General features: G+C 70.1%; 55 protein-coding genes and 3 tRNA genes. 47 read left to right on the top strand and 11 right to left on the bottom strand.

Annotation, left to right across the window (positions count from 1 at the left end; genetic code table 11):
• Positions 1-812, bottom strand: an 812-nt coding sequence (locus GZ998_RS04470) for a PspC domain-containing protein (protein ID WP_219109159.1), incomplete at its 3' end; no start/stop codon positions are given.
• 136 nt (positions 813-948) lie between these two features.
• Here GZ998_RS04470 and GZ998_RS04475 point away from each other — a divergent pair.
• The 19 genes from GZ998_RS04475 (at position 949) to GZ998_RS04565 (ending at position 18,362) form a co-directional block, all read left to right on the top strand.
• Positions 949-2,361, top strand: coding sequence for an ATP-binding protein (locus tag GZ998_RS04475; protein ID WP_219109160.1), 1,413 nt, complete (start codon positions 949-951; stop codon positions 2,359-2,361).
• A 61-nt stretch (positions 2,362-2,422) separates the two neighbouring features.
• A complete protein-coding gene (locus GZ998_RS04480; protein WP_161924646.1) occupies positions 2,423-3,121 on the top strand; it encodes a response regulator transcription factor in 699 nt (232 codons plus the stop codon).
• A 70-nt stretch (positions 3,122-3,191) separates the two neighbouring features.
• On the top strand, positions 3,192-3,560 hold the full coding sequence (locus tag GZ998_RS04485) for an SdpI family protein (protein WP_219109161.1): 369 nt from the start codon (positions 3,192-3,194) through the stop codon (positions 3,558-3,560).
• A gap of 93 nt (positions 3,561-3,653) precedes the next feature.
• Complete coding sequence (locus GZ998_RS04490; RefSeq protein WP_219109162.1) at positions 3,654-4,346, top strand: L-threonylcarbamoyladenylate synthase; 693 nt, start codon at positions 3,654-3,656, stop codon at positions 4,344-4,346.
• Positions 4,343-5,491, top strand: a complete 1,149-nt coding sequence (locus tag GZ998_RS04495) for an MraY family glycosyltransferase (RefSeq protein WP_162679878.1) — start codon at positions 4,343-4,345, stop codon at positions 5,489-5,491. Before GZ998_RS04490 ends, GZ998_RS04495 begins: the two co-directional genes overlap by 4 nt.
• A gap of 50 nt (positions 5,492-5,541) precedes the next feature.
• The gene (locus GZ998_RS04500) at positions 5,542-5,961 is read left to right on the top strand and encodes a hypothetical protein (protein ID WP_219109163.1); all 420 of its coding nucleotides are present in this window, start codon (positions 5,542-5,544) and stop codon (positions 5,959-5,961) included.
• A gap of 151 nt (positions 5,962-6,112) precedes the next feature.
• Entirely contained in the window at positions 6,113-6,937 is an 825-nt protein-coding gene (gene atpB, locus GZ998_RS04505) for a F0F1 ATP synthase subunit A (protein WP_219109164.1), read from the top strand.
• 95 nt (positions 6,938-7,032) lie between these two features.
• Positions 7,033-7,239: an ATP synthase F0 subunit C gene (gene atpE / locus GZ998_RS04510; protein ID WP_136193469.1), complete on the top strand. Its 207-nt coding sequence runs from the start codon at positions 7,033-7,035 to the stop codon at positions 7,237-7,239.
• Entirely contained in the window at positions 7,239-7,838 is a 600-nt protein-coding gene (locus GZ998_RS04515) for a F0F1 ATP synthase subunit B (protein ID WP_162679876.1), read from the top strand. The genes atpE and GZ998_RS04515 overlap by 1 nt, the downstream gene beginning before the upstream one ends.
• A complete protein-coding gene (locus GZ998_RS04520; protein WP_162679875.1) occupies positions 7,835-8,659 on the top strand; it encodes a F0F1 ATP synthase subunit delta in 825 nt (274 codons plus the stop codon). The genes GZ998_RS04515 and GZ998_RS04520 overlap by 4 nt, the downstream gene beginning before the upstream one ends.
• An 87-nt stretch (positions 8,660-8,746) precedes the next feature.
• A complete protein-coding gene (atpA, locus tag GZ998_RS04525; RefSeq protein ID WP_219109165.1) occupies positions 8,747-10,378 on the top strand; it encodes a F0F1 ATP synthase subunit alpha in 1,632 nt (543 codons plus the stop codon).
• A gap of 5 nt (positions 10,379-10,383) precedes the next feature.
• Positions 10,384-11,328, top strand: a complete 945-nt coding sequence (locus GZ998_RS04530) for a F0F1 ATP synthase subunit gamma (RefSeq protein ID WP_162679873.1) — start codon at positions 10,384-10,386, stop codon at positions 11,326-11,328.
• 94 nt (positions 11,329-11,422) lie between these two features.
• Positions 11,423-12,874, top strand: coding sequence for a F0F1 ATP synthase subunit beta (gene atpD / locus GZ998_RS04535; RefSeq protein WP_219109166.1), 1,452 nt, complete (start codon positions 11,423-11,425; stop codon positions 12,872-12,874).
• Positions 12,867-13,226, top strand: coding sequence for a F0F1 ATP synthase subunit epsilon (locus GZ998_RS04540; RefSeq protein ID WP_374939158.1), 360 nt, complete (start codon positions 12,867-12,869; stop codon positions 13,224-13,226). Before atpD ends, GZ998_RS04540 begins: the two co-directional genes overlap by 8 nt.
• Positions 13,227-13,235: 9 nt before the next feature.
• Positions 13,236-13,637: a DUF2550 family protein gene (locus tag GZ998_RS04545; protein ID WP_161924637.1), complete on the top strand. Its 402-nt coding sequence runs from the start codon at positions 13,236-13,238 to the stop codon at positions 13,635-13,637.
• A gap of 296 nt (positions 13,638-13,933) precedes the next feature.
• A complete protein-coding gene (locus GZ998_RS04550; RefSeq protein WP_219109167.1) occupies positions 13,934-14,779 on the top strand; it encodes an SDR family oxidoreductase in 846 nt (281 codons plus the stop codon).
• Between the two features lie 143 nt (positions 14,780-14,922).
• Positions 14,923-15,618 (top strand): endonuclease NucS, encoded by a 696-nt coding sequence (gene nucS / locus GZ998_RS04555; protein WP_219109168.1) that lies wholly within the window; start codon positions 14,923-14,925, stop codon positions 15,616-15,618.
• A gap of 107 nt (positions 15,619-15,725) precedes the next feature.
• On the top strand, positions 15,726-16,967 hold the full coding sequence (locus GZ998_RS04560) for a DNA glycosylase AlkZ-like family protein (RefSeq protein WP_219109169.1): 1,242 nt from the start codon (positions 15,726-15,728) through the stop codon (positions 16,965-16,967).
• Positions 16,968-17,174: 207 nt separating this feature from the next.
• Positions 17,175-18,362 (top strand): N-acetylglucosamine-6-phosphate deacetylase, encoded by a 1,188-nt coding sequence (locus GZ998_RS04565; RefSeq protein WP_257505199.1) that lies wholly within the window; start codon positions 17,175-17,177, stop codon positions 18,360-18,362.
• A gap of 16 nt (positions 18,363-18,378) precedes the next feature.
• Here GZ998_RS04565 and GZ998_RS04570 read toward each other — a convergent pair whose 3' ends face one another.
• From GZ998_RS04570 to GZ998_RS04590, 5 genes are all read right to left on the bottom strand, one after another.
• Positions 18,379-18,936 carry a DUF664 domain-containing protein gene (locus GZ998_RS04570; RefSeq protein ID WP_219109171.1) on the bottom strand — a complete coding sequence of 186 codons (558 nt, stop codon included), beginning with the start codon at positions 18,934-18,936 and terminating at the stop codon, positions 18,379-18,381.
• Positions 18,937-18,980: 44 nt separating this feature from the next.
• Positions 18,981-19,562: a zinc ribbon domain-containing protein gene (locus GZ998_RS04575; RefSeq protein WP_219109172.1), complete on the bottom strand. Its 582-nt coding sequence runs from the start codon at positions 19,560-19,562 to the stop codon at positions 18,981-18,983.
• Between the two features lie 54 nt (positions 19,563-19,616).
• A complete protein-coding gene (locus GZ998_RS13475) occupies positions 19,617-19,949 on the bottom strand; it encodes a MerR family transcriptional regulator (RefSeq protein ID WP_219109237.1) in 333 nt (110 codons plus the stop codon).
• 258 nt (positions 19,950-20,207) lie between these two features.
• Positions 20,208-21,602, bottom strand: a complete 1,395-nt coding sequence (locus GZ998_RS04585; RefSeq protein WP_308807161.1) for an isochorismate synthase — start codon at positions 21,600-21,602, stop codon at positions 20,208-20,210.
• Position 21,603: 1 nt separating this feature from the next.
• Entirely contained in the window at positions 21,604-22,350 is a 747-nt protein-coding gene (locus tag GZ998_RS04590; protein WP_219109173.1) for a demethylmenaquinone methyltransferase, read from the bottom strand.
• 361 nt (positions 22,351-22,711) lie between these two features.
• On the opposite strand from GZ998_RS04590, the gene GZ998_RS04595 reads away from it, so the two are divergent.
• The 16 genes from GZ998_RS04595 to GZ998_RS04670 all read left to right on the top strand — a co-directional run bounded on the left by GZ998_RS04595 (position 22,712) and on the right by GZ998_RS04670 (position 41,664).
• The gene (locus tag GZ998_RS04595) at positions 22,712-24,010 is read left to right on the top strand and encodes a geranylgeranyl reductase family protein (RefSeq protein ID WP_219109174.1); all 1,299 of its coding nucleotides are present in this window, start codon (positions 22,712-22,714) and stop codon (positions 24,008-24,010) included.
• On the top strand, positions 24,007-24,366 hold the full coding sequence (gene ndhC / locus GZ998_RS04600) for an NADH-quinone oxidoreductase subunit A (RefSeq protein ID WP_219109175.1): 360 nt from the start codon (positions 24,007-24,009) through the stop codon (positions 24,364-24,366). Before GZ998_RS04595 ends, ndhC begins: the two co-directional genes overlap by 4 nt.
• A 13-nt stretch (positions 24,367-24,379) precedes the next feature.
• Complete coding sequence (locus GZ998_RS04605; protein ID WP_161924628.1) at positions 24,380-25,000, top strand: NADH-quinone oxidoreductase subunit B; 621 nt, start codon at positions 24,380-24,382, stop codon at positions 24,998-25,000.
• Positions 24,997-25,767, top strand: a complete 771-nt coding sequence (locus GZ998_RS04610) for an NADH-quinone oxidoreductase subunit C (protein ID WP_219109176.1) — start codon at positions 24,997-24,999, stop codon at positions 25,765-25,767. Before GZ998_RS04605 ends, GZ998_RS04610 begins: the two co-directional genes overlap by 4 nt.
• Positions 25,767-27,146 (top strand): NADH-quinone oxidoreductase subunit D, encoded by a 1,380-nt coding sequence (locus GZ998_RS04615; RefSeq protein WP_162679862.1) that lies wholly within the window; start codon positions 25,767-25,769, stop codon positions 27,144-27,146. Before GZ998_RS04610 ends, GZ998_RS04615 begins: the two co-directional genes overlap by 1 nt.
• A complete protein-coding gene (nuoE, locus tag GZ998_RS04620) occupies positions 27,146-27,871 on the top strand; it encodes an NADH-quinone oxidoreductase subunit NuoE (protein ID WP_161924626.1) in 726 nt (241 codons plus the stop codon). Before GZ998_RS04615 ends, nuoE begins: the two co-directional genes overlap by 1 nt.
• A 71-nt stretch (positions 27,872-27,942) precedes the next feature.
• On the top strand, positions 27,943-29,229 hold the full coding sequence (gene nuoF, locus GZ998_RS04625) for an NADH-quinone oxidoreductase subunit NuoF (protein ID WP_162679903.1): 1,287 nt from the start codon (positions 27,943-27,945) through the stop codon (positions 29,227-29,229).
• A 4-nt stretch (positions 29,230-29,233) separates the two neighbouring features.
• Positions 29,234-31,948 carry an NADH-quinone oxidoreductase subunit G gene (locus GZ998_RS04630; RefSeq protein ID WP_219109177.1) on the top strand — a complete coding sequence of 905 codons (2,715 nt, stop codon included), beginning with the start codon at positions 29,234-29,236 and terminating at the stop codon, positions 31,946-31,948.
• Complete coding sequence (gene nuoH, locus GZ998_RS04635; protein ID WP_219109178.1) at positions 31,945-33,393, top strand: NADH-quinone oxidoreductase subunit NuoH; 1,449 nt, start codon at positions 31,945-31,947, stop codon at positions 33,391-33,393. Before GZ998_RS04630 ends, nuoH begins: the two co-directional genes overlap by 4 nt.
• Entirely contained in the window at positions 33,386-34,096 is a 711-nt protein-coding gene (nuoI, locus tag GZ998_RS04640; RefSeq protein WP_162679859.1) for an NADH-quinone oxidoreductase subunit NuoI, read from the top strand. The genes nuoH and nuoI overlap by 8 nt, the downstream gene beginning before the upstream one ends.
• A complete protein-coding gene (locus tag GZ998_RS04645; protein WP_219109179.1) occupies positions 34,093-35,064 on the top strand; it encodes an NADH-quinone oxidoreductase subunit J in 972 nt (323 codons plus the stop codon). The genes nuoI and GZ998_RS04645 overlap by 4 nt, the downstream gene beginning before the upstream one ends.
• The gene (gene nuoK / locus GZ998_RS04650) at positions 35,061-35,366 is read left to right on the top strand and encodes an NADH-quinone oxidoreductase subunit NuoK (protein WP_161924621.1); all 306 of its coding nucleotides are present in this window, start codon (positions 35,061-35,063) and stop codon (positions 35,364-35,366) included. The genes GZ998_RS04645 and nuoK overlap by 4 nt, the downstream gene beginning before the upstream one ends.
• Positions 35,367-35,379: 13 nt before the next feature.
• Positions 35,380-37,401: an NADH-quinone oxidoreductase subunit L gene (nuoL, locus tag GZ998_RS04655; RefSeq protein ID WP_219109180.1), complete on the top strand. Its 2,022-nt coding sequence runs from the start codon at positions 35,380-35,382 to the stop codon at positions 37,399-37,401.
• Between the two features lie 14 nt (positions 37,402-37,415).
• On the top strand, positions 37,416-39,002 hold the full coding sequence (locus GZ998_RS04660; RefSeq protein WP_219109181.1) for an NADH-quinone oxidoreductase subunit M: 1,587 nt from the start codon (positions 37,416-37,418) through the stop codon (positions 39,000-39,002).
• Positions 38,999-40,561 carry an NADH-quinone oxidoreductase subunit NuoN gene (nuoN, locus tag GZ998_RS04665; protein ID WP_219109182.1) on the top strand — a complete coding sequence of 521 codons (1,563 nt, stop codon included), beginning with the start codon at positions 38,999-39,001 and terminating at the stop codon, positions 40,559-40,561. Before GZ998_RS04660 ends, nuoN begins: the two co-directional genes overlap by 4 nt.
• Positions 40,558-41,664 (top strand): polyprenyl synthetase family protein, encoded by a 1,107-nt coding sequence (locus GZ998_RS04670; RefSeq protein ID WP_162679854.1) that lies wholly within the window; start codon positions 40,558-40,560, stop codon positions 41,662-41,664. The genes nuoN and GZ998_RS04670 overlap by 4 nt, the downstream gene beginning before the upstream one ends.
• A gap of 28 nt (positions 41,665-41,692) precedes the next feature.
• Here the strand turns inward: GZ998_RS04670 and GZ998_RS04675 are convergent, their stop codons facing one another.
• Together GZ998_RS04675 and GZ998_RS04680 are read right to left on the bottom strand one after the other, a co-directional pair.
• Positions 41,693-42,061, bottom strand: coding sequence for a hypothetical protein (locus tag GZ998_RS04675; RefSeq protein WP_162679853.1), 369 nt, complete (start codon positions 42,059-42,061; stop codon positions 41,693-41,695).
• Positions 42,062-42,104: 43 nt separating this feature from the next.
• Positions 42,105-43,445, bottom strand: coding sequence for a hypothetical protein (locus GZ998_RS04680; protein WP_219109183.1), 1,341 nt, complete (start codon positions 43,443-43,445; stop codon positions 42,105-42,107).
• Between the two features lie 913 nt (positions 43,446-44,358).
• Between GZ998_RS04680 and GZ998_RS04685 the strand changes: the two genes are divergently transcribed.
• The 3 genes from GZ998_RS04685 (at position 44,359) to htpX (ending at position 47,950) form a co-directional block, all read left to right on the top strand.
• Complete coding sequence (locus tag GZ998_RS04685) at positions 44,359-45,846, top strand: FAD-dependent oxidoreductase (RefSeq protein ID WP_219109184.1); 1,488 nt, start codon at positions 44,359-44,361, stop codon at positions 45,844-45,846.
• 73 nt (positions 45,847-45,919) lie between these two features.
• A complete protein-coding gene (ald, locus tag GZ998_RS04690) occupies positions 45,920-47,035 on the top strand; it encodes an alanine dehydrogenase (RefSeq protein ID WP_161924614.1) in 1,116 nt (371 codons plus the stop codon).
• Positions 47,036-47,086: 51 nt separating this feature from the next.
• The gene (gene htpX / locus GZ998_RS04695; RefSeq protein ID WP_161924613.1) at positions 47,087-47,950 is read left to right on the top strand and encodes a zinc metalloprotease HtpX; all 864 of its coding nucleotides are present in this window, start codon (positions 47,087-47,089) and stop codon (positions 47,948-47,950) included.
• Between the two features lie 33 nt (positions 47,951-47,983).
• On the opposite strand, the gene GZ998_RS04700 is transcribed toward htpX, so the two are convergent.
• A complete protein-coding gene (locus GZ998_RS04700) occupies positions 47,984-48,661 on the bottom strand; it encodes a hypothetical protein (RefSeq protein ID WP_219109185.1) in 678 nt (225 codons plus the stop codon).
• Between the two features lie 234 nt (positions 48,662-48,895).
• Between GZ998_RS04700 and GZ998_RS04705 the strand changes: the two genes are divergently transcribed.
• From GZ998_RS04705 to GZ998_RS04725, 5 genes are all read left to right on the top strand, one after another.
• Positions 48,896-48,980 (top strand) — tRNA-Tyr (locus GZ998_RS04705).
• A 118-nt stretch (positions 48,981-49,098) separates the two neighbouring features.
• A tRNA-Thr gene (locus GZ998_RS04710) sits at positions 49,099-49,171 on the top strand.
• A gap of 40 nt (positions 49,172-49,211) precedes the next feature.
• A tRNA-Met gene (locus GZ998_RS04715) sits at positions 49,212-49,285 on the top strand.
• A gap of 58 nt (positions 49,286-49,343) precedes the next feature.
• On the top strand, positions 49,344-49,511 hold the full coding sequence (rpmG, locus tag GZ998_RS04720; protein ID WP_161925424.1) for a 50S ribosomal protein L33: 168 nt from the start codon (positions 49,344-49,346) through the stop codon (positions 49,509-49,511).
• A gap of 104 nt (positions 49,512-49,615) precedes the next feature.
• Positions 49,616-50,398, top strand: a complete 783-nt coding sequence (locus GZ998_RS04725; protein WP_219109186.1) for a MaoC/PaaZ C-terminal domain-containing protein — start codon at positions 49,616-49,618, stop codon at positions 50,396-50,398.
• On the opposite strand, the gene GZ998_RS04730 is transcribed toward GZ998_RS04725, so the two are convergent.
• Positions 50,384-51,061 carry a nucleoside triphosphate pyrophosphatase gene (locus GZ998_RS04730; protein ID WP_162679848.1) on the bottom strand — a complete coding sequence of 226 codons (678 nt, stop codon included), beginning with the start codon at positions 51,059-51,061 and terminating at the stop codon, positions 50,384-50,386. The two genes, GZ998_RS04725 and GZ998_RS04730, sit on opposite strands and share 15 nt — an antisense overlap.
• 93 nt (positions 51,062-51,154) lie before the next feature.
• Between GZ998_RS04730 and GZ998_RS04735 the strand changes: the two genes are divergently transcribed.
• The 4 genes from GZ998_RS04735 (at position 51,155) to GZ998_RS04750 (ending at position 55,207) form a co-directional block, all read left to right on the top strand.
• The gene (locus tag GZ998_RS04735) at positions 51,155-52,066 is read left to right on the top strand and encodes a biotin--[acetyl-CoA-carboxylase] ligase (RefSeq protein ID WP_219109187.1); all 912 of its coding nucleotides are present in this window, start codon (positions 51,155-51,157) and stop codon (positions 52,064-52,066) included.
• A gap of 168 nt (positions 52,067-52,234) precedes the next feature.
• Entirely contained in the window at positions 52,235-53,356 is a 1,122-nt protein-coding gene (locus GZ998_RS04740) for an adenylate/guanylate cyclase domain-containing protein (protein WP_374939160.1), read from the top strand.
• Positions 53,357-53,419: 63 nt separating this feature from the next.
• On the top strand, positions 53,420-54,088 hold the full coding sequence (locus GZ998_RS04745) for a response regulator transcription factor (protein WP_219109189.1): 669 nt from the start codon (positions 53,420-53,422) through the stop codon (positions 54,086-54,088).
• 39 nt (positions 54,089-54,127) lie between these two features.
• A complete protein-coding gene (locus GZ998_RS04750) occupies positions 54,128-55,207 on the top strand; it encodes a sensor histidine kinase KdpD (RefSeq protein WP_161924606.1) in 1,080 nt (359 codons plus the stop codon).
• A 403-nt stretch (positions 55,208-55,610) separates the two neighbouring features.
• On the opposite strand, the gene GZ998_RS04755 is transcribed toward GZ998_RS04750, so the two are convergent.
• Positions 55,611-56,294 (bottom strand): VTT domain-containing protein, encoded by a 684-nt coding sequence (locus GZ998_RS04755; protein ID WP_257505206.1) that lies wholly within the window; start codon positions 56,292-56,294, stop codon positions 55,611-55,613.
• Positions 56,295-56,304 lie beyond the last annotated feature (10 nt).

Genomic DNA, 56,304 nt, shown 5'->3' on the forward strand with positions numbered 1-56,304 from the left:
GTGCCCCGCGCTGGGCCGGCCGGTGCCTGCGTGGCCTGCTGCGGTCCGGCGGCACCAGGGGGAGCCGCCTGCGCCGACGCGGGCCGCGCCTGGGCGGAAGCCGGCGCCGGGCCGGAACCCGCAGTGGGGGCGGGAACGCGGCGCGGACCCGTCGTACTCGGGTCGGCGCGGCCTGCGGCAGACGCTGGCGTCACGGGCTGCTGCGCCCCCGGGTACGGCGCTCCGGGCGCCGTCGTCCCCCAGGGCCCGGCCTCCCCCAAGGACGCGGGCGGCTGGCGCCGCTCACGCCGAACCGCGCGGTAGATAAGGTAGACGACTCCCAGCACCAGGCAGCTTCCGACCACGGACCAGAACAGGTCGTAATAGCCCGCACCAACCCAGCCGGTGATGTACCAGGACGGGATGAACCCGTGGTCGAGCAGCACCCAGCCCGAGACGAAGGTCGCCACGGCCCCGGCGAACCCGGCGTCGAAGTCGCCGACCAGGGCCTGCTCGAGGTGGATGCGGCCATCGGACTCCTCTGGCATGAGCGCCCACCCCAGTCCGTACAGCACCAGCCCCAGGCCGCTGAAGATGGAAAGTACCACCCACACGCAGCGCACCAGGGTCGGGTCCAGGCCGAGTCGGCGGGCCAGTCCGCCGGCGACGCCGCCGATCCAACGCTCATTGGTGCGCACCAGTCCGGTGCGGCGCAGCGAGTCGAAGAATCCGGCTGCCGCCGGGCGCGGCGGCACCGGGCCGCCGTGGGGGCGTGGCGGGGGAACGGGGCCTGTGGGGCGGGCCTGCGGGTCGGGAGGGGGCACTTCACTCATGCCTCCATGGTCCGTGGCGCGGCCCGCAACGCGCGATGGGGACCTCCCCTGAACCGTCCCCGATTCGGTCACGAGTATCCCCTGATTTCCGGCACCGCCCCCACTTCGGGCCGCCCCGCCGTGCCACCATGGGGCCATGACCTCAGCGGCCGCCGACGTGCCTCCCGTGTCCGGGCACGGGAATCTGCTCGCGTCGGCCTCATTCCCGACGTCGGCACCGGCACAGGCGTCGGGAGCGGGCGCGACCGCCTCGCCCCGCCCGCCGCTGCGCCGCCCGCCCCGCCGGGCCCAGCCTCCCTGCCCCTCGCGTGCGCTCGCGGGCGTATGCGCCGGACTGTCCGCCCACCTGGGCCTGCCGGTGGGCGCGGTGCGCCTGGCGCTGATGGTGCTGACGGTCTCCAGCGGTGCCGGCGCCCTGCTGTACCTGCTGCTGTGGGCGCTGGTGCCCACCGGTGATCCCCTTCGCCCCGCGCCCCTGCCGCCCGCGCGCGCCCGCCTGGCGTCTCGGCTGGCCGGACATGCCGCAGACCAGCCACTGCTGACCCCCAGGATGCGCGGGATGGCGGGTGGGGCGGCCCTGCTGCTTGCAGCTGCGCTCCTAGCCGCCTGGCGGCAGGGCGCCTTCTCCGGCGGCGCCGGCTGGCTGCTGCCGCTCGTGCTGGTGGCCGCCGGCGCCGCGCTGGCCTGGTCCCAGGCGGACGCGCTGACCGGACCGACCCGGGAATCGGGCACCATCCTGCGCCTGGCCGGGGGCGTCGTGCTCGCCGCCGTCGGCATCCTGCTGTGGATCGGGGATGACACCCCGCCGCGGGTGCTGCTCACCGGCGCGCTGACCGGCGGTGCCCTCGTACTCGGCATCGGCCTGGTGCTGGCGCCCCTGTGGCTGCGCACCAACCGCGCCCTGTCGGACACCCGCGCCGCCGAGGCCCGTGAGGCCGAGCGCGCCGACATCGCCGCGCACCTGCACGACTCCGTGCTGCAGACCCTGACCCTGATCCGCAAGCGTGCCGACGACCCCGAGACGGTGGCCCGCCTGGCCCGCTCCCAGGAGCGCGAGCTGCGTGCCTGGCTGTACACCGACCGTCCCGAGGCTGCCACCTCCGCGGCGGACGCCCTGCGCGACCTGGCCGCCGAGATCGAGGACCGCCATGGCGTTGAGGTCGAGCTCGTCGTCGTGGGGGACCGGCCCCCGGACCCGGACACCGAGATCGTCATCGCCGCCACCCGCGAGGCCCTGTCCAACGCCGTACGCCACGGCGCCCCGCCGGTGAGCGCTTATGCGGAGATCACCGCCAACCAGCTGGACGTGTTCGTCCGCGATCACGGCGCCGGCTTCGACCTCGCCGAGGTGGCCCCCGACCGTCACGGCGTCAAGGAGTCGATCATTGGCCGCATGGAGCGCCATGGCGGACACGCCAGCGTCCGCCGTCGTGAATCCGGCACCGAGGTGCACCTGTCCCTGAAGACGGCGCCCTCACCGTCCACGCCGGCCTACCCGCCCGTGTCCTCACCACCCGCCGCCCCGGCCGGGCCTCCCCCTGTCCACTGACCCCGTACCACCGACCGCGTCAATCGCAGTCGTTCATCCGCACCCAGAACCAGGAGCTCCCGTGACCCACTCTTCCGACGCAAACCAGTCCGCCGGCCCGCAGCCCTCGCTGCGTGTGCTCGTGGTGGACGACCACGCCCTGGTCCGCGCCGGGGTACGTGCCGAGCTCGCCGCCGATGCCCCCGACCTGGAGGTGGTCGCCGAGGCCGACGACGTCGAGGGCGCCATCGCCGCCGTCCACGCCCTGACCCCCGACGTCGTCCTGCTGGACGTGCACCTGCCCGGCGGCAACGGCGGGGGAGGGGCCGAGGTTGTCACCGCCTGCCGGGACGTGCCCACCACCCGCTTCCTGGCCCTGTCCGTCTCCGACGCCTCCGAGGACGTCGTCGGCGTCATCCGGGCCGGCGCCCGCGGCTACGTCACTAAGGCCATCTCCTCCACTGACCTGGCGCAGGCGGTGCGGCGCGTGGCCGCCGGGGACGCCGCCTTCTCCCCGCGGCTCGCCGGCTTCGTGCTGGACGCCTTCGGCGCCGGGGCGGGGGAGGTGGCCGTGGCCGACTCCGAGCTGGACCGGCTCTCCGCCCGCGAGCGGGAGGTCATGCGACTGATCGCCCGCGGCTACACCTACAAGGAGTGCGCCGCCGAGCTGTTCATCTCGGTCAAGACGGTGGAGACGCATGTGTCCGCCGTGCTGCGCAAGCTGCAGCTGTCCAACCGCAACGAGCTCACCCGCTGGGCGGCCGCACGCCGCATCGTGTAGGCGACCCGGCTGATGGTAAACTGTGATCTGTTCCACAGGAGTCGTGCCCTGGGTAGAACGAGGTGAGGACATGGCGGACTTCCTGGCGAGCCTGCTGTTGGCGGTTGTGTGCGCCACAGGCGGACTCGCGGTCACCATCATCGGCATCAAGATGAAGCGAGGCACCCTCAAGCCGAACTCCTTCGCGGGCGTGCGCATCCCCCGCGCCTACCGCTCCGAGGAGGACTGGTATCAGATCCAGTCTGCCTGTGCGAACGCCACCTTGCTGATGGGCTTCATATTCTTCGACTGCGCGGTGCTGTTCCTGATTCAGGCGTTATTGCCTGAAATCATTCCGTTCATGTTCCCGTGCGTAGTATTCATGCTCCAGTCGATTCTCGGCATTGCCTTGATCTGGTATGCCGCCTTGACCGCTGACAGGCATTCGGCCAAGCGCTGAACGTTACCGAGATGCGTGGGCGGGTGACCGCTCGGACTCAACATCCACACGCATTACGGTGCGTGCGCGCGTGGGCGGGTGAATCGTGCGAGGATGACGGCCGTGACACAGCAGGCCCCTTCGGACTCGATGCCCGAGCAGATCGCCAGGGCCGCTGCACACGTCGCCGCCGGTGGGATCCTCGCATTGCCCACGGACACGGTCTACGGCCTGGGTGTGCGCGCCGACGACGCGGCCGCCGTCTCCCGCCTACTGGCCGCCAAGGGACGCGGCCGTGCCATGCCGCCGCCCGTACTGGTTGCGGATGCCAGCCGACTCGACGGTATCGTCGCCCGCATTCCGGATGCCGCCCGCGCGCTTATGGAGGCCTTCTGGCCCGGAGCGCTCACCCTCGTGCTCGACGCCGCGCCCGGCCTCGGCTGGGACCTGGGGGATACCGGGGGCACAATCGCCGTGCGCATGCCCGATCACCCCCTCGCCCTGGCCGTGCTGCGCGCCACGGGCCCAATGGCGGTGACCAGTGCCAATGCCACGGGCAGGCCCCCGGCCACCGACGCCGCCGGGGTACGGGCCGCCTTCCCCGGCCGCGTCGTCGACGTCGCCGGGGCGCCCCGGCCGGGCGCGACCGGGGCGGTGCCCACACAGATCCGCCTGCTCGACGGCGGCCCCACTCCCGGATCCGTGCCCTCCACGATCATCTCCCTGGCCGGCGCGCGGGCGCAGTCCCCGGCTCTGCTGCGTGAGGGCGCCATCACCCGGGCGCAGCTGGAGGGCGCGGGCGCATGAAGGTCTATTTGCTGGTACTGCTGGTCGCCGCGGCCGTCACCTATGTCGCCGTGCCGATCGTGCGTCACCTCGCCCTGGTCGCCGGCGCCCTCACCCCGGTGCGGGCGCGGGACGTACACGCCACCCCGATCCCGCGGCTGGGAGGCGTGGCGATGTTCGCGGGCTTCGCCACGGCGATGGTGATGGCCTCGCGGGTGCCCTACCTGTCCAATGTCATCGACTCCTCCGCCTGGGCGGTGGTGCTGGGCGCCGGACTGGTGTGCCTCCTGGGCGTGATCGACGACCTGTGGGAATTGGACTGGATGACCAAGCTGGTTGGACAGGTGCTGGCTGCCGGCATCATGGCCTGGCAGGGAGTGCAGCTGATCACCTTCCCCGTAGGCGGTCTGACGCTCGGCTCCTCGCGGCTGTCCCTGTTCTCCACCATCATCGTGGTGCTGGCGGTGATCAACGCTGTCAACTTCGTCGACGGCCTGGATGGTCTGGCCGCGGGCATCATCGGCATTGGCGCCTCCGCCTTCTTCCTGTACATCTACGTGCTCACCCGCCACACCTCACCGGAGTCCTACACCTCCCTGGCGGCCACGGTGATGGCGGCCCTGATCGGCATCTGCCTGGGCTTCCTGCCCCATAACTTCCACCCGGCCACCATCTTCATGGGCGACTCCGGATCCATGCAGCTGGGCCTGATCAGCGCGGCCGGCACGATCATCGTCACCGGGCAGATCGACCCCGGCATACTGGAGGGGCCGACGGCGGTGCCCGTGTTCCTGCCGGTGCTAATCCCCCTGGCGGTGCTGCTGCTGCCGCTGATGGACATGATTATGGCGATCGTGCGCCGTGCCCGGGCCGGCCACAGCCCCTTCCACCCCGACCGCATGCACATGCACCACCGGCTGCTCGCCGCCGGCCACTCGCACCGCCGCGCCGTGCTGGTGATGTACGTGTGGGCGGCGGTGGCCGCGTACTCCGTGGCGGCCATGGCCTTCTTCCCGCTGCGCTGGGTGCTGGTGGGAAGCATCGCGGGGGTCGGCATTGCCCTGGTGGTCACCGCTGACCTGATGCCCGGCGTCCGGCAGGCGTGGATGCGGGGCCTGGGCGCGCGCCGCGTGCGCGCCCGCCACGGTGCGGGAGGCCGACGTTGAGCCAAGGGCGCCCGGCAGTGCCGAAGACACCGCAGCGAGTACCGCGCCGCATGCAGCACCGATCCCTGTTCCGGCGCACGGCCGTGCGCGTTGCGTGCACCGGCGTCGTGATCGCGGCTGCCGCGCTCATCGCAGGTGGAGTCGCGGGCGGCGCCGCCTGGTCCGGGGCCGCCTGGGGCGCGCTGACCGGAGGGCTGCTGACCGCCATTACCGTGGTCGCCCTGCTCGTTCCCTGGGACCGGTTCCCCATGCTGGCCTCGGCCGGCGTGATGGCGTCCTTCGCCGGGAAGGTGCTGGTGATGATCGGGGTGGTACTGGTGCTCGGGCCGCACCGGGACGCACTTGCCCCGGGCTGGTTCTTCAGCGCCTTCGCCGCAGCACTGCTGGGGGTCACCGGCGTGGAGGTGGTCTCGCTCGGATCCGGCAGCCATGCGCCCTCCGGCGGTCGCGAGCCGGATCAGGACACCTGATCCGGCCGACCCCGGTGAAGTGCGGTCGGGGCCGAATGCAGGTAGGGTTGTGTGCCCTAGAGGGGAGTAACCTGACCGCTAGGTGCCCGTACCGGTTGCCCTGGCGGCGTTACGGAGCCTCTAAGTCCTTAATCGTTCCCGAGGAGGTCCGGTGACAACGAGCTCGAGCCTGGCGGCCGGCTTGGCCGTCATCGCGCCGGCGAGCGACGGAGGCGGATTCGAGCCCCCCTCGCTCGACGACTTCTACCCCGAGGCCTTCGCGCTGGTGGGCACACCCTTTGAACTCAACCGGGTCATGCTAGTGCGCATCATCATGACCCTGGTGCTGGTGGCCTTGTTCGGGATAGGTGCGGCCCGCGCCAAGGTGGTGCCGGGGCGCATGCAGAACGTGCTGGAGATGCTGCTGGAGTTCGTGCGCAAGAACATCGCGGTGGAGATCCTCGGGGAGAAGTACGGCGCCCGGTACGCTCCGATCATCACCACGATCTTCCTGGGCGTGTTCTTCCTGAACATCTCCGGCATCCTGCCCGGGCTGCAGATCGCCTCCACCGGCGTGGTCGGCATGCCCCTCGTGTTCGCCATGGTCTCCTACATCGCCTTCGTCTACGCGGGCATACGCGCCAACGGGGCGGGCAAGTTCATCAAGGGCTCGCTCGTACCAAGCGGCGTTCCCGGGTTCCTCTACCCCCTGATCGTGCCGGTGGAGTTCCTGTCAACCTTCGTGCTCCGGCCGCTGACGTTGACGGTGCGTCTCATGGCCAACATGATCTCGGGACACCTGCTGCTATCGCTGTGCTTCCTGGCCACCAACGCGCTGTTCGTCTACGCGACGGCGCAGTTGAAGGTCCTGGGCACGATTACCTTCGCGGCGGGTATCGTCTTCATACTGTTCGAGGCCTTCGTCGCCGCCCTGCAGGCCTACATCTTCGCGCTGCTCAGCGCCGTGTACATCGAGTCCTCGGTGCACATGCACTGAACCCAGCCGCAGCCCCAATCCAGCAAGACCCAGTCCACCAACCAGTCCAGTAACACGTTTCGGCACCCACCAACACGAGGAGAAACCACATGGGAATCACCGGTTCTATCGCGACGATCGGATACGCCCTTGCCACCGTCGGTCCCGCCCTCGGTATCGGCATGGTCGTGGCCAAGACCCAGGAGTCCACGGCCCGCCAGCCCGAGGTGGCCGGCGTCCTGCGCACCAACATGTTCATCGGCGCGGCCCTGATTGAGGCGCTCGGTCTGCTCGGGTTCGCCGCCGGCTTCGTCTTCAGCTGATGGTCGTGGCCAAGATGTCAGTCGGTACGCTCGTGGCGGCGGCCTCCGGGGCCCCCGAGGGGATCTTCCTGTTCGTGCCGCACCTGGCTGATCTGGTGTGGGGCACGCTGTGCTTCCTGCTCATCGCCGTCGTCCTGGTCAAGTACGCCCTGCCGCGCTTCAACGCCGTGCTAGATGAGCGCACCGCGAAGATCGAGGAGGGCCTGGCGCTGACGGAGAGGGCCAAGGAGGAGCAGTCCGACGCCGAGGCCCGGGCCACCCGCCTGGTGGAGGACGCCCGCCTGGAGGCGGCCCGGATCCGGGAGCGGGCGCAGGCGGAGGCGGACAAGATCATCGCCGACGCCCGTGCCGAGGCCGCGGGCGAGGCCGGCCGCGCCATGGAGTCCGCCGAGCGGCAGATCGAGGCCGACAAGCAGGCCGCCCAGATCTCGCTCCGCTCCGACATCGGCCTGCTGGCCACCGACCTGGCGGAGAAGCTCGTTGGCGAGCACCTGGCCGACGCCGAATTGTCCGGACGGGTCATCGACCGCTTCCTCGACGAGCTCGAGCACAAGCCGGTCAGTCCCGCCTGGTCCGCGCGGGCGGGGGCAGTCCGGTGAAAGCCGGCACCTCAGCCACCCGTGCGCTCACCGAGGAGGCCTGGGCGCCCGTCCTGGCCGCCGCCGGGGCGCAGGGGCAGCAGCTCGGCGAGCAGATCCTCGCCGTGGCCCACGAGATCGCCTCCAACCCGTTGCGCGGCCCCCTGACCGATCCCAACCGGGAGCCGGAGGACAAGGCCGCCCTGGCCGCCCGCCTGTTCACCGGGCGTGCGGATGAGCGCGTCGTCGAGCTGCTGCAGGGGATGGTGCGCGGCCGCTGGTCGCGGGCCGTCGACCTGATCAGTGCGCTGCACGACCTGGGTATCCAGGCGATCCTGTCCGGGGCGCAGGCCGGCGGCACCCTCGACGACGTCGAGCAGGAGGTCTTCGCCGTCGCCCGGGAGGTCGCCGCCAACCGGGAGATCCGCCAGGCGCTGGAGCCGGCCCGCCGCACCAGCACTGACGCGCGGGTGCGCCTGGCACACCGCCTGTTCGCCTCGCGCATCTCCCACCCCGCCATGACCCTGGTGGCCTGGTGCGTGCGGCACCAGCCGGAGGTCGCGGTAGGCGGGGTGCCCTACAACCTCAGGCGCGTCACGGAGCTGGCCGCCGGCATGCAGAACCGGGTCATCGCCGACGTCGTCACGGCAGTGCCGCTGACGACGGCGCAGCAGGCCCGCCTGCGCGCGATCCTGGTCCGCCGGCTGGGATTCGACGTGGAGCTCAACCTTGAAGTGGATCCGGAGGTCATCGGCGGCGTGCGGGTGGTGGTACGCGACCTCGTCATGGACAGCACCATGCGCCACTCGCTCGCGGAACTGCGCGGCAGTCTGACCGGATGACGCAGGTCGCAGGGACGGATTCCGCATGCACAAGCCAAATGAACCGCTGCGAGCAAAGCAGCAAGCCAAACGCGAAGGAGACGACAGATGGCTGACATGACCATCGCAGCGGAGGACGTCCGCTCCGCCCTGGAGGAGTTCGTCGATTCCTACCGGCCGGCGCAGGTGGCGGCCGAGGAGATCGGGCACGTGGTCTTCGCCGCAGACGGAATCGCCCAGGTGGAGGGGCTGCCGGGGGCGATGGCCAACGAGCTGCTCACCTTCGAGGACGGCACCGCCGGCCTGGCCATGAACCTGGACGAGCGCCAGATCGGTGTGGTCATCCTGGGGGACTACTCGGGAATCGACGAGGGCCAGGTCGTGCACCGCACCGGAGAGGTCCTCTCGGTTCCGGTGGGGGATGCCTTCCTCGGCCGCGTCGTCGACCCGCTGGGCCGCCCCATCGACGGGCTCGGTGAGATCGCCGCCGAGGGGCGCCGCGCCCTGGAGCTGCAGGCCCCCGGCGTGATGGCCCGCAAGTCCGTGCACGAGCCGCTGCAGACGGGCCTGAAGGCGATCGACTCTATGATCCCGATCGGCCGCGGACAGCGCCAGCTGATCATCGGCGACCGCAAGACGGGCAAGACCGCCATCGCCCTGGACACGATCCTGAACCAGAAGGCAGCCTGGGAGACCGGGGACCCGAACCAGCAGGTGCGCTGCATCTATGTGGCCACCGGCCAGAAGGGCTCCACCATCGCCTCCGTGCGCGCCACGCTGGAGGAGCGCGGCGCCCTGGAGTACACCACGATCGTGGCCTCCCCGGCCTCCGACCCGGCCGGCTTCAAGTACCTCTCGCCCTACACCGGCTCCGCGATCGGCCAGCACTGGATGTACGGTGGCAAGCACGTGCTGATCGTGTTCGACGACCTGTCCAAGCAGGCGGAGGCCTACCGTGCCGTGTCCCTGCTGCTCCGCCGTCCGCCGGGCCGCGAGGCCTACCCCGGTGACGTCTTCTACCTCCACTCCCGGCTGCTGGAGCGCTGCGCCAAGCTCTCCGACGAGCTGGGGGCCGGCTCGATGACCGGCCTGCCCATCATCGAGACGAAGGCGAACGACGTGTCCGCCTATATCCCCACCAACGTCATCTCCATCACCGACGGGCAGATCTTCCTGCAGTCCGACCTGTTCAACGCGGACCAGCGCCCCGCCGTCGACGTGGGCATCTCGGTCTCCCGCGTGGGTGGGGACGCCCAGATCAAGGCGATGAAGAGCGTGGCCGGCACGCTGAAGATCACGCTGGCCCAGTACCGCTCGATGCAGGCCTTCGCCATGTTCGCCTCCGACCTGGATGCCACGACCCGCCAGCAGCTGACTCGCGGCGAGCGGCTCATGGAGCTGCTCAAGCAGCCGCAGTTCACCCCCTACGCCGTGGAGGACCAGGTCGCCAGCGTCTGGGCCGGCACCAACGGCTACCTCGATGACCTCGACGTCGCCGATGTGCTGCCCTTTGAGCGCAGCCTGCTGGACCACCTGCGTCGCAACACCGACATCCTGGACACCATCCGGACCACTGGCCGCCTGGACGAGGACACCGAGGCGGCGCTGCGCCAAGCCGTGGAGTCCTTCCGCACCACCTACCTGGCCGGCGGGCGCATGCTCTCCGGCGAGGTCGAGGCGCCTGAGGAAGAGGTGCCTGCTGAGCACACCGCCGAGCAGATCGTGGTCAAGAGGGGCTGACCGACGTGGCAGGGAACCAGCGCATCTACAAGCAGCGTATCCGGTCCACCCAGACGCTGCAGAAGGTCTTCCGGGCCATGGAGCTGATCGCCTCCTCCCGGATCGGTTCCGCACGCAATAACGCCCAGGAGGCCGGCCCCTACGACCACGCCCTGAGCCAGGCGGTTGCCGCCGTCGGCACGCACGCCGCCCTGGACCACCCGCTCACCCGGGAGCGGGAGGACACCAATCGGGTGGCCGTCCTCGTGCTCACCTCCGACCGCGGCATGGCCGGCGCCTACTCCGCCACCATCCTGCGGGAGACCGAGCGGCTGATCGAGCAGCTGGTCGACGCCGGCAAGGAGCCGGTGCTGTTCACCTACGGGCGGCGCGCCGCGGCGTACTTCGCATTCCGCGGCCGCCCCGTGGAGTTCTCCTGGACCGGTGAGTCCGACCGGCCCAGTGACTCCTCCATCGAGGAGGTCGCCACGGTCATGCTGGACTACTTCCTGTCCAGCCCGGAGGCCGGCGGCGTGGCGGAGGTGCACATCGTCTTCACCCGCTTCGTCTCAATGGTCTCCCAGGTGCCAGAGGTGCGGCGCATGCTGCCGCTTAAAGTCGTGGACGTGGACGGCCCCGGCGAGCTGAACCGGGAGGACCTGGCCCCCGACGTCGAGCGCGTGCGGGCCGAGCGGACCGGAGCCCGACCCCTGTACGAGTTCACTCCCAGTGCCGATGCCGTCCTGGATGCCCTGCTAACGCGCTATGTGCGCAGCCGCATCCGCAACGCCCTGCTGCAGGCCGCCGCCTCCGAGCTGGCCAGCCGCCAGCAGGCCATGCACACGGCAACGTCCAATGCCGAGGACCTCATCGCCACCTACACCCGCCTGGCCAACGCCGCCCGCCAGGGAGACATCACCCAGGAGATCACCGAGATCGTCTCGGGCGCGGACGCCCTGGGCTCGCAATAGCGGCCCGGCACATGACGCCCGGCGTACCCGCGCATCAAAGCCACTCACCCACCGCCCACCGCAGCTTCTGGCAGAACGGATGGAAGAACGCATCATGACCGACACGACTCCCCAAGGGAACACCCCCGCCATCGGGCACGTCACCCGGATCATCGGCGCCGTCGTCGACGTCGAGTTCCCGCCGGACGCGATCCCGGCGATGTACAACGCGCTGAAGGTGACCGTAAACGCCACCGGTGAGGGCGACGTCGCCCATGAGATCACCCTCGAGGTGGCCCAGCACCTGGGCGACAACATCGTGCGCGCCGTCTCGCTCAAGCCCACCGACGGGCTCGTGCGCGGCTCGGAGGTGCGCGACACTGGCGCCCCGATCGCCGTGCCGGTCGGAGACGCCACCCTCGGGCACGTCTTCAACGTGACCGGTGAGGCGCTCAACCTCACCGAGGGCGAGCGCCTTGAGATCAGCGAGCGCTGGCCCATCCACCGCCAGCCGCCGGCCTTCGAGCAGCTAGAGCCCAAGGAGCAGATGTTCGAGACCGGCATCAAGGTCATCGACCTGCTCACCCCCTACGTGCAGGGCGGCAAGATCGGCCTGTTCGGCGGTGCCGGCGTCGGCAAGACGGTCCTGATCCAGGAGATGATCCAGCGCGTCGCCCAGAACCACGGCGGCGTGTCAGTGTTCGCCGGCGTCGGCGAGCGCACCCGTGAGGGCAACGACCTGATCGGTGAGATGGAGGAGGCAGGCGTCTTCGACAAGACCGCCTTGGTGTTCGGGCAGATGGACGAGCCACCGGGTACGCGCCTGCGGGTGGCGCTGAGCGCGCTGACCATGGCGGAGTACTTCCGCGACGTCCAGCACCAGGACGTGCTGCTGTTCATCGACAACATCTTCCGCTTCACCCAGGCCGGCTCGGAGGTCTCCACCCTGCTGGGCCGCATGCCGTCGGCCGTCGGCTACCAGCCCAACCTGGCCGATGAGATGGGTCAGCTGCAGGAGCGCATTACCTCGGCCGGGGGCCACTCCATCACCTCCCTGCAGGCGATCTACGTGCCCGCCGACGACTACACCGACCCCGCCCCGGCCACCACCTTCGCCCACCTGGACGCCACCACGGAGCTGTCGCGCGACATCGCCTCCCGCGGCATCTACCCGGCGGTGGACCCGCTGGCCTCCACCTCCCGGCTGCTCGCCCCTCAGTACGTGGGCCAGGAGCACTACGACGTCGCCACCCGCGTGAAGTCCATCCTGCAGAAGAACAAGGAGTTGCAGGACATTATCGCGATCCTCGGCGTGGATGAGCTCTCCGAGGAGGACAAAGTCACCGTGGGCCGGGCGCGGCGTATCGAGCAGTTCCTGTCCCAGAACACCTACATGGCGGAGAAGTTCACGGGCGTGCCCGGATCCACGGTACCGCTGGCGGAGACCATCGAGGCCTTCCGCCGCATCACCGAGGGCGACTACGACCACCTGCCCGAGCAGGCGTTCTTCAACATCGGCGGCATCGAGGATCTTGAGCGCCGCGCGGCAGAGATGGCGGATGCCTGATATGCCCGGTGAACGCATGCTTCAAGTGGAGGTGGTCTCCCGCTACGGGGGCGAGGCCTGGGCGGGTAGGGCCACCCGGGTCTCGGTGCCGCTGCCCGACGGCGAGCTCGGCGTGCTGCCCGGGAGGCAGCCGATCCTGGCGGTGCTCGGGCGTGGCGACGTGCGTATCGCCCCGGCTGACGGCGGTCAGGAAGTCAACGTGCCGGTGGCCGGCGGATTCTGCTCCGTCTATGCGGATGTGGTCACCGTGGCGGCGGATGCCGCTGGCGCGGAGACCACCGACTCCGACGTCACCGTCAGCGACGTCCTGGCCGAGACAATCGTGATTCCGGGCGTAGGCATGCGGGACTGAGGGGGAGACATGCCGGTGTGGGAAGTGGTCGTCGCCGTGGCGCTAGTGGTCATCGCCCTCACCGGAGGTTTTCTCCTGCGGCTGCGTTTTCTGGCCGGGCGGGTCGGGTCCTTCGAATGCGCGCTGCGCCCGCAGGGAAGTGCGCGCTGGATCAGCGGTATCGCGGTATTCGGCGACGACGATCTGGAGTGGCACCGGCTTGTCTCCTTCGGGCTGCGTCGCCGTCGTCGCTTCAGGCGCGATGACCTTGAGCTCGGCCCGGTGCACCACCGCGGCCAGGGCGGGCACGTGGTGGACGTGCCGTGCAAGTACCGCGGGGAGCGCTTCGAACTGGCCATGGTGGAGGACTCCCACTCCGCGCTGGTCGCCTGGATCGAATCCGCCGCCCCCTCCCAGCCCACCCTCTTCTAGCGCTCTGGCCCCTACTCCTCTGGCCCCTACTCCTCTGGCCCCTACTCCTCTTCTGCGCCGCCCACCCCTTCGCCGAGACCGGCACAAGTAACGCACCGAGACCGGCACAAGTAACGCACCGAGACCGGCACAAGTAACGCACCGAGACCGGTCGACATGGTGGTGCGTGCACCGCGCTCCTCCAGGAGGGCTACCGCCACGGCACAGAGGCGGTTACAGGGGCACAGCCAGACCCCCTTTGACACTGCCTGCCCAGTCGCTAGCGGCAGCGGCTCACCGGGTCAACAATCGATGCCATGAGTACACAACGTCCCGTAACTGTCCTGCTTGGTGCCGGAGCCATCGGCACCGCCATCGCCCGCCGCGTCACCAACGGCGGCCACATCGTCGTCGCCGACCTGCGGCTGGAGAACGCACAGAAGGTCCGTGAGCAGCTGCTCGACGCCGGTTACAGCGCCGAGGCGACGACGACGGACCTGGCCGATCCCGCCTCCATCCGGGCCCTTACGGAGCACGCCGCCTCACTCGGGCCGGTCACCCGCGTCATCCTCGCCGGCGGAGTGTCGCCGTCGCAGGCCGACATCCCCACTATTTTGCGGGTAGACCTGTACGGTTTCGCCGTCGCGCTGGAGGAATTCGGCAAGGTCATCGCCCCGGGCGGCTCCGGCGTCGTCATCTCCAGCCAGTCCGGCTACCGCATGCCCGCGCTCACCCGTGAGCAGGACGCCCTGCTGGCGACCACCCCCGTGGACGAGCTGCTCGCACTGCCCATGCTCGCTGAGGGCGCCGTGACTTCAACCCTGCACGCCTACCAGATGTCCAAGCGTGCCAACGGCCTGCGCGTGCGGGCCAACGCCGTCACCTGGGGTGAGCGCGGTGCCCGCATCAATTCCATCAGCCCCGGCATCGTCATTACGCCGCTCGCGCGCGACGAGCTCGAGGGGCCGCGCGGCGCCGGCTACCGCAAGCAGCTCGAGTTCTCCCCGGCCGGGCGCGCCGGCACGCCCGATGAGATCGCCGCGCTGGCCGGCTTCCTCATGGGGCCCGAGGCCGGCTACATCAACGGCACCGATGTATTGGCCGACGGAGGCGTGACCGCCTCCTGGTACTACGGGCCGCTGTCCGCGGGCGGGGCGAACTGAGAGACAGCGCCGCCGCGTCATGTCGACCGGTTTCGGTGCGTCAATAGTGCCGGTTTCGGCGTGTTACGAGTGCCGGTTTCGGTGAGTGGGGTGCCGACCGGATGCGTGAGCGTCGGGGCGAGGGGTGCGGGTAGGCTGCCGGGGTGCGCGTCGTCATCGCTTCCTGCTCCGTGGACTACTCCGGTCGCCTGGATGCCCATCTGCCCCGGGCCACCCGCCTGATCATGGTCAAGGCCGACGGCTCGGTGCTGGTCCACTCCGACGGCGGCTCCTACAAGCCGCTGAACTGGATGAGCCCGCCCGCCCGCCTGGCGGAGGTCGCCCCGGATGAGGAGGACACCGAGGTCGGCGTTACGGCCCGCTGGGAGGTGACCGCAGCCAAGACCGACGACCGCCTGGTCATCCGCCTGTTCGAGATCGTCTCGGACGCCAGCGTGGAACTCGGTGTCGACCCCGGACTGACCAAGGACGGGGTCGAGGCCCACCTGCAGGAGCTGCTCGCAGAGCAGGTGGAGGTGCTCGGCCCCGGCTTCCGCCTGGTGCGCCGCGAGTACCCCACCCCCATCGGCCCGGTCGACCTGCTGGTGCGTGACGCCGCCGGCGCCGCGGTGGCCGTGGAGGTCAAGCGGGTGGGCGGCATCGACGGCGTCGAGCAGCTGACCCGCTACCTGGACATGCTCGACCGCGACCCGCTGCTGACGCCGGTGCGCGGGGTGTTCGCCGCCCAGCAGATCAAGCCGCAGGCGCGCGTGCTGGCCGAGGACCGTGGCATCCGCTGCGTGGTGCTGGACTACGATGCCATGCGGGGCCTGGACGACCCCTCCTCCCGCCTGTTCTGACGGGCCGGCACCACCCCGGCGGCACGGGACCGGGCCGGAATCACGGCGCGTGCGCCGTTATCTCTCCTCATCGTGCCGCACCCTCGCCGGGCGCTTAGCATCTGCCCATGCCCGCCGCACGCCCCGTTGCCGCCCCGCGCGAGATGTCCTACCTGCGCATTCTCGCCCAGGGTCTCGTTCCCGCCACCACCGCCCCCGACGTCGTCGAGACGGTGCGCCGTCAGTTGGCCATGCAGGGCCAGCAGCCCTCCGCCGTCCCGCACGCGCTGATCATCCGGGCCGACGGCGCCACCGGCTCCGACGTCGACGCCGCATTCGCCGGTGGCCACCTGGTGCGCTCCTGGCCCATGCGCGGCACCGTCCACATCACTACCACCGCCGATCACCACTGGCTGCGCGAGGCACTCATGCACCGCACCGATGCCTGGACGCGACAGAGCGAGGAGCGCCTGGGCATCGACGACGCTCTCCTGCGGAGCGCCGCCGATACCGCTCTGGCACTCATACAGGCGGAGGGGCCGACGGCGCGTTCCCGACTGATCGAGGCCTGGCAGGAGGCCGGCCTGCTTGACTCGGCGGACGCATCCACCCCGGGGACCTGGCACCGGCGGCACCTGCTGGTGCGGTTGCAGCGTGAGGGCGTACTGGTGCAGGGGCCCAGGCGCGGCAACGAGCACCTGATCGTGGACGCCCGCGCCCTGCCGGGTGCCGAGACCGGCCCCGGAGGCAGCGGGGGAGCCGCGCGCGGTACTGGCGGGCATGGCGCCGCCCTGGCGGAGATCGCCCGCCGCTACGCCACCAGTCACGGGCCGGTGAGTGCCGCCGACCTCGCCCGCTGGACCACGCTGCCACTGGCGCAGGCCACGCGCGCCCTCGAGGACGCCGTCGAAGTCACGAACGCCGCCGCCTACCCGGTGGACCCGGCCGCCGCTCGCGTGCCGCTGGTGCGCGCCCGTGCGGAGGGCGGGCTGCGGGGGAGCGTCCGGCTGCTCGGAGCCGATGCGGGGGCGGGGCCCGGGCGCGACGTGCTCTACCTGCGCGCCGACCTGCCCGAACTGCTGGAGGCGAATGCGCGCGCCGTCGGCCGCACCCTGTTCCTGCCGTCCTTCGACGAATTGCACGTGGGCTACAAGGACCGGCTCTGCTTGACCGACGCCGCCGGTGAGCGGCTGATCTGCCCGGCGGCCAACGGCATGTTCCGGCCGCTGTTGGTGGACCGGGGGCGAGTGGTGGCCGTGCGTCCCGTGGGGGAGGGGCTGCTGTGGGCCGACGGCGCCCGCCGCTCGGCTCGGTTGGATGCCGCGGTGGACCGGGTGGTGCGGCGCGTGGAGCGCAGACTGAGCCGCTGAATGCCGCGGCTTGGCGGCCGCAGCGGAACCAACCCGGCAAGACAACAGACATCTGATGTCTGCGGGTTCTTGCGGTAGACTCGCTGCATGAGCAGTGCCGCCACACCCACAGGCTCCGCGTCGGTCTCTTCCAAGCCGCGCTCCACCGCGGCCTCCGCCGCAGCCGCCGATACCCCCTTCGCCCTACGTGGACGCGTGGTCACACCAATGCAGATCATTGACGACGGCGTCGTCGTCATCGCCGCACGTCACCTCGCCTGGGTCGGGCCGGCCCCGGAGGCCGCTCGGGCCGGCTGGGCGGATCTGCTTGCCTCGGCCCGCAGCGCCCCGGCGGGCGGCTACCTGCTGCCCGGCCTGGTTGACGTGCACTGCCACGGCGGTGGCGGGGAGTCCTTCCCCAACGCTGAGACCCGCGCCCAGGCCATGACCGCCGTCCGTGAGCACCGCCGGCACGGAACGACGAGCCTGGTCGCCTCCTGCGTCACCGCCGCCCCCGAGGTGCTCAAGGCGCGCACGCGAGTACTGGCCGACCTGTGCGACGCCGGCGAGCTCGCCGGGATCCACTTCGAGGGACCGTTCGTGTCCGCCGAGCGCTGCGGCGCTCAGGACCCCACGTACATCACGGACCCCGACGCTGCCCTCACCCGCGAGCTGATCGAGCTCGGCCGCGGACACGTGGCCACCATGACGATCGCCCCCGAGAAGCCGCACATCGCGGGCGACGACGGCGTGGTCGCCGCGCTGATCGACGGCGGCGCACTGCCCTCCTTCGGCCACACCGATGCCGAGGCCGCCCCCGTGCGCGCCGCCCTGGCCGACGCCTCCGCCCGCATCGCCGCGCGCGCGGCGTCCAGTGAGCCGGCTCGCTCCGCCCGCGCCACCGCCACCCACCTGTTCAACGGCATGCGCCCCATGCACCACCGCAAGCCCGGACCCGTGCCGGAGTTCCTAGCCGCCGCCGCGAGCGGGGAGTGCATTGTGGAGCTGATCGGTGACGGCGTCCACCTGGACCCCGCCATCGTGCGGGACATGTTTGAGACGCTGGGGCGGGAGAACGTCGTGCTGGTCACCGACGCGCTCGCCGCCGCCGGCGTGCCCGACGGCGACTACGTGCTCGGCTCCCAGGCCGTCACGGTTTCCGCCGGGGTGGCCCGCCTGACCGAGGGCGGGGCACTGGCCGGCGGCACGGCGCACCTGATTGACGTCGTGCGCACCACCTGGCGCGGCGGGGTAGACCTGGTTGACGCCGTCTTCGCCGCCTCCTGCCAGGGCGCGGAGATCCTCGGGGAGGACTCCGTCGGCGCGCTGGAGCCCGGTCTATGGGCCGACGTGGTGGTAACCGACGCGGACCTGAACCCGGTCACGGTGTTCCGCCGCGGTGAGGCGGTGGACTGACGCGGGCAAGGGTCGCTCAGCCGGGCAGACCCAGCAGCCGGTGGGTGTAGACGGCCTGCCCGGAGTGCTGGGCAGCGTCGTCGATGATTGAGGCCAGCCGCACCCCGCGAGTCACCGGCGGCGTCCAGGCGCGGTCGATGACCTCCTCAAGCGCCTGCGGGTGCAGTGAGCGCAGGTAGTCGCGGGCCAGGTCATAGGCGGCGTCGAGGTAGCTGGTCAGGACGGTGAGGTCTTCCACGCGCACCAGTGCCGCCTGCTCCGGGGTGTGGCGCCAGTCCTCGGTGTCATCGGGCAGGGGCAGGTTGAAACGCTCCTTGAAGCCACGGGATGTCCACAGCGTCTCGATGCCCGCCAGGGCGGAGATCTGCAGGTCGATCTCCCGGGCGGTGTGCCAGGCCAGCCAGCTCAGGGAGTCGATACGCGGGGCGAGCTGCGGGGTGGGCTGCGTGTTCGCCTGCTCCAGGCTCACGCCGTCGAGGGCGCGGTCGAAGCGCTCGCGGGAGCGGTCCAGTGAGGCCAGTAGCAGCTCGAGGTAGGCGTTGGGGGATGCAGGGGAGTCGGTGAGTTCGCTCATGCCCCCCACGGTAGGCGCGGGTCGGCGTCCAGGCTAGGTGCGGGTCAGATCCGCTGGCCGCACTGGGAGCAGAAGGTGGCGTCCTCCGTCTCCAGGTAACCGCAGGACCGGCAGCGCAGCCTGACCACCTGTGCCGGGGACTCGGCCGGCTTGGAAGCGCCTTCAAGCGCCGCCTGCAGGGCAGGGAACTCTTCGAGCCGCATCTGGTCCTGAGCGCCTTCCGAGCGCTTCCACGGCTCGGCGTCGCGGGCCTCGCCCTGGGGCGACAGCACCACGCCGGCGCCGGCCAGACCCTGCCTGCCCACGCGTCGCAGCCACTGGCCGGCACTGATGACTAAGACTCCCAGGAATGCCACGGGGAAGAACTGGAAGACGCGGCCGATGCCGCTTCCGATAGCCGTGTGGTCGCCGGAGCCGAATACGTCACCGATCCCGGCGAAGGCGCCAAAGCCGGCGATGAAGACGCTGAAGAACATGAGCAGGCCGAGTCCCTGGAGGAAGGCTCCGCCGTAGTAGGCGGCCTTCCGCCACGTTGGTACGTCATAGCGGCGCGGCCGGTCACCGTTGCTCGCGTACGGTGAGTGCTGATAGTGCGACTGCTGGTCGGGCGCCGGGCTGCTGGTCATGGGCGGACCTCCGGTTGGGGAAGGACGCCTAACCTTAACCGACCACGCACATAATCACGAATCGGGAACGGGGACAGTGCGGGTCCAGCGGTCCACGTGCTTGGGTGCGATCGATGCCGCGCTGACAGATGCCGATGTTGATGCCGGCGAGCGAGCCGATGAGGGCTTCGCCCTGGCCCCCATGCTCGACCCGCCCGAGGCCTGCATACGGGTAAGGAGAAGCAAGCGACGAATAGTCGCCGGGGTGCGGCGCCGGTGACCGACCGAGTCGCGTGTGGCGGTGGCCAGTCCAACATGTTTGTAGTAGCGGAGCGCGTGCGGGCTGAGCTGCAGGTGCCGGGAGGTGGCGCCGATAGCCCGGTCCGCCGCTTGATCCTCGCGGACCAGGCCTTGCTGCGCTTACCGACTCCGCCAGGTGGGCCGTCCGCCAGGGCCGACCGCAAGGCGCACGGCTTGTGCCAGGACTCCCGAAACTGTACTTCGAGCACCCTTGAGGCCATGCGTTGGCACGAAATGCACCACTTTCCCGATCCCGGTAACCGCAGCCTGGCGCGTGATCCGCATGATTACGGGGTTTTCCTGGTGCGGCGCGAACGATCCACCAAGGAAAGTGGTGCAGACTGTGACACTTTTCCCGCTGGACGGCTAGATGTTCGCGCCCAGGGCGGCCAGCACGGGGCGCATCTTGGCCTTCGTCTCGGCCAGCTCGTCGGCCGGCACCGAGTCGGGCATGATCCCGCCGCCGCCGAAGACTCGCGCCGGCGCCTGCGGGCCCGCCCCGCCCGGCGGCAGGGCGGCGCTGCGGAGCGCAATGCACCACTCGCCCTCGCCGTGCCAGTCCACCCAGCCCACGGGGCCGCCGTACCTCCCCCGGTCCATGCCCTCCACCTCGGCGATGATGCGGGCGGCCGCGGCGGTGGGGGTGCCGCATACGGCCGCAGTGGGGTGCAGCGCGCCCACCAGGGACAACGCCCCGGTGTCCCCGGCAACCACGCCGGTGATGTCGGTGGCCAGGTGCAGCACGTTCGGCAGCGTCAGTACCCGCGGCGGCTGTGCCTCCACCGTGGAGCACAGGGGCTCCAGGACCGAGATCGCGGAGGCCCGCGCCAGCTCGTGCTCGGCCCGGTTCTTGGCCGAAGCCGCCAGCCAGCCCGCCAGCCGCTCGGCCTCGCGCGCGCGGGCCGCCGCGTCGCCCGGGTGACGGCGCGCGGTACCCGCCAGCACCCGGCTGGCAAGATGTCGGTTCTCCAGCCGCACCAGCAGTTCCGGGGTCGCCCCCACCATGGCGTCCACGGCGAAGGTCCAGCAGGACGGGTAGCTCGCGCCCAGTCGGCGCAGTAGGTCGCCGGTCGCCAGGGGTGCGGCCGGTGTTACGAGCAGATCCCGCGCCAGCACCACCTTGCGGGCCTCCCCGGCAGTCATGCGCCGCTGTACCTCTGCGACGGTGGCCAGGTAGTCGGTCTCGGACAGCGCCCCGGGCGAGATCACGGGGGCGCCGGGGGAGGAGGCAGTTGCCCCTCCGGATGCTGGTGGTCGCATCTGGGCCAGGACCTCCGCCGCGTCCGGGTGCGCCTCGCCCTCTGCCACGGCAGTGGTCAGCCACGCCCCGGCGTCATCCAGACCCACGATCACGCGCGGCACGATGAGTACCGAGGCGGCGGCGGAGTCGGGGGAGAAGGCGATGGTCCCCAGCGCGACCGGCCCGGTGCCCGGGCGTACCAGGGCGTCGCGCCACCATGAGGCGTAGACCGTGGCCCGCCAGGCGGCGCGCAGCGCCTCGATCCGGTCGGTGCCGGCGGCCTCCAGGCACAGCGCGCGTCCCCAGCCGACCAGCCCGCGCCCGTGACGCACCCAGGACACCGGGTCCTGGCGCCCGGCCAGCAGCTCAAGCAGCCCCGTGCCGCCGCCGCCCTCCGGGGTGATGCTGCCGGCGGGTAGTGCGACCGTGCGGAAGGACATGCGCGGCGGAGCGGCGGCGGCCTGCGCCGCAGGCAGTCGCAGGCCGCCGGCGGAGGTCCCCGCGGGTACCGCCACGGTCACCTCAGGCCTCCGGGGCCGTCGGCGCGGCGTTGCCGGCGCTGCTGGCCGCGGGTACCTCCGGCTTGGTGGCGCGGTGGATGGCGACGATCCCGCCGGACAGGTTCTTGTAGCCGACCGTGCGCCAGCCGGCGCGCTGGATCAACTCCGCCAGGGCCTCCTGGTCCGGCCAGTCCAGGATTGACTCGCCCAGGTAGCTATAGGCATCGGCGTTGGAGGACAGCAGCTTTCCGGCCGCGGGCAGGGCCGTGCCCAGGTAGAAGCGGTAAAGGCGGCGGAAGGCCGCATTCACGGGTGTGGAGAACTCCGCGATCACCAGGCGCCCGCCCGGACGGGTCACGCGCGTCATCTCCGCCAGCGCCTTGGCGGTGTCCTGCACATTGCGCAGCCCGTAGGAGATGGTGACCACGTCAAAGGTGGCGTCGGCGAAGGGCAGGTCGGTGGCGTCACCGACCACGAACTCGATCTCCGGGTGGCGCAGACGCCCCTGCGCCACCATGCCCGCAGACAGGTCGCAGGCAACCACGTCCGCACCGGCGGCGGCGTAGTCGGCGGCGGAGGTGCCGGTGCCTGCGGCCAGGTCCAGCACCCGCATGCCGGGGCCGGCGGCGACGGCGGCGCGGGTTACGGCGCGCCACATGCGCACCTGCCACAGGCTCATCACGTCATTGGTCAGGTCATAGCGGCGGGCGACGGCATCGAACATGCCCGCGACCTCACGGGGGTCCTTGGCTAGGGAGGCTCGGCTCATGGGGTGATCCTCGCAGATCCGGGGCCCGCTCCGGAGCGGGCCCCGCCCCCGGGTGGGCGGCCCTGCGCCGACGGCGCTAATTCGCAAGGGTAGGTATCTCTAATTGCGTGTCTAGTGCCGTCGCGGCGTTCTCGCGGGCGTTCCGTATGTCTTCGCGTTATTATGGAAATCGCGGGGAATAACCGGGGTCGGCGAGGGTGCTGGCGGAGCCTGCGGATGACTAGCCGAGGTCAGCCGGTAATGTCTCGGCAGGTCCCGGTCTGTTGCAGGGCTGCCGGGTTCCGGCTGCCCTCCCCGGCAGTCGCAGGACAGTTCCAACATCCCGATCCGCACGAGTGGCACGCGAAGGAGGCGCGCAGTAATGGCAGCAGCCGCAGGCGATCTCAGTGCTGACGTCGTAGTTGTGGGCGCCGGCCCCGCGGGCTCCTCCGCCGCCTACCACCTGGCCAGGCTGGGACTGGACGTGCTGCTGCTGGAGCGTCAGGAGCTCGGGCGGGACAAGGTCTGCGGCGATGGGCTCACCCCCGCTGCCGTGCGCGAGCTGGTGCGCATGGGCGTGGACACCTCCACCTGGCAGCGCAACCAGGGGCTGCGGGTAATCGGTGGCGGACACCTTCTGCACATCCCCTGGCCGGAGCAGCCCAGCCTGCCCTCCTACGGCCTGGCCCGGCGCCGCAGCGAGCTGGATCGGGACCTGGCCACCCGCGCCGTAGCCGCCGGCGTCCGCCTGATCAACGGCGTGACCGCAACTGAGCCGGTCACCAGTGCCGCGGGCCGCGTCACCGGCGTGAGGATCGCTCCCACCCCGCGCAGCCCGGAGCCGGGTATCGAGGCCCCGGCCACCGTGCGCGCCCCGCTGGTCATGGACGCCGGCGGTGTCTCCGCCCGCCTGGCCACCGCCGCGGGCCGCCGGAAGAACGAGCGCAGGCCGCTGGGAGTGGCCGTGCGCGCGTACTTCCGCTCCCCGCGTGCCGACGACGCCTGGATGGAGTCCCGCCTGGAGCTGTGGGACGGCCCCGCCGGGCGCTCCGACCTGCTGCCCGGCTACGGCTGGATCTGGAGCGTGGGTGACGGCCTGGTCAACGTGGGCCTGGGATCGGTGGCCTCGACGCCGGCCGCGGCCTCTGCACGCGGCATCGACTACCGCGCCGTTTTCAACCGCTGGCTGGAGCACGTGCCTGCCGCCTGGGGCTTCAGCCCCGAGAACCGGGTGGGCCGCGTCGCCTCCGCTGCCCTGCCCATGGCCTTCAACCGCAAGCCCCACTACGCCGACGGGCTCATGCTGCTGGGCGACGCCGGCGGCATGGTCTCCCCCTTCAACGGGGAGGGCATCGCCCAGGCGCTTATGGCGGGGCGCCTGGCCGCCGAGGCTGCCGCGCAGGCCGCGGCCCGCACCACGGCATCCGGGCGCGAGCTCGCCCTGGCCCAGTACCCCGCCGCCCTGGAGGCGCAGATGGGCGGCTACTACACGCTCGGGCGCATCTTCGTCGCCCTGATTGAGCACCCTGAGGTGATGCGCGTGTGCACCCGCTACGGGCTGCCGCGCAAGCGCCTCATGCGGCTCGTCGCCAAGCTCCTGTCCGATGGCTGGGAGCGCCGCGGCGGCGACGGAATCGACCACTTCATCCAACTTCTGACAAGGATGGTGCCGGCAGCATGAACCCGTACGTCTCCCTGCTCATCATGGCGGCAGTCGCCATGGTCGTCGCCATCGGCGGCCTGGTGCTGTCTGCGATCCTGAGCCCGAACCGGCACAACCGGGTCAAGGTCGCCAACTACGAGTGCGGCATTGACCCCACCCCCACCAACATCGACCAGGGCCGGTTCCCCGTGTCCTTCTACCTGGTCGGCATGACCTTCATCATCTTCGACGTCGAGGTCGTCTTCCTCTACCCGTGGGCCACCGCCTTCACGCAGCTGGGCTTCTTCGGGCTGAGCGCCGCCCTCGCCTTCATCGCCCTGATCACGGTGCCCTACCTCCTGGAGTGGCGCCGCGGCGGCCTGGACTGGGAGTAAGGGAGCAAGCCCGATGAACATGCGTGAGTACAACGAGAAGATGCTCCACATCCCCTCCAAGCGGGATGACCTGCAGGCGCAGGCGCTGGAGAGCGTTGAGGGGCCCGGCTTCATGCTCACCACCGTGGAGAAGCTGGCCGACCTGGCGCAGGCGCGCTCGCTGTGGCCGGTGACCATGGGCCTGGCCTGCTGCGCCATCGAGATGATGGCCACCGGTACGCCCCGCTTCGACATGGCCCGCTTTGGCTGGGAGGTCTTCCGCGCCTCGCCGCGCCACGCCGACGTCATGATCGTCTCCGGCCGCGTCTCCCACAAGATGGCGCCGGTAGTGCGCAACGTCTACGACTCCATGCCCGAGCCCAAGTGGGTCATCTCCATGGGGGCCTGTGCCTCCTCCGGCGGCGTGTTCAACAACTACGCCGTGGTCCAGGGCGCCGACCACATCGTCCCGGTGGACATCTACCTGCCCGGCTGCCCGCCGCGCCCGGAGATGCTGCTGGGTGCCATGCTCGAGCTCACCCGCCAGATCGAGCGCAAGCCGATCTTCGCCCACCGCGAGGAGATCGCCCGCGCCGTTGAGGCCGCCGCCCTCAAGGCCGTCCCCACCGCCGAGATGAAGGGTCTGCTCGCATGACCGCCAACGCTGGGAACGCTGAGAACAACGCCGTTTCCGACGCCGTCGCCGAGGCCGCCGCCGTACCGGAGGTTGCCGGCCAGCCGGTGCGCGAGGAGCTGCGGCTGGAGGTCATCGGCACGCACACCGGCCAGTTCGGCGCCGGTGACGCCGGCGACACCACCGGCTACGGGGGCACCACCAGCGTGGTCGCCCTCGCCCCGGCGTCCACGCGCCCCTACGGGGAGTGGTTCGATGACGTCGTCGACGCCCTCATCGAGGACCTCACGGAGGCCGGGGTGGACCCCGCCGCGGCCATTGAGAAGGTGGTGGTGGACCGCGGCGAGCTGACCCTGTTCATCACCCGCGAGCACCTGCTGGACGTGGCCCGCCCGCTGCGCGACGACCAGGACCTGCGCTTCGAGCTGTGCCTGGGCGTGACCGGCGTGCACTACCCGGGCGACGCCGGCCGCGAGCTGCACGCCTGCTACGAGCTGATCTCCCTGACCCACGGCGCCCGTGACCTGCGCCTGGAGGTCACCTGCCCCGAATCCGACCCGCACGTACCCTCGCTGGTACCGGTTTATCCGGGCAATGACTGGCACGAGCGCGAGGCCTGGGACCTGATGGGCATCGTCTTCGACGGCCACCCCAACCTGACGCGCTCGGCCATGCCCGACGACTGGGTGGGGCACCCGCAGCGCAAGGACTACCCGCTCGGAGGCATCCCCGTGGAGTACAAGGGCGCCTCAACCGCTACCGCCGACACCCGGAGGTCATACCGCTGATGAGCACACTGCACGCCACCGGCCCCGCCACCGATGACCTCACCGACGGCGCCCCCCAGTTCACCGCCAGCGGCGGGGACTGGGATGACATCGCCGCCCAGATCGCCGCCCGCGACGAGGCCGACCGCCTCCAGCGCGACCGCGTAGTGGTCAACATGGGCCCGGTCCACCCATCCACGCACGGGGTGCTGCGCCTGGTGCTGGAGACCGACGGGGAGACCGTCACCGAGCTGCGTGCCGGCACGGGCTTCCTGCACACCGGCATTGAGAAGAACATGGAGTACCGCACCTGGGTGCAGGGGGAGACCTTTGTAACCCGCATGGACTACGTGGCCCCCTTCTTCCAGGAGGTCGGCTACGCCCTGGCGGTGGAGAAGCTGCTCGGCATCACCGATGACGTCCCTGAGAAGGCGACCGTGGCCCGCGTGGTGCTCATGGAGCTCAACCGCATCGCCAGCCACGTGGTGGCCATCGGCTCGGCCGGCAACGAGATGGGCGGCACCACGCTGATGACCATCTCCTTCCGGTGCCGTGAGAACATCCTGCGCGCCTTCGAGATGGCCTCCGGGCTGCGTATGAACCACGCCTATGTGCGCCCCGGCGGCCTGGCCCAGGACCTGCCGGAGGGCTTCACCGACTTCGTCCGCTCGGTCATGCCGAACATCAAGAACGACCTGGGCGAGCTGGAGTCCCTGCTCATGGCCAACCCGATCCTGAAGTCCCGGTTCGTCGGGATCGGCGAGATGAGCCTTTCCGCCGCGATGGCCATGGGGCTGACCGGGCCGTGCATCAGGGCCGCGGGCTACCCGCTGGACATGCGCAAGCTGCGCCCCTACTGCGGGTATGAGACCTATGACTTCGAGGTCCCCGTGTACGACCGCTCCGACTGCTACAACCGGCTGCGGGTCCGCTTCGACGAGTGCTACCAGTCCCTGAAGATCGTCTCCCAGGCACTGGATCGGCTCGACGAGATCGCCGGGCGCGGGGACGACCCCTCCAACACCACGATGGTGGCCGACCCGACCATCGCCTGGCCCGCCCGCATGGCCGTCGCCACCGACGGGCAGGGGCAGTCCCTGGAGCACGTCAAGGAGATCATGGGCACCTCCATGGAGTCCCTGATCCACCACTTCAAGCTCGTCACCCAGGGTTTCCGGGTGCCTGCCGGGCAGGTGTACCAGACGGTTGAGCACGCCAAGGGCGTCCTGGGCATCCAGGCCGTCTCCGACGGCGGCACCCGCCCCTACCGGGTCCACTTCCGGGACCCCTCCTACTCCAACCTGCAATCGCTGGCCATGATGAGCGAGGGCGGCATGATCGCCGATGTCGTGCCCTCCCTGGCCTCGATCGACCCCGTCCTGGGAGGCGTGGACCGCTAATGAGCACCCTTGAGAACACCCCTGCCCCGGCCGACGCCGCCGGGATCGCGCTCGGCTACGCCCCGGACGTGGCCGCGCAGCTGGACGCCGATATCGCCGAGATCATGTCCCGCTACCCGTCCGGGTACGAGCGCAGTGCCATCATCCCCATGCTGCACCTGCTGCAGAGCGTGGACGGCTACGTCTCTCCGGCCGGCATCGCGCTGGTCGCCCAGAAGCTGGAGCTGACCCGCTCCGAGGTCTCCGCCGTGGCGACTTTCTACAGCCAGTTCCGCCGCCACCCCGCGGGGGAGTACCACGTGGGTGTTTGCACCAATGCCCTGTGCGCCGTCATGGGAGGCGACGAGGTCTGGCAGGCCGTCAGTGAGCACACCGGGCTCGGCAGCGACGAGACCAGCGCGGACGGCCGCATCAGCCTGGAGCGCGTGGAGTGCAACGCGGCCTGCGACTACGCCCCCGTGGTGATGGTCAACTGGGAGTTCTTCGATAACCAGACCCCCGCCTCCGCCGTCGACCTGGTGACACGACTGGAGCGCGGCGAGGACGTGACCCCCACCCGTGGCCCGGAGACCGTGCCGACCTTCCGGGAGAACGAGCGGCTGCTGGCCGGATTCGAGGACGGCCGTGCCGACGAGGGCGTTGCCGCCGGCGAGTCCAGCCTGCGCGGCCTGCGGCTGGCCCGTGAACACGACTGGACGGCACCCACCCAGGAGGAGGACAAGTGAGTGAGCAGACGCCCGGCTCCGCAGAGCCGGCCTTCACCGCGCCGGGAACACTCACCCCGGTCGTCACCGACATGTGGGACAAGCAGCGCTCCTGGACGCTGGACGCCTACCGGGAGGCCGGCGGCTACCGGGGCCTGGCCCGGGCCAAGACCATGAGCTCGGCAGAGCTGATCGAGCTGGTCAAGGCCTCCAACCTGCGCGGCCGCGGCGGCGCCGGCTTCCCCACCGGGCTGAAGTGGTCCTTCCTGCCCGCCCCGGACGGCCTGCCCCGCTACCTGGTGGTCAACGCCGATGAGTCCGAGCCCGGCACCTGCAAGGACATGCCCACCCTGATGGCCAACCCGCACGCCCTGGTGGAGGGCGTAGCCATCACCTCCCGCGCCATCGGCGCCGACCGTGCCTTCGTGTACGTGCGCGGCGAGGTCGCCCACGCCTACCGCCGCCTGCTGCACGCCATCCACGACGCCACCGACGCCGGCCTGCTCGACGACGGCTTCGGCCTGGACGGCAGCCAGCCGCTCAAGATCGTCGCCCACGCCGGTGCAGGCGCCTACATCTGCGGTGAGGAGACGGCGCTGCTGGACTCCCTGGAGGGACGCCGCGGCCACCCGCGCCTGCGCCCCCCGTTCCCCGCGGTGCAGGGCCTGTACGCCCGCCCCACCGTCATCAACAACGTCGAGACCATCGCCTCCGTGCCCGGGGTGCTGGCCCGCGGCGCCGCCTGGTACTCATCCATGGGCACCGAGCGCTCCAAGGGGCACGGCCTGTTCTCCGTGACCGGGCACGTGGCCAATCCTGGGCAGTTCGAGGCGCCCTTCGGCATCACCATGCGCGAGCTGATTGAACTGGCCGGCGGTGTCCGGGCGGGCCACGAGCTGAAGTTCTGGGTGCCGGGCGGCTCGTCCACCCCGATCTTCGGCCCCGAGGAGCTGGATGTCCCGCTCGACTACGAGTCCGTGGTCGGTGCCGGCTCGCTGCTCGGCACCCGCGCCCTGCAGGTCTTCGACGACACGGTCTCGGTGGTTCGCGTGGTGTCCCGGTGGACCGAGTTCTACCAGCACGAGTCCTGCGGCAAGTGCACCCCGTGCCGCGAGGGCACCTACTGGATGCGGCAGATCATGACCCGCCTGGAGGCGGGCCTGGGCGAGCCCGGCGACGTGGAGAAGCTGGAGGACATCGCCGCCAACATCTCCGGCCGCTCCTTCTGTGCCCTCGGCGACGCCGCCGCCACCCCGGTGCTCTCCGGCATCAAGCGCTTCCGCAGCGAGTTCGAGGCCGGCTACACCACACCCGCGGCCGAGCTGTTCCCCCACGCGGCCTCCTCCATTGTCAACAGCCAGGCTCAGAGCGGACGGTGACCAGATGACTGACACGGTCAACATCACGATCGACGGCATGAACGTCGAGGTGGACAAGGGCACGCTGCTGATTCGGGCCGCGGAGCAGGTGGGCGTGCGCATTCCCCGCTTCTGCGACCACCCGCTGCTGGCGCCCTCGGCCAACTGCCGCCAGTGCCTGGTGGAAGTCGCCATGCCGGGGCGCGACGGCGTCGTGCGCCCCATGCCCAAGCCGCAGCCCGCCTGCGCCATGACCGCATCAGAGGGGATGGAGGTCTCCACCCAGGCCACCAGCCAGGTGGCCGCCAAGGCCCAGGCCGGCACCATGGAGTTCCTCCTGATCAACCACCCACTGGACTGCCCGGTGTGCGACAAGGGCGGCGAGTGCCCCCTGCAGAACCAGGCCCTGGAGCTGATGACCTCCGGCGCGCAGGCGGCCACCCGCTTCACCGACGTCAAGCGCACCTTCCCCAAGCCGCTGCGCCTGACCAGCAACATCCTGCTCGACCGCGACCGCTGCATCCTGTGCCAGCGCTGCGTGCGCTTCGCCGACCAGATCGCCGGTGACCGCTTCATCACCCTGCAGGGACGCGGCGGCGGCCACGCCGGCGGGGAGGTCACCGGCGGGCTCTACTCCGAGCAGATCGGCCGCTTCGACTCCGGCGTCCTGGACTTCCACGATCCCGCGGCCGTCGCCTCGGGGCACACCCAGACCGTCCGCGGCGGGGAGCACCTGGTCCCCGAGGACGACCTCGCCGGCCCCGGTGGGCAGCCCGGCGTCGTCGACGGCACCGTATATGGTCCGGGCACGCTCGGTGGGGCCGAGGAGCTGGACGTGTCCGGACGGCCCTTCGCCTCCTACTTCTCCGGCAACATCATCCAGATCTGCCCCGTCGGCGCCCTGACCAGCGCCCGCTACCGCTTCCGGGCCCGCCCCATGGACCTGGTCTCCACGGACACCGTCACCGAGCACGACGCCTCCGGCTCCGCCCTGCGCGTGGACATGCGCCGCGGCGTGGTGCTGCGCCGCCTGGCCGGCAACGACCCCGAGGTCAACGAGGAGTGGATCACCGACAAGGACCGCTTCGCCTTCCCCTGGTCATCCCTGGATGACCGCCTGGACGTCCCGCTCGTACGCGATGAGGCCAGCGGAGAGCTGGTGCCCACCTCCTGGTCCGACGCCCTGGACGTGGCCGCCCGCGGACTCGCCGGGGCGCGCCGGGACGGCGGCGTGGGCCTGCTGCCAGGAGCTCGCCTGACCCTTGAGGACGGCTGGGCCTGGTCCCGGTTCGCCCGCACCGTGCTGGGCACCAATGACATCGACCAGCGTGTGCGCGCCCACTCTTCCGAGGAGGACTCCTTCCTGGCCGCCCGGGTGGCGGGCACCGGCCTGGGCACGGTCACCTACCGGTCGCTGGAGAGCGCCGGCCAGGTGCTGCTGATCGCCCTGGAGCCGGAGGACGAGTGCGGGTCCCTGTTCCTGCGCCTGCGCAAGGGCGTGCGCGCCGGCGGCGTCAAGGTCGCCACCGTGGCCAGCCTCCGCTCGGCCGGCTCGCGCAAGCTCGACGCCGAAGTGGTCCTGGCCGTCCCCGGAACTGAGGCGCGCGCCGTCGCCCTGCTGTCCCAGACCCACCCCGAGCTGACCCGGGCCCTGGGCGGGGAGGGTGCCACCATCCTGGTGGGGGAGCGGGCCGCGGCGGTTCCCGGATTGCTGTCCGTGGTGGACACGCTTGCCAATGCGACCGGCGCCCGCCTGGCGTGGGTGCCGCGTCGCGCCGGTGAGCGCGGCGGCATTGAGGCGGGTCTGCTCCCGCACCTGCTGCCCGGCGGGCGCCCCGTTTCCGACGCCGCCGCCCGTGCCGAGGTGCAGCAGCTGTGGGCCCCGCCTGGCGGTATCAGCGCCCCCGACCCGCTGCCCGCGCAGCCTGGACGCGACACCACTGCCATACTGCACGCGCTGGCCGACGGTGAGCTCGGTGGGCTGGTGGTCGGCGGCGTCGACCTGCGCGACTTCCCCGATCCGGGGCTGGCCCGTACCGCCCTGGCATCCTCCGGCTTCACCGTCCAGCTGGAGGTGCGCCGCAGCGAGGTCAGCGAGCACGCCGACGTGGTGCTGCCGGTGGCCCCGCCGGGGGAGAAGAACGGCACCTTCGTCAACTGGGAGGGACGCGTGCGGCCCTTCGGGCAGGCTCACGTGTCCCGCGCCCGCACCGACCGGCAGGTGCTGGCTGCCCTGGCCGCCGAGATGGGCGTGGACCTCGAGGTCGACACGCTTCAGGAGGTGCACGCACAGGTGGACGCACTGGGCCTGTGGGGCGGGGATCGCCCCCGGGTCAGCTTCACCCCGGCTCCTGAGGCCCCAGACGCTTCGGCACAGGCGCCCGGCCGCTCCACGGTCAGTGGCCTGGACGCCGTACTGGCCACCCACAAGCCCATGCTCGACGCCGGCCGCCTGCAGGACGGTGAGCCCTTCCTGGCCGCCACGGGCCTGCGGCCCACGGCGCGTGTCGGCGCCGACCTGGCTGCTCGGCTGCACCTGGTCGGCGGCGAAGCAGTCGACGTGACCACCGCGGCCGGCACGATTACGCTTCCGGCCGCTGTCGGCGCAGTCCCCGACGGGACCGTCTGGCTGCCGGAGTGCTCGCCCGGCTCCACGGTGCGCCAGAGCCTCGGCGTCGGCCACGGCGCCCGTGTGTCCCTCTCACTCACCACTGCGGACAGCCCGGAGGTGGCCCAGTGAACCCGATCGGAATTGCCAGCAGCTCACGCGTCCCGGCGGCCCTCGCCGCGCAGGGCGGCGGCGTGGTCGCCGACTTCACCGAGGAGACCTGGTGGCTGACGCTCATCAAGGCCGTGTTCATCATGGTCTTCCTGATCCTTAGCGTCATCGTCGCCATCTGGGCCGAGCGGCGCGTCCTGGGGCGCATGCAGACCCGGCCCGGGCCAAATGTCAACGGTCCGCTCGGCCTGCCGCAGCTGGTGGCGGACGCCGCCAAGCTGATCATGAAGGAGGACTTCTGGCTCAAGGGTGCCGAGAGCCTCATCTACATCCTGGGCCCGGTCATCGCTGCCTTCAGCGCCTTCATGATCTACGCGGTGATCCCCTTCGGCCCGCAGGTAAGCATGTTCGGCCACTCCACGCCGCTGCAGCTGACGGACTTCCCCGTCTCCGTGCTGTACGTGCTGGCGATCACCGGATTCGGCGTGTACGGCATCATCCTGGGAGGCTGGTCCACGCACTCCACCTACCCGCTGTTCGGTTCTGTCCGCTCGGCTGCGCAGGTCATCTCCTATGAGCTGAGCATGAGCCTGTCGATCTTGACGGTCTTCCTCGCCTCCGGCACCATGTCCACCTCCGGCATCGTCGGCGCGCAGGAGCGCCTGTGGTGGTGCGTGGCCATGATCCCCAGCTTCCTGATCTACGTGGTCTCCATGGTCGGTGAGGTCAACCGCCTGCCCTTCGACCTGCCCGAGGCGGAGGGTGAGCTGGTTGCCGGCCACATGGTGGAGTACTCCTCAATGAAGTTCGCCTGGTACTACCTGGGCGAGTACATCAACATGTTCAACGTCTCCGCCGTGTGCACCACCCTGTTCCTCGGCGGCTGGCGCTCCTTCATCCTGGCCAGCTTCTGGGACGGCGCCAACTCCGGCTGGTGGCCGATGCTGTGGTTCATCCTCAAGGTCTGGTGCGTCATGTTCTTCATGATCTGGACCCGCGGGACGCTGGTGCGCATCCGCTACGACCACTTCATGAAGTTCGGCTGGAAGTTCCTCATCCCCGTCGCCCTGGTGTGGTTCGTGCTGGTCGCCATCGTGCAGGGCTACCGGTCCTTCTCCGGTGGCTCCACCCAGGGGCTGCTGCTGGTGCTGGCCGCCATCTTCCTGGTGGCCATGGTGATCCTGCTGGTGCTGCCCGCGGGCGAGGAGGACGAGGACCTCCCCGCTGCCGGTACTGGCCGGGAGCTGGCGGACACGGATGCCGTCACCGTTCCGGGTGAGGAACTGGACGCTTTTGCCGGGGGCTTCCCGGTACCGCCGCTGCCGGGCCAGAAGCTGCCGCCGTCACCGCGTGCCCGCCGCGCCCGCCGCTCTGCCGCACCGGTGCTCGACGCCGCCAGCGACGTCTCCCTGACTGCGGCTGCCACCGACTCCGACGTCACCGCTCAGGAGGGAACCGATGACTGACCCAACACCCCAGGAGTCCCGCCCCGGGGACCGGGAGGGCGCCGACCACGACCAGTGGCTGCGCGACGAGCCCAGCGCCCTGGGACGCGTTTTCGCCCCCGTGGCCGGCTACGGGGTCACGCTGTCCTCCATCTTCCGCCCCACCGTCACGGAGCTGTACCCCTTCGAGAAGCCGGTGCTGATGCCGCGCTACCACGGGCGCCACCAGCTCAACCGCTACGACGACGGCCTGGAGAAGTGCATCGGCTGTGAGCTGTGCGCCTGGGCCTGCCCCGCAGACGCCATTTACGTCGAGGCCGCGCCCAATGCGCCGGGGGCGCAGTACTCACCTGGCGAGCGCTACGGCCGCGTTTACCAGATCAACTACCTGCGTTGCATCTTCTGCGGCCTGTGCATTGAGGCCTGCCCCACGCGCGCGCTGACCATGACCCACGAGATCGACGAGCTGGTCGGCCCCACCCGCTCCGGCCTCATCTACGAGAAGCAGGACCTGTTGGCGCCAGTTCCCGAAGGCGCCCTGGCCGCCCCCCACCCAATGGTGGAGGGCACCGAGGATGGCGACTACTACCGGGGTGCCGTCACCGGCCCCACGCAGGACCAGGTCGACTGGGTGCGTGAGAACCGCCCCGATGACCCCACGCTCACCTCCGTACGCACGGTTCCCGCACCCGCGAAGGCCCCGAAGGAGGCGGTGCACTCATGACGCTCATGAACCCCCTGCCCGCGACCCTCACCGCGGACGGCACCCTGTCCGGCGGTGAGACGGTCCTGTTCGCCGTCGTGGCCGTCATCATGGTTGCCTGTGGCCTGATCCTGCTGACCGCGAAGCGCGCCGTGAACGCCGCCGTGAGCATGATCCTGATCATGATCTGCCTGGCGGCACTCTACGTCGCCAATGAGGCCCCCTTCCTGGGGGTCATCCAGGTGGTCGTCTACACCGGCGCCGTGATGACGCTGGTGCTGTTCGTGATCATGCTTGTGGGTGTGGGCGGAGACGAGCCGGTCGCCACCCACAACGCAGCCACCAAGTGGCTGCTGACGCTGTTCGGAGTCGGCTTGGTGGCTGTGATCGCCGCGGTTGTGTGGCGAACCGCCTTCCCCACCGCGGTCGGCCTGGCCGACGGCGACGAAGCCAGCCCCCAGTCGCTCGCAGTGGTCCTGTTCGGCGACCACGTGGTCACCATGGAGCTGACCGGGATCCTGCTGATCACTGCCGCGGTTGGAGCACTGACCCTCACCCACCGGCAGCGGGTCCGCCCCCGCCTGTCCCAGCGCGACCGGGTGGACGCCCGGATGCGGGCGTATGCCAGCTCCGGCACCCACCCGGGGCAGAAGCCCATGCCCGGCGTCTACGCGGCCACCAACAGCGCCGCCGCACCCGCCCTGGCGGCCTCCGGCGAGGCGCTGGAGGAGTCCGTGCCGCGGGTGCTGCGGGTACGGGACCAGGCGCTGGAGCTGTCCGAGGTGTCCCCGGAGATGGGCGCGGCTCAGCGCGCCGGTCGCATCACTCAGCGGGAGGACGCCACCGTCGGTCGCTCAGGCATGCCGGCAATGCCGGGCGCCCCCGCGCCCGTTGTCACCCAGCCCGTCGCCCCGGCGGCAGCCGCCGCGTCGCCCGGCTCTGCGGCCGCCGGTGAAGCGCCGGCAGAAACCGAGGAGGAGCACAAGTGAGCGTCCCCATTACCGCCTATGTTGTGCTCGCCGGGGTGCTGTTCACCCTGGGTGCCCTGACCGTGCTGCTGCGGCGCAACGCGATCATCGAGCTGATGGGCGTGGAGCTGATGCTCAACGCCGTCAACCTCGTGCTGGTGACCTTTTCCCGCATGTACGGGGACCTGAGCGGGCAGGTGTTCGCGTTCTTCGCCATCGTCGTGGCCGCGGCGGAAACCGTCGTCGGACTGAGCATCGTCGTGTCCATCTTCCGTACCCGCAGGTCCACGTCGGTTGACGACCTGAACCTGCTCAAGCACTGAAGGAGCCGAGATCATGACCGCATCCCCTCTCGTGCTCTCCACCGGGCTGCTCGCGAGCCAGTCCGTGGTTGGTGCCGCCGCGCCCGCCACCGGTGCGGCCGCGCTGGCCTGGCTGCTGATAGCCGTGCCCGCGGCCTGCGCCGCCATCCTGCTGCTGCTCGGCCGGGCCGCCGACGCCTGGGGCCACTGGCTGGGCGTGGCTGCCGCCGCATTCAGCGCCTGCCTCGGCCTGGTCATCCTCGCCCAGGTGCTGGGCCTGGACGCCGCCGACCGAGTTGTGGGCGTGCCCCTGTGGCGCTGGTTCGGCGCCGGAGACCTGGACGTGCGCCTGGGCCTGCGCCTGGACCCGCTGTCGCTGACCTTCGTGGTGCTGGTGACCTGCGTCGGCTTCCTCATCCACCTGTACTCGGTTGCCTACATGGCCCATGACCGGGACCGGCGCCGGTTCTTCGCCTACCTGAACTTCTTCATCGCCGCCATGCTCACCCTGGTACTCGGCGACTCCTACATCGCCCTGTTCATCGGCTGGGAGGGCGTGGGCCTGGCCTCCTACCTGCTCATCGGCTTCTGGAACACCGCCGACGCCGACGCCCCCCAGGCGGAGCAGTTCACCAGCCGGGAGAACGCGGCCGCCGCCAAGAAGGCCTTCATCATGAACCGCATCGGCGACGTCGGCCTGCTGCTGGCCATGATGGCCTGCATCGCGCAGGTCGGCTCGGTCGCCTACGACGCGGTGCTGCCGGCCGCCCAGGAGGGGGCCATCTCCACCGGATGGCTCACCGCAATCGGCTTCAGCCTGCTGCTGGCGGCGTGCGGAAAATCCGCCCAGTTCCCCCTGCAGGCCTGGCTGGGTGACGCCATGGCGGGCCCCACCCCGGTGTCCGCGCTGATTCACGCCGCCACCATGGTCACCGCCGGCGTGTACCTGATCGTGCGCTCGGGCGCCGTATTCGAGGGCGCCCCCGACGCCCAGCTGGCCGTCGCCGTCGTCGGGGCCATCACCCTGGTGCTGGGCGCCGTCATCGGCTGCGCCAAGGACGATATGAAGAAGGTGCTGGCCGCCTCCACCATGAGCCAGATCGGCTACATGATGCTCGGCGCCGGCCTGGGGCCGATCGGCTATGCCTTCGCCATCTTCCACCTGCTCACCCACGGCTTCTTCAAGGCCCAGCTGTTCCTGGGCGCCGGCAGCGTCATGCACGCGATGGGCGACCAGGTGAACATGCGCCGCTTCGGCGGCCTGCACCGCGCCATGAGGATCACCTGGGTCACCATGGGAATCGGTTGGCTGGCCATCCTCGGGATCCCGCCCTTCTCCGGGTTCTGGTCCAAGGACAAGATCATTGAGGCCGCCTTCGTCGGCGAAGGCGCCCGACCCTGGATCCTGGGCACCATCGCCCTGCTAGGCGCCGGGCTCACCGCCTTCTACATGTCGCGGCTGTTCTTCATGATCTTCCACGGCAGCCCCCGGTGGACCACCGCCAAGGACATTGAGGGTGAGGTCCACCCCCACGAGTCCGGCTGGATGATGACGCTTCCGCTGATCATCCTGTCCGTCTTCTCCCTCGGCCTGGGTGGGGCGCTGACCATGGGTGACGCCTTCGTCACCTGGCTGGAGCCGGTCACCGGGCATGCCGCGCACGGCGAGCCCGTCCTCCCGGCCACCGCGATCATGGGGGCCACGCTCGCCCTGGTGATTATCGGCGTCGTCGTCGCCTGGGCCCTGTACGTGCGGCGGGACGTGCCCACGGTGGTGCAGCGCGCGAACCTCCTGGTGGAGGCCGCCCGCCACGACATGTACCAGGACACGATCAACGAGGCAGTAGCCATGCGGCCCGGTCAGGGGCTCGTCCTCGCCGCGGGGGCCGCGGACCACTACGTCGTCGACGGCGCCGTAGAGGGGCTCGCCAAGGGAACCGGGGCGCTCGGCCGGCTCACCGCCCGCACCGAGTCCGGATACGTCCGCTCCTACGCCGGCTACATGCTCGGAGGGACGGTCCTAGCACTTATCGCCGTCCTGGCCAGCAGGTTCTGAGAGGACACGACCACATGCAGCCCATGAATGAAACCTTTCCCATCCTGACTGTCATGGCGGTCGTCCCGCTCGCCGGGGCACTGCTGCTGTGGCTGATGCCCCCGCTGCGGCGCCAGGGGCGGGTCATCGGCCTGCTCTTCTCCCTGGCCACGCTCGGTGTAGGCATCTGGGCGCTGACCCGCTTTGACATGGCCCAGGCCGGCGCCACGCAACTGGCCGAGACCCACTCCTGGATCCCGCTGCTGGGCGTGTCCTGGGCGCTGGGCGTGAACGGGCTCGGCCTGGCCATGCTGCTGCTGACCGCCTTCCTGGTGCCGCTTGTGCTCCTGGCCAGCTGGGGAGAGGTGCCCGCGGACCAGCAGTCCCTGTTCAGCGGCCTGGTGCTGGTGCTGGAGGCCTTCGTCGTGGTCATCTTCGCGGCCCGCGACGTCTTCCTGTTCTACATCTGCTTCGAGGCCATGCTCGTGCCGGTGTACTTCCTCATCGGGCGCTTCGGCGGTGAGCGCCGGCGTCGCGCCGCCCTGAAGTTCCTGCTGTACTCGCTGGCAGGCGGGCTGGTCATGCTCGTGGGGGTAGTCGCACTGTTCGTCTACGGCCCCGGCGGTGAGGGCGCCTACCTGATTGAGAACCTGACCGGCCGGATAGGCGGATCCACCGCCGCCGGGAGGTGGATCTTCATCTCCTTCTTCGTCGCCTTCGCCATTAAGGCACCCATGGTGCCGCTGCACACGTGGTTGCCGGACACCGCGGAGCAGGCCACACCGGGCACCTCCGTGCTGCTGATCGGTGTGCTGGACAAGATCGGCACCTACGGCATGGCCGCGCTGGTGCTGCCCCTGTTCCCGCGCGAGTCCGCCTGGGCCGCGCCGGTAGTGCTGGTACTGGCCGTGATCGGGATCATCTACGGGGGCCTGGCCGCCATCGCCCAGGACAACCTGTACCGGCTGATCTCCTACACCTCCATCAGCCACTTCGGCTTCATGGTGCTAGGACTGTTCATCGGCAACCAGATCGCCGCGACCGGCGCCATGGTCTACATGGTCGCCCACGGGCTGTCGATCGCCGGCCTGTACCTGGTTACCGGCTTCCTCGCCCGCCGCACCGGCACCGTTGCCATTAGCGAGCTCGGCGGCATCCAGCGGGTCATGCCGCTGATCGCCGGCACCTTCCTCATCTCCGGCCTGGCCTCCATCGCCCTGCCGGGGCTGAGCGGATTCGTTCCGGAGTGGATGGTGCTCACCGGCACCTTCTCCGAGTCGGTGCCGCTCGGGATGATCGCCGTGCTCGGCGTCATCATCGCCGCCGTGTACGTGCTGCTGCCCTACCAGCGGGTGTTCACCGGCGCTCCCGCCCGTGAGCGCGTGGGCAGCGCCGACCTGGACGGCCGCGAGAAGCTCGTGCTGGTACCGGTTATCGCCGCCATGCTCGCACTCGGGCTTGCGCCCGCCGTGCTGACCGACGCCTTCGAGGACGTCGCGGCGCAGGTTGCCGCTGCGCTGGATGCCACCGGAACCACGGCGGCCCAGGCCGTCTCGGCTACCGCCCCCGCCCCGGCAGACCCCGCCGTCGCCGTCGTGATCGCAGAAGGGAACACGAAGTGAGCCTCACCGCCCCGGTCATCGAATGGGCCGGCCTCACCCCGGTACTGATCATCCTGCTTGCGGGCGTCATCGGCGTACTTGCGGAGGCGTTCGTCCCCCGCGCCGCTCGCCCGGTCGTACAGGCCATGCTGAGCCTGCTGGCCGTTCTCGGCGCCGGCGTGGCACTGGCGGGCCGCTGGTCCATCGTGTCCCCCGGCATCGGCCGCCAGCTGGCCACCGGCATCGCGGAGGACCCCTTCGGGGTAGCCGCCCAGGGCATTGTGCTGGTGATCGGCTTGCTTGCCATCCTGGTGATGGCCGACCGCACCACCGCCGACGACGGCGCCTTCGCCGCCCAGGCCGCCGACCGCCCCGGCAGCGCCGAGGAGGCCGAGTCCCTGCACGCCCGCTGGGTGTCCACCGAGATGTTCCCGCTGACCCTGTTCTCGCTGGGCGGCATGATGCTGTTCCCGCTGGCGGACGACATGATCACGCTGCTGGTCACCCTGGAGCTGGTCTCGCTGCCCCTGTACATAATGGCGGCCATGGCGCGCCACCGCCGCCTGCTCAGCCAGGAGGCCGCCCTGAAGTACTTCGTGCTGGGAGTATTCGCCTCGGCCTTCCTGCTGATGGGCGCCGCCTTCCTGTACGGGGTGTCCGACTCGCTGTCCTACAGGGCGATCGCCTACGCCATCGCCGGCGGGGGAGCGCTCGGTATGGACTGGCTGGCCCTGGCCGGGGTCGTGCTGGTGACCATCGGCCTGCTGTTCAAGACAGCAGCTGCGCCGTTCCACGCCTGGAGCCCGGACGTCTACCAGGGTGCTCCCACCCCGGTCACGGGCTTCATGGCGGCCGGGGTGAAGGCCACTGCCTTCCTCGCCCTGGTGCGCTTCTACTACGTGGTAGGCGGCGTACTGGGCTGGGACCTGGCCCCGTTCCTGTGGGCTGTTGCCATCTTGACCATGGCCGTGGGCACCGTGGTCGGCGTGGTGCAGACCGATGTGAAGCGCATGCTGGCCTACTCGGCGATAGCCCACGCCGGCTACATGCTCATCGGCATCATTGCCTGGAACTCTATCGGCGTGAGTGCGCTGATGCTGTACGCCCTGACCTACGGCATCGCCACCGTCGGCGCCTTTGGGGTGGTCACGGTGGTGCGGGAGAGCCACGACGGCGCCCCCGGCGCCGAGGCCACGGACCTGAAGGCCTTCGCCGGTCTGGGGCGGCGCAGTCCCTGGCTGGCCGGCGCCATGACCGTATTCCTGCTGTCATTCGCCGGTATCCCGCTGACTGCCGGATTCGTGGCGAAGTTCGAGGTGTTTATCGCGGGTGTCGTAGGCGGGGCTACCTGGCTCGTCGTCGCCGCGGTGATCAGCTCTGTGGCCACTGCCTTCTTCTACATGCGACTGATTGTGCTCATGTTCTTCCGCGAGCCGGAGGGGGAGCGGGTGGCCGTCGTCGACTCCATGGGGCCGACTGCGCTGGCGATCGGCTTGGCGGCCGTCGGTACCGTGCTCATTGGCGTCCTGCCCCAGGCCGTAGCGGGGGCGCTGGCTAACGCCGCTATGCTCCTACCGTGATTGGAACGCTGCCCCTCAGCCTCCCGCAGCTCGAAGAGCGGATCGTACCGGGACTCGAAGCCATTGAGGCGCGCCTGCTAGAGGTCGTCAGCAACGCCGACGAAACCATTAACGCACCGACCTCTCACCTGGCCGCGGCCGGCGGGAAGCGGCTGCGCCCCGTGCTCACGCTGCTGACGGCTCACCTAGGTGACCCGGGCCTGGCGGTCGACGAACCCGTGCTGGACGCGGGCGTCGCCGTCGAGCTCACCCATATCGCCACTCTCTACCACGATGACGTAATGGATGAGGCGCCCCTGCGCCGCGGTGCCCCCAGTGCCCAGACGGTATGGGGCAACTCGGCGGCGATTCTCACCGGGGACGTGCTGGTGGCCCGGGCATCCCAGCTCGTGGCCGCACTCGGCCCGCAGGCGGTGCTGGCGCACTCCAAGACCTTTGAGCGGCTGTGCATGGGCCAGCTGCATGAGACGCTGCCGCGCCCGGCAGGTACGGACCCGGTGGCGCACTACCTGCAAGTACTGGCGGACAAGACCGGCTCTCTCATTGCCGTGTCGGCGCGCTATGGCGCCATGCTCTCCCGTGCGGGGGAGGCCACCGAGGCGATCGTGGAGGCGTTCGGGGAGAAGATCGGGGTGGCCTTCCAACTCGCTGACGACTGCATCGACCTGACCAGCGATACTGCCACCACCGGTAAGACTCCGGGCACGGACCTGCGGGAGGGCGTGGACACCATGCCGGTGCTGCTGCTGCGGCAGGCCCTGGCGGCGGGCGAGCTCGACGCCGCCGGGCAGTCGATCCTGGCCACTCTCTCCGGCGCCGACCTGTCCGACGATGCGGTGCTGGCGGACGTCGTGGCCCAGCTGCGCGTCCACCCGGTTCTCGCCCGCACCCGGAAGATGGCGATGGATTGGGCGGACCAGGCCGTCGCAGTGCTAGACGGCCTGGAGGACGCGGTTCTGGCCGGCACCGTAGAGCGTCTGGACGCCGGAGGCATTACGGGAGAGGAACGTGACGCGGCCCTTGCCGACGCACGGCAAAGGGTGGCCCTGGTACGTGATGGCATGGTGCAGTTCGCGCACCTGCTGGTGGACCGCGCCGCCTGACCCGCTCCCTTGCGGACGTCGGTAGCAGTCAGGTGCCAATGCCAGTATCGGTAAGGGCATTGCCGGAGACGAGGGCCGCACGAGGAACTGGCTGCCCCGCATCCCATCCAGGGGGCTTAGTCGCGCCACTGGGCACCGCCCAAGTGGTCGGGCCATTGAGGTCGACGACGGGGCGCAGCCCATCCCTGCCCAACAGCGCGTCATGCACGTGGGCGGTGCCGGCCAGGTAGTGGTCATCCACGGCGGTTATTGCGGAGGAGCCGCCGGCGCCGGCCACAGCATTTCCGAGGAGAAGTCTTCGGGGCAGGACTCCGGCGATGGCGGTGTCGGCGCTGGCGGTGCGCGGTAGAAGAATGGGGATGCGGTGCCCGACGCCCTGCCAGCGAGTCCGCACCAATGGCACACCCGGGCCGGTGGACGCTGTGCGCCGGGACTGCCGGTTAGGTCAGCCAGTCGGTGGCGGCGTGGAAGGTGCAGGTCCCGCCCCGGCTGTAGAAGTAGCCGGCACCGACCTCGGAGACGGCTAGCGTCTGCGGCTCGCGATCGATTCCGTCCTCCTCGGTTCCAAGCCTGGCAGTGGCCAGTTCCTCGCCGGTGGCGAGATCGATCAGGTGCAGCTCATGCGCGGCGGAGGGATAGGCCGCATAAACCACATCGCGGTGGACGGCGAGCGCTGCGGGGATGGTGTCCCCGGCGTCCGCGGACAGGGACAGTGTCGCCGTTGGCGAACCGAGGGGGCGCACGTCCAGCGCCGAATCGGTGCGTACGACCGAGTAGCCGCCCGTCTCCCACACCGTCGGGCGCGCGTCCAGCGCGCCTACGGGAGGCTGATCAGCCAGGGTCACCTCCTCGCCGGTGGTCACGTCCATGATGCGCCAGGCGTCGTAGGCGGTCTCCAACCAGTACAGCCAGGAGCCCAACAAGTAGGTGTCCAGGTTGTTCTCCTGGGTGACTAGGTTGCCGGACTCGAATGAGTAGACGATATAGGGCGGGTATGCGCCCTCGGAGTAGGAGGAGCTCGCCGTGCCTGTCAGTAGCGCGTCGCCGCTTACCTGGTGGAGGGTGTCATAACCAACTTGATGCGGATCCTTGAGGACAATCTCCATCGACTCGGTGTTGATGGCCCAGATGCGGGTGTCGCCACGGATTTTTCCGGTACCGATGCCCAGGTTGGTGCCGTCGGCGTCTAGCGCCATCGTCCAGTTGCCGATTGTCGTATCGACCGCGGCGTCGACGTCTAGCGCCAGCACTTCCACGACAGCCGCAGCCTCCAGATCCACCTTGAGCAGATGGGCATGCCAGGCGGATTCCTGAGTCACCCCGGTGCGGACCGCCGTGACGACGACATAGCCGAAGTGGGCAGCGGCGTCGACGACCATGATTTCATCGGTGAGAATTTGAGCCGGTCCGACCTGCGGCGCGAGGTTCTGAAGCTCTTCGGCGGAGCCCATGGCTACCAGTTCCATGGAGCCGGCGTCGGCGCCGTCGGCTGTGAAATACCAGTAGTTCATGGCGGATGGATCCCCGTACCACCAGGTGTTGCCGCTGCTACCCACTAGGTAGCTGCCACGGAGTCGGCTGAACGACTCGGGATGGAAGTCTGATCCCGGCAGATTCCCGGCGTCGGCGAAGCCCACGGGGACGCGAGCCGGGGGCGCCGGGGTCGGTGAAGCGGCCGTGGATGCGGTGGCGCGGTCCGACGACGTCCGCGAACCGCATGCGGTGAGGATCGGGAGGGCGGTGGCTGTCAGTGAACTGAGCAGGAAGTGGCGGCGTCTCATGGTTGTCCTAGGCGCGGAGCGACGAAATGTCTCGATACTATATCGGCGCCTTGTCGTCGTGGGGAGACTCGGGTGAGACGGCAGTCTGTTGTTCGTGTTGGAGAGTGTGGCGGGCTGGGGGTGTCTGCTACGCGGGTTGGGCGTTAACAACGCTACTTAACGGCCTGCTGTATACCTCGCAGCCCTTCAGCAGGCCGTTAACGGGCGTTGTTAACCTCGAAGTGGCGTTGTAGACGATCCCGCTTCCGGGCGGGGGATGCCGGCGAACGACTCCCGGGGGTGCGTGCAGCCGACTCGGGTGCGGGGGCGGAATGATGCTCCTATGGTTGTCAAAATTGATGACAAACACCGCCTACGGCCGCTGGTGCCGATCTGACACCCGCATGATTCCAACGTTCTGTTCGCGGCCGCTGCCGCCTCCTACCTCGTTTGTCATAGATCTGGACACTTCGGGCCGCCACGCACGGGACTCGGTGCCGGCAGAGAGTCGCATCCAGCCGACCCCTCGGCCTAAGCGCCCGAGATCACCCCGGAATCCACCTCCACACCCGCAAACCGGAGGAGTCACGTCACCTAGCGAATCGCAGGTCCGTCGCCATGGCGCACGAATCGTCGTGGTTTGAGCCGCGCAGTGCTGCGTCTGCATGCTTCCGGACGGGCGACAAGAACGAGGAGGTCAGCGGGAATGGGATTCGCCACTTCTACCAACCTCGGTACGTAACGTCTACCGGTCTCGGTGTGTTACTTGTGCCGGTCTCGGCGAGGGGGGAGAGGGGGCAGAGGCCAGTGAAGTGGGCGGGATACACGCCACACCGCGGTTGATGAGCACCCGCATACACTTGGGTCGACCTGAGCAGCGCACCGCCCGGTGCTCGCCCGGCCATCCAGCCTTAGTCACCAGAAACGAAGACCAGTGAACGCACGCCCTCTTAATGTCGCCGTCATCGGAGCAGGCCCCGCCGGTATCTACGCCTCGGACATCCTGTCGAAGTCGGGCCTGGACGTGAACATCGACCTGTTCGAGCGCCTGCCTGCCCCCTACGGCCTGGTGCGTTACGGCGTGGCCCCGGACCACCCACGCATCAAGCAGATCATCGTGGCCCTGTACAAGATCCTGCAGCGCGGCGACATCCGGCTGATCGGCAACGTGGAGGTCGGCCGCGACATCAGCGTCGCCGAGCTACGCGAGCACTACGACGCCCTGATCTTCTCCACCGGCGCGGATACCGACGCCCCCCTGGACATCCCCGGTATCGACGCTCCCGAGTCCTACGGCGGCGCCGACTTCGTCTCCTGGTACGACGGTCACCCCGACCATCCGCGCACCTGGCCGCTGGAGGCCAAGGAGGTTGCCGTCATCGGCGTCGGCAACGTCGCCCTGGACATCTCCCGCGTCCTGGCCAAGCACGCCCGCGACCTGATGACCACGGAGATCCCCGCGAACGTGGCCGAGTTACTGCAGCAGTCCCCGGTCACCGACGTGCACGTCTTCGGTCGCCGCGGCCCCGCCCAGGTGAAGTTCACCCCCCTGGAGCTGCGGGAACTGGGCAAGCAGCCCGATGTGGACGTCACCGTCGATGAGGAGGACTTCGAGTACGACGAGGGCTCCCGCGAGGCCCTGGCCGCCTCCAACCAGCAGCGGCAGGTGGTCAAGGCCCTGGAGAACTACGCCATGCAGGAGCCGGAGGAGCTGACCGCCTCCCGGACCATCCACATCCACCTGTTCCAGGCGCCCGCCGCCATTCTCACCGATGAGGCCGGGCACGTGCGCGCCCTGCGCACCGAGCGCACTCGCCTGAACGGTGACGGCACCGTCTCCGGCACCGGCGAGTTCCGGGACTGGCCGGTGCAGGCCGTCTACCGCGCCGTTGGCTACGCAGGCAGTCCCATTGAGGGCCTGCCCTTCGACGCCGACCGGCATGTGATCCCCAACGCCGGCGGCCGCGTGCTCGACGATGATGGCCAGACGCTGACCGGCATCTACGCCACCGGCTGGATCCGCCGCGGCCCGGTCGGCCTGATCGGCTCCACCAAGTCCGACGCCCAGGAGACAATTACGAACCTGGTTGCCGATGCCAACGCCGGCCTGCTGCACGCCACCACCGACGACGCCTCCCAGGTCGGCCACGACGCCCTGCTGGCGCTGCTCGACTCCCGCGGCGTGCCCTACACCACCTGGGAGGGTTGGGAGCTGCTGGACGCCTACGAGCGCGAGCTGGGCGAGGCCTACGGTGAGGTCACGGTCACCGGCGGTGACGCCAAGTCGCGCGAGCGCGTCAAGGTTGTTGCCCGTGAAGCGATGACCGCGATCTCCCGCAGCACCGAGGCCCCCGCCGACCTCATCGGCCAGCCGGATCCCGATCGCGTGCCCGAGCGAGTTGCACACCGCCTGCAGGACTGACGGTCCGGTCGGGGCGGTAGGCTGAGGCACCCGGAGCACAGTGCCCGGACTCCAAGCAGCGAAAGGCAGCCCCATGCGTATCGGCGTACCCACCGAGGTAAAGGATCACGAATACCGCGTAGCGCTCACGCCGGCCGGCGTGGACACGCTCGTGCGGCACGGGCACGAGGTGACCGTGCAGGCGGGGGCGGGACTGGGTGCCGGCATTGCCGACGCCGACTACGTGGACGCCGGCGCGACCATCGCCGCCGATGCCGCTGCGGTGTGGGGCGGGGCCGAGATGGTCCTCAAGGTCAAGGAACCGGTGCCCTCCGAGTTCGGCTACCTGCGTGAGGGCCTGCTGCTGTTCACCTACCTGCACCTGGCCGCCGACCGCGCCCTGACTGAGGCCCTGATGGACCGGGGCGTCACGGCGGTCGCCTATGAGACGGTCGCCACCGACGACGGCGGCCTGCCGCTGCTCGCTCCCATGTCCGAGATCGCTGGAAGGCTCGGCGTGCAGGTGGGGGCCGACGCCCTGCTCGCACCAAACGGAGGCTCCGGCGTGCTGCTGGGCGGTGCCGCGGGAGTGCGCCGCGCCAACGTCGTCGTGCTTGGCGGCGGCACCGCCGGCCTGGCCGCCGCCCGCGTGGCCGCGGGCATGGGTGCGGACGTCACCGTCATGGACATCAACCCGGTCCGTATGCGCCAGATCGATGAGCTGACCGGCGGGACGGTCCGCACTCGCTTCTCCACCCCGCTGGACGTGGCCGGAGCCGTCGCCGCCGCCGATCTTGTCATCGGCGCCGTGCTCGTACCCGGCGCCCGCACGCCCCGGCTGGTGACCCACGAGATGGTCGAGGCGATGCGCCCGGGCTCCGTACTCGTGGACATCGCCATCGACCAGGGCGGCTGCTTCGAGGACTCCCACGTGACCACGCACTCCGAGCCCACTTACGAGGTGGACGGCAAGATCTTCTACGCCGTGGGCAATATGCCCGGGGCTGTGTCCTACACGTCCACCTACGCGCTGACCAACGCGACCCTGCCCTACGCCGTCGCCCTGGCCGATAGCGGCTGGCACGAGGCCTGCCGCCAGCGGGCCGACCTCGCCCGCGGCCTGGCCACCCATGGCGGCGCCCTGTACACGGCCGGCGTCGGGCAGGCCCTGGGACTCGACGTCGCCGACGTCGCCGCCCTGCTGGCCTGAGCCGGCCACCACTCCCAGGAACAGCACAGCGAGCGTTCATACACTCGCGCTATGACGGGCACGAACCACCACAACGGACTCAAGACCGCCGTCCTCATGGGGGGACTGTGGGGCCTGCTGCTCCTGCTCGGCTGGCTGCTTGCGCGCGGAACCGGCTCAAGCGTGTGGCTGCTGCTCATGCCCGCGATCGGGGTGGCGCAGACGGCCTACGCCTACTGGAACTCCGACAAGCTCGCGGTGCGCTCCATGGGCGCCGTCGAGGTCAGCGAGGTGCAGCAGCCGGTCATGTACGCGGTTGTGCGCGAGCTGTCCACTGCCGCCGGGCAGCCGATGCCGCGGCTGTACGTGGCCCCCACCATGAGTCCGAACGCCTTCGCCACCGGCCGCGACCCGCAGCACGCCGCCGTGTGCTGCACCCAGGGCATCCTCCAGCTGCTCAACCAGCGGGAGCTGCGCGGGGTACTCGGCCACGAGCTGTCCCACGTCTACAACCGGGACATCCTCACCGGCTCCGTAGCCGCGGGCATCGCCGGGGTGATCTCCTCGATCGCCACCGGCATCATGTGGTTCGGCGGGGGCCGGGACCGGCGCGACTCCAACGCCCTGGTTCTGCTCCTGCTGGCGCTGCTGGCTCCGCTGGCGGCCAGCCTCACCCAGTTCGCCGTCTCCCGTACCCGCGAGTACGACGCCGACCACGACGGCGCCGTCCTGACTCACGACCCGCTGGCCCTGGCCAGCGCACTGCACAAGCTGGAGACAGGCGTGGCCGCCGCACCCATGCGGCAGGACCCGCGCCTGGAGCCGGTCAGCGCCATGATGATCGCCAACCCCTTCGGCGGGGTGCGGAGCCTGTTCGCCACCCACCCGCCGATGGCCCAGCGCATCGCCCGCCTGGAGCAGATGGCGGGCTACTGAGACGGCTGCCACCCTCCGGTCAGGGATGACGGGTCACGGCTGGGGATCGCCCAGGCAGAAGACGAACTGGTTGGGGCTGAGCAGATTCCTCGTGTCGCCTGCCGTGTCGAACATGAAGGAGGTCAGGTTCCACTTGTACCAGAAGGAGTAAGCATCCTCATCCACGCCCGCGGCGATGCAGGCGTCCTCGTCGCCCGCCATCAGCCCGAGATCTGAGTCGGCAACGTCGGTAAGTACCTTCAGTACCGGGTAGGTGCCGCTGGTGCACTCTGCAACGGCGGCCTCCTGCGTGGCGTCGTCAATACTCAGGCAGTCGCCCTCCTGAACCTCGATCAAGGAAGCGCTCGGGTCCTCGCCAAGGCCGATCATGCATAGATCCTGGTAAGTGGTGGTTGTTCCTGGCACGGTCGTGCAGTCGGTACCGGCAGCGGCGGTGACCCTGTAGGCGGCATCCGCAGAGTCGCAGTCAGCGACGTAGACGTGGCCCAGCTCCTTCACCTCCGGGTCCTCGATGCACTGTCCGGCGGTGGCCTGTGCTGCCGGGACGGGCCGGCCGTGCGATGCCACGCTGACGATGATGCCGATGCCGATGCCGGCGGCGACCGCTATGACGGCCACCACAGCAATGACGAGGACTAGGGGACTACGACGCTTGTGCTGAGGCTGTCCGGGTTGCATCGGCGTCGGGACGCCTGGCGTCTGCGTAGCCATGGGCTGCGCCTGGGGTGCGGGTCGCTGATCGGGACGGTAAGGGGGCCGAGGTTGCGACATGACAACGACTGTAGAAGGAGCTCGGTGATTGCGGAGCCGGACGTGGCGCCGTCATCGCTGTGAGCAGGGTCCTACGGTGGGGATTGGCGTGCGCAGCCGTTGGCTTGCTATCCTTCCACGGCACCGAGCGGAGGCGTGGGGCGGCAAGACCGGCCCGCGGCGAGCACGGAGCCCGGCGGGTTGCCCGAGCGGCCAATGGGAGCTGACTGTAAATCAGCCGCAGTATGCTACGGGGGTTCGAATCCCTCACCCGCCACCATGGTTGCGGCGTTTACGCCGCGGCCAGAACTCGCCCCCAGGGGCGGGACCGCGGTGAGCGAGGCCACGGGAAACGGAGTTGCGCAGGCAAATCCGATCTGCCTAAAGTTCCGCTCGTTGCCCCGATAGCTCAGTCGGCAGAGCGTCTCCATGGTAAGGAGAAGGTCAAGGGTTCGATTCCCTTTCGGGGCTCTGATACTGCGGGGGCCTACGGGCCCCTGAAGTGTCATCTGGCGAGGTAGCTCAGCTGGTTAGAGCGCACGACTCATAATCGTGAGGTCGAGGGTTCGAGTCCCTCCCCCGCTACGCAAGTTCGAGCATGGCACCCAACGGGCTGCTCGAGGATCAGCGAGAGGAGAAGGACGTGGCCAAGGCCAGCGACGTTCGCCCCAAGATCACCCTGGCGTGCTCGGAGTGCAAGGAGCGCAACTACATCACCAAGAAGAACCGCCGGAACACTCCGGACCGGTTGTCTCTGTCCAAGTACTGCCGGCGCTGCGGCAAGCACACGGAGCACCGCGAGACCCGCTGACCGTGGCGGTGCGCGACGCGGATGCAGGCCCCGACGATCCAGGATCGCCGGGGCCTTGCCATACCCCCGCAGCAACGGCAGTCCCGGACACACTTGCCGCAGACATGGCGCAAGTCCTCGCCGCAGTTCTCGCCCGCCTGCCTTCCACCCACAGGGAACCGGTTGCCCCGGACACGAGCGGAGCGGACTGCGGCCCGGCCCTGGCGCCTGCTGCGCTCGTGCTCGCCCCCGCCGTCGTGGCACTGGCCGGATTAGCCGACCGGCTCCCGCGGTACACGGGCAACGCCGCCGACGGCACCGGTGGCAGGGGCCTGACCGGATTCATCCACCGGCGCTGCCGGATCACCCCGGCCGACGTCGTACCCGCCGACGCCCGCGGAAGACCAGCCTCCCGCGACCTCGAGCCCACCATGGACCGCACCGTCCGCGGCGGCTGGGAGCTGGTGCACAGCACCGTGCTCGTGTGCCCCGCCGGCCCGGGGTGGGCGACCGGTGCCCGGGTCACTCACGACCTCGCCCGCCGCGCGGCGGCTGCGGCACCGGCACCGGGCGGACCAGTTCCGGCGTCGGGGGCGGAGCCGGTCCGTGAGCTCGTTCTCACCGCCGCCCACGTGCGCGACTGGTCCCGGGCGACCGGTGACCACAATCCCATCCACCTGCGTGCCGGCGCGGCGCGGCGGGCAGGACTGCCCGTAGGGGAGGGGGACGTAGTCGCCCATGGACTGCTGCTGGGTGCCATCAGCCTCGCGCTAGCGCCGGCATCCGGGACGGTGGACCTGCGGTTCACCGGGGCCGTGCCGCTGCCGGCAGGCGGCTCTGTCGCGCTGCACGTCGACGCCGGGGGCGGTATCAGTACCGGCGGGCACAGCGCCCTATTGCGCCGCTGAGCCGGGTGCGGTGCTGGGCGGGGACCAAAGGTCCGTCCAGGTCACCCCCAGGTGAGCCAGCAGGCGGCGCAGCAGTGGCAGGGAGATGCCGACCACCCCGTGCGGATCCCCCTCAACGCCGTCGATGAAGGCGCCGCCCAGGCCGTCGATGGTGAACGCGCCTGCGCACCACAGGGGCTCCCCGGAGGCTACGTAGGCGTCGATCTCGGCGTCGCTGGGGGAGCCGAAGTGCACGATCGTGGATGACACGCCGGCGGCGGTAGCGGCGTCGCGGGCGCGCACCAGGAAGTGCCCGGTGTGCAGGGTGCCGCTGCGCCCCCGCATCGCCCGCCAGCGCTCGCGGGCCAACTGCGCGGTGCCCGGCTTGCCAACCACGTTCCCGTCGATCTCCAGCATGGAGTCACAGCCGACTACCACCAGGTCCGGGTCCGCCTGTGCCGCCGCGTCCGGGAGGCTGCCCGCCACGTCAAGTGCCTTGGCCTGCGCCAGAGCTTGCACCTGCTCTGCGGGTGTAGGAGCCGGTGAGCCGCCGGCGCGGCGCGCGGCGGCTAGGTCGGCCAGGACTCGGGGCTCATCGACGTCGGAGACCCGTACCTGCGGATCGACGCCGGCTGCCCGCAGGGTGGCCAGACGGCCGGTGGACTGGGATGCCAGGACAAGCACGCGCTCAAGCCTAGTGCCCGGTCTCCCGCAAGCCCACGCCGGAGCCGGGCCTCGTCGCCTCGACTGTTCTCGACGGTCGCGTAGGCTGTCGCCATGACCGCCCGCTCCCCGTTCAGCCGGCTAGTGGTAGTGGAGCGCACCGGCTCGACCAACACGGATCTGCGGCGGGCCCTGACCGGCCCCGACGGCGGCCTCGACCCCGTCGCCTCCGCACGGTGGCCGCACCTGTCGGCGCTGCGCGCTCGGACGCAGACCGCCGGCCGCGGCCGCGCCGACCACGTCTGGACCACGCCGGCAACAGGGGCGCTGACCGCCTCAATCGTGGTGCGGCCACTGGTTCCCCACACCCGGCTGCACTGGCTGCCGCTGCTGGCGGGCCTGGCCGTAGCCCGTGCCCTCGCGCCCAGGCTGTCGGGCAGCGGGTGGAACACGGCCACCAAGTGGCCCAATGACGTGATCGCACTGCCGGGCCCGGCGACATGCGCCCCCGCAGCGGTACCCGGCTGGGGGAGTAGCCGCAAGCTGGCCGGCGTCCTCACTGAAATGGTTACCCCCGGGGCGCGTGGCCCTGTGCCGACGGGGGCCGCCGTGCCCGCCTCCCGGGATGCCGCCGTGGCCGTGATCGTGGGAATCGGCGTGAACCTCGCTCAAGACGCGCAGCAGCTGCCGGTGCCCTGGGCCGCCTCCCTGGCCTCGCTGGGGGCGGCGGACACCGCCGCCGGCCCGCTGCTGGACGATTGCGGGCGCAGCCTGGCTGAGCTCGTTTCCTTGTGGGAGTCTGTCGGGGGCGATCCTGACGCCGGTGACGGCGCCTTGGGCAGGCAACTGCGCAGTGCCTGTGCCACCCTCGGGCAGGCAGTGTGCGTCAACGGGCCCGCAGGGGAGGTGGCGGGCGTCGCCGTCGACCTCAGCCCCGGTCTGGTCCTGCAAGTCGGTGACGGTGCGGGTGCGCGCCGTATCGAGGTCACCGCGGGGGATGTCACCGCGGTCAGGGAGCAGAATTAACGCGCGGCGCGGCCAGTGCTCGGGTGGGCGGCGCCGCTGCGCAGTATCGGTACGAGCGGCGGCACGACGCATACGGCGGCAGCTGGGATGAGTGCTGGCCGGCCTTGTGACCGCCCTGATTGATTCACCTATTGATCACCGGCCTGTGATGTGCGCTACTCTTACGCGGTGACCGCCCCACAGACCCCCGAGCCGCGCGACCCCGCCGGGGACTCGTATGCCGGCGCCGTCTCGGCGGCTGGGTCCGCCGGCAAGGCGGCCGGCACCGTCCGCGGCCACGAGCAGCGGCTACTGGAGGGCGTTCCCACGCTCAGCCTGCGCGAGATTGCCGTGCACGCCGGCACTGGGCTGGATCTGGCGCGTCGTTTCTGGCGGGCCATGGGCTTCGCCGACGTCGATCCCGATGAGGTCCGCTTCACCGCGCAGGATGCGGTCGCCCTGCGCAATGTGGCCGACCTGATCGATGACAATGATGACGGTCTGCCCTCGGCCCACGCCCCTGGGGGCGGACTCGCCGCCAGCAGTGTCCTGGAGCTGCTGCGCGCCCAGTCCTTCACCATGGACCGGCTGGTGCTATGGCAGTTTGAGACGCTGGTGGTTGACATCTCCGAGCGCCTCCACCTGGATGACACCGCCGCCCGGCTGGTGGCCCTGGACCACATCGACGAGATGGTCGACTCACTGTCCGCGCAGCTGACCTACGTCTGGCGCCGACACCTGGCCTCCCTGCTGGATCGCACCGATTCGGAGGTGTCCCGCCGCGGTCGTGAGGACGCCGGCCCCGACTTCTACCCGCTCATCCGCTCGCTGGGATTCGTGGACATCGTCTCCTTCACCCAGCGCGCCCAGACCATGGGCCGGCTGGAGCTGGCCGAGATGCTTGACGACTTCGAGTCCACCGCGCGGGACGTCGTCACCTCCCGCGGCGCCCGCGTGGTCAAGACCATCGGTGACGCCGTGATGTACATCGCCGATGATCTGAGCACGGCGGCCGATGTTGTCACAGCGCTGGTTGAGCAGCTCCAGTCCGGCCCGGAGATGATGCGGGTGCGTGCCAGCCTGGTACAGGGGCGGGTCGTCTCCCGCTCCGGCGATGTCTTCGGGCCTCCGGTGAACCTGGCCTCCCGGCTGGTTGACACCGCTGAGCCCGGGGGCATCCGGATGGATGAGGCAACCGCCATGGAGCTGATCAACGGCCCGGACGCCCACCTGTACACGGTTCACCCGTGTCACGAAGTAGTCGCCAAGGGTCTGGGTAATGTCACCCCATGGGCGCTCGCCCGTGCCTGAGGCGCGACACTTCCTGCCAGCGGAGGATGACGCCTCCCGCCCTGGTCGCATACGATCCAGGGCATGACGAATGTGCTTCTCGTTGAGGACGACCCCGCCATCTCCGAGCCGCTCGCCCGCGCCTTCGGCCGTGAGGGTTACGAGGTCCACGCCCACGGCACGGGCAAGGGGGCCCTGGAGGATCTGGACGGGGCGGACATCATCGTCCTCGACCTCGGCCTGCCGGACATCGATGGCCTTGATGTGGCCCGGCAGGTGCGCGCCCAGGGGCTGACCATCCCGATCCTCATGCTCACCGCCCGCAGCGAGGACACCGACCTGGTAGTGGGACTTGACGCGGGGGCGGACGACTACGTGACCAAGCCCTTCCGCCTGGCCGAGCTGCTGGCCCGCGTGCGCGCACAGGTGCGGCGTGCCTCCGGTGAGGCGATCGAGGACGAGCTGGTGGCCGGCGATATTCGCGTCGACGTGGCCGGCCATCGGGCCTTCGCCCGTGGGGAGGAGCTTCAGCTGACCACCCGTGAGTTCGAATTGCTGCGTGTGCTGGTGCGCGGAGTGGGCCAGATGCTGTCCACCGAGGACATCCTCAAGGAAGTGTGGGGTGAGGACCCCACCGGCTCCGAGCACACGCTGGCTATGCATATCACCTGGCTGCGCCGGAAACTCGGCGACGACGCCGACAACCCGGCGCTGCTGATCACGGATGGTGGGGGCTACCGGCTGGCGATTTGAGCCCACGCCTGAGCCAGGCCACCGAAGAAGGCAGGTGCCATGCGACGCCGAGCAATGCAGATGACCATGGCGGCCGTGTCCGTCGCCGTCGTCCTGCTGGGAGTGCCCCTGGGCGGGGCGTGGATCGCCGTCGCCTCCCGGGCCTCCTCCGCCAGTGACGATCATCTACGCGTCATTTTCATAGTCGTTGTGACCACCGTGGCGCTGGCCGCGGTGGCGCTGGTTGCCGCCTATATCGTGGCCGCCAGGGGGTCGCGCCGCATCAGCGCGCCCCTGATCTACCTGGCTGCCGAGGCCGAGCAGCTCGGCTCCGGCCAGGTGCGGCCCCGGCTGCGCAGCAGCGGAATCGAGGAGATCGACCTGGTGCAGGCCGAGCTCGTGCGCAGTGCCGAGCGCGTTGCCGGGCGCATCGCGGCCGAGCGGCAGTTCGCCTCCGACGCCTCGCACCAGCTGCGTACGCCCCTGACCTCGCTGAGCCTGCGGCTGGAGGAGATTGAGCTGCTTTCCACTCAGGAGGAGGTGCGTGAGGAGGCCCGCGCCTGCATCGAGCAAGTCGATCGGCTCACCGGCGTGGTGGAGGACCTTCTGCGTATTTCGCGGCGTACCGGCGGCGGCACTACCGAGGCGCTGCACCTTTCTGATCTGTTCGAGCAGCAGCGCGAGGAGTGGGAGCCGGCCTTCCACGACGCCGGGCGCGAGGTCACTTTCTCCGACGCCGTCGGTATGCCGGTGCTGGCCACTCCCGGGTCTCTGGCCCAGGTGTTGGCCACGGTGATTGAGAATTCACTGCGCTATGGCGATGGCACGACCAGCGTGTCCGTGCGCAGCGCGAACGGCGGGCACGGTGTCTTCATTGATGTTGCGGATGAGGGCGAGGGAGTGGCCGAGGACATCGCCCCGAACGTCTTTGAGCGCAATGTCTCCGGGCACGGCTCCACCGGTGTGGGCCTGGCGCTGGCCAAGGACCTGGTGGAGGCCGACGGCGGGCGTATTGAGCTGTCCCAGCGCAAGCCCGCCGTCTTCTCGATACTGCTCAATGCGGTGCCCAAGTCACTGGACCCCAATAACGTGCTGCCGCGCGGGGCGCTGGTCAGCGTGGGGCGGCGCCGCCGGATCTGAGGGGCCTGCCGAGCCCGTCCGTGCCGACGTCCGGCCAAGCCAGTGATGTCGGGCTAAGGCAGTGCAGGGCAGGTGGGTCAAGCTGCCGTCGGACCCACTTGGGGCCGCCCGAGAGGCGTCCTGCTACCGGCGTGCGTTCGCAGTCCGGTGCCGCCGGTGCCGCAGGCGGGCCAACGGTGCGTGGGCGTGGCCCCGCCTCCGCCGCGCCCGGCACCTGGCGACGGCCCCGGCCGGAGCGTCCTGGGCCCATGCAGTGTGCGCGTGGCTCCTTCTCGACGACTTGCAGGCGGTTCTCCACCGGCCATCTGGGCCCCGGCCCCCGGCCGACCGGCCCTTCGGTGCTTGTCACTCGCGGTTATCCCGCCGGAGACCCGCGCCTGGGCGGGCTCTCGCATGGGCGGGCCTACTTGGTGGCCTCGACGCTTACCGGCTCGGCCTCGCGCTTGGCGGAGCCAAGCTTGTTCCGCAGGGCGGTAATGAGCATCGGCAGCACCGACACGAAGACGATCCCCAGGATCATGACGTCGATGTTCTTCTGGATCCAGGTGATCGATCCCAGCAGGTAGCCCAGCCAGGTGATGGCGAAGGCCCAGAAGGTGGCGCCGAGCACGTTGAAGCCGAGGAAGTGGGAGTAATGCATGCGGCCCACACCCGCCATCACCGGGGTGAAGGTACGCACGATTGGCACGAACTGCGCGAGGGTGATTGCCTTCCCGCCGTGCCGTGCGAAGAACGCGGACGTGCGCTCTACGTACTCCTGCTTGAACAGGCGCGAGTCCTCCCGGTTGAAGATGGCGGGCCCGGCCTTACGGCCTATGGCGTATCCGGTCTGGTTCCCGATGATTGCGGCCACCCATACCAGCGGCGCGGCCACCCAGATGGATACTCCAACGGCGCCGGTGGCCACGAACATCCCCAGGGTGAACAGCAGGGAGTCCCCGGGGAGGAAGAAACCGACCAGCAGGCCGGTCTCCGCGAAGATGACCAGCATCACGCCGACGATGGCCCAGGGGCCGAACCATTCGACAATCTTGGTGATGAGGTTGGCGGCGTCGAGCCATTCAGGTCCGAGAGCAGGGGCGGGCATAGCAGGCAGC

Origin of the sequence: Actinomyces sp. 594, from assembly GCF_019325145.1 — a bacterium.
Classification (GTDB): Bacteria; Actinomycetota; Actinomycetes; order Actinomycetales; family Actinomycetaceae; genus Actinomyces.

Bases quoted from the DNA above. Each gene is read 5' to 3' on its own strand.
- GZ998_RS04475 (WP_219109160.1), top strand. From the start codon at position 949: ATGACCTCAGCGGCCGCCGACGTGCCTCCCGTGTCCGGGCACGGGAAT.
- GZ998_RS04485 (WP_219109161.1), top strand. From the start codon at position 3,192: ATGGCGGACTTCCTGGCGAGCCTGCTGTTGGCGGTTGTGTGCGCCACA.
- GZ998_RS04490 (WP_219109162.1), top strand. From the start codon at position 3,654: ATGACGGCCGTGACACAGCAGGCCCCTTCGGACTCGATGCCCGAGCAG.
- GZ998_RS04495 (WP_162679878.1), top strand. From the start codon at position 4,343: ATGAAGGTCTATTTGCTGGTACTGCTGGTCGCCGCGGCCGTCACCTAT.
- GZ998_RS04500 (WP_219109163.1), top strand. From the start codon at position 5,542: ATGCAGCACCGATCCCTGTTCCGGCGCACGGCCGTGCGCGTTGCGTGC.
- GZ998_RS04515 (WP_162679876.1), top strand. From the start codon at position 7,239: ATGGTCGTGGCCAAGATGTCAGTCGGTACGCTCGTGGCGGCGGCCTCC.
- atpA (WP_219109165.1), top strand. From the start codon at position 8,747: ATGGCTGACATGACCATCGCAGCGGAGGACGTCCGCTCCGCCCTGGAG.
- atpD (WP_219109166.1), top strand. From the start codon at position 11,423: ATGACCGACACGACTCCCCAAGGGAACACCCCCGCCATCGGGCACGTC.
- GZ998_RS04540 (WP_374939158.1), top strand. From the start codon at position 12,867: ATGCCTGATATGCCCGGTGAACGCATGCTTCAAGTGGAGGTGGTCTCC.
- GZ998_RS04545 (WP_161924637.1), top strand. From the start codon at position 13,236: ATGCCGGTGTGGGAAGTGGTCGTCGCCGTGGCGCTAGTGGTCATCGCC.
- GZ998_RS04550 (WP_219109167.1), top strand. From the start codon at position 13,934: ATGAGTACACAACGTCCCGTAACTGTCCTGCTTGGTGCCGGAGCCATC.
- GZ998_RS04560 (WP_219109169.1), top strand. From the start codon at position 15,726: ATGCCCGCCGCACGCCCCGTTGCCGCCCCGCGCGAGATGTCCTACCTG.
- GZ998_RS04565 (WP_257505199.1), top strand. From the start codon at position 17,175: ATGCAGATCATTGACGACGGCGTCGTCGTCATCGCCGCACGTCACCTC.
- GZ998_RS04570 (WP_219109171.1), bottom strand. From the start codon at position 18,936: ATGAGCGAACTCACCGACTCCCCTGCATCCCCCAACGCCTACCTCGAG.
- GZ998_RS04575 (WP_219109172.1), bottom strand. From the start codon at position 19,562: ATGACCAGCAGCCCGGCGCCCGACCAGCAGTCGCACTATCAGCACTCA.
- GZ998_RS04590 (WP_219109173.1), bottom strand. From the start codon at position 22,350: ATGAGCCGAGCCTCCCTAGCCAAGGACCCCCGTGAGGTCGCGGGCATG.
- GZ998_RS04595 (WP_219109174.1), top strand. From the start codon at position 22,712: ATGGCAGCAGCCGCAGGCGATCTCAGTGCTGACGTCGTAGTTGTGGGC.
- ndhC (WP_219109175.1), top strand. From the start codon at position 24,007: ATGAACCCGTACGTCTCCCTGCTCATCATGGCGGCAGTCGCCATGGTC.
- GZ998_RS04605 (WP_161924628.1), top strand. From the start codon at position 24,380: ATGAACATGCGTGAGTACAACGAGAAGATGCTCCACATCCCCTCCAAG.
- GZ998_RS04610 (WP_219109176.1), top strand. From the start codon at position 24,997: ATGACCGCCAACGCTGGGAACGCTGAGAACAACGCCGTTTCCGACGCC.
- GZ998_RS04615 (WP_162679862.1), top strand. From the start codon at position 25,767: ATGAGCACACTGCACGCCACCGGCCCCGCCACCGATGACCTCACCGAC.
- nuoE (WP_161924626.1), top strand. From the start codon at position 27,146: ATGAGCACCCTTGAGAACACCCCTGCCCCGGCCGACGCCGCCGGGATC.
- nuoF (WP_162679903.1), top strand. From the start codon at position 27,943: ATGTGGGACAAGCAGCGCTCCTGGACGCTGGACGCCTACCGGGAGGCC.
- GZ998_RS04630 (WP_219109177.1), top strand. From the start codon at position 29,234: ATGACTGACACGGTCAACATCACGATCGACGGCATGAACGTCGAGGTG.
- nuoI (WP_162679859.1), top strand. From the start codon at position 33,386: ATGACTGACCCAACACCCCAGGAGTCCCGCCCCGGGGACCGGGAGGGC.
- GZ998_RS04645 (WP_219109179.1), top strand. From the start codon at position 34,093: ATGACGCTCATGAACCCCCTGCCCGCGACCCTCACCGCGGACGGCACC.
- nuoL (WP_219109180.1), top strand. From the start codon at position 35,380: ATGACCGCATCCCCTCTCGTGCTCTCCACCGGGCTGCTCGCGAGCCAG.
- GZ998_RS04660 (WP_219109181.1), top strand. From the start codon at position 37,416: ATGCAGCCCATGAATGAAACCTTTCCCATCCTGACTGTCATGGCGGTC.
- GZ998_RS04680 (WP_219109183.1), bottom strand. From the start codon at position 43,445: ATGAGACGCCGCCACTTCCTGCTCAGTTCACTGACAGCCACCGCCCTC.
- ald (WP_161924614.1), top strand. From the start codon at position 45,920: ATGCGTATCGGCGTACCCACCGAGGTAAAGGATCACGAATACCGCGTA.
- htpX (WP_161924613.1), top strand. From the start codon at position 47,087: ATGACGGGCACGAACCACCACAACGGACTCAAGACCGCCGTCCTCATG.
- GZ998_RS04700 (WP_219109185.1), bottom strand. From the start codon at position 48,661: ATGGCTACGCAGACGCCAGGCGTCCCGACGCCGATGCAACCCGGACAG.
- GZ998_RS04725 (WP_219109186.1), top strand. From the start codon at position 49,616: ATGGCGCAAGTCCTCGCCGCAGTTCTCGCCCGCCTGCCTTCCACCCAC.
- GZ998_RS04735 (WP_219109187.1), top strand. From the start codon at position 51,155: ATGACCGCCCGCTCCCCGTTCAGCCGGCTAGTGGTAGTGGAGCGCACC.
- GZ998_RS04745 (WP_219109189.1), top strand. From the start codon at position 53,420: ATGACGAATGTGCTTCTCGTTGAGGACGACCCCGCCATCTCCGAGCCG.
- GZ998_RS04750 (WP_161924606.1), top strand. From the start codon at position 54,128: ATGCGACGCCGAGCAATGCAGATGACCATGGCGGCCGTGTCCGTCGCC.
- GZ998_RS04755 (WP_257505206.1), bottom strand. From the start codon at position 56,294: ATGCCCGCCCCTGCTCTCGGACCTGAATGGCTCGACGCCGCCAACCTC.